This window comes from Parafrankia sp. FMc2, assembly GCF_041008525.1.
In the GTDB taxonomy this organism is placed as follows: domain Bacteria; phylum Actinomycetota; class Actinomycetes; order Frankiales; family Frankiaceae; genus Parafrankia.
This window is the reverse complement of the sequence record NZ_JBFLUG010000032.1, coordinates 1-57,671: the sequence shown is the minus strand read 5'-3', so window position 1 is coordinate 57,671 and position 57,671 is coordinate 1. Positions and strand designations below refer to the sequence as shown.

At 72.3% G+C, this 57,671-nt stretch carries 45 protein-coding genes (1 of these 45 running past the window's edge); 22 read left to right on the top strand and 23 right to left on the bottom strand.

Features of this window, described 5'->3' with window-relative positions:
* Positions 1–1,379, top strand: the 3' portion of a protein-coding gene (locus AB1460_RS13930) for an aromatic amino acid ammonia-lyase (protein ID WP_368961599.1). It extends 112 nt beyond the left edge of the window; only the last 1,379 of its 1,491 coding nucleotides appear in the window; the start codon falls outside the window, past its left edge; it ends in the stop codon at positions 1,377–1,379.
* A 30-nt stretch (positions 1,380–1,409) separates the two neighbouring features.
* Here AB1460_RS13930 and AB1460_RS13925 read toward each other — a convergent pair whose 3' ends face one another.
* From AB1460_RS13925 to AB1460_RS13880, 10 genes are all read right to left on the bottom strand, one after another.
* Entirely contained in the window at positions 1,410–2,795 is a 1,386-nt protein-coding gene (locus AB1460_RS13925; protein WP_368961598.1) for a sensor histidine kinase, read from the bottom strand.
* Positions 2,792–3,481: a response regulator transcription factor gene (locus tag AB1460_RS13920; RefSeq protein ID WP_368961596.1), complete on the bottom strand. Its 690-nt coding sequence runs from the start codon at positions 3,479–3,481 to the stop codon at positions 2,792–2,794. Before AB1460_RS13920 ends, AB1460_RS13925 begins: the two co-directional genes overlap by 4 nt.
* A 49-nt stretch (positions 3,482–3,530) precedes the next feature.
* The gene (locus AB1460_RS13915; protein WP_368961594.1) at positions 3,531–4,802 is read right to left on the bottom strand and encodes a cation:proton antiporter; all 1,272 of its coding nucleotides are present in this window, start codon (positions 4,800–4,802) and stop codon (positions 3,531–3,533) included.
* A gap of 6 nt (positions 4,803–4,808) precedes the next feature.
* A complete protein-coding gene (locus tag AB1460_RS13910) occupies positions 4,809–6,128 on the bottom strand; it encodes a cytochrome P450 (protein ID WP_368961593.1) in 1,320 nt (439 codons plus the stop codon).
* Positions 6,125–7,174 carry an alpha-hydroxy acid oxidase gene (locus AB1460_RS13905; RefSeq protein WP_368961592.1) on the bottom strand — a complete coding sequence of 350 codons (1,050 nt, stop codon included), beginning with the start codon at positions 7,172–7,174 and terminating at the stop codon, positions 6,125–6,127. The genes AB1460_RS13910 and AB1460_RS13905 overlap by 4 nt, the downstream gene beginning before the upstream one ends.
* Before the next feature lie 7 nt (positions 7,175–7,181).
* A complete protein-coding gene (locus AB1460_RS13900; RefSeq protein WP_368961591.1) occupies positions 7,182–8,750 on the bottom strand; it encodes an FAD-dependent oxidoreductase in 1,569 nt (522 codons plus the stop codon).
* 181 nt (positions 8,751–8,931) lie between these two features.
* Positions 8,932–10,299, bottom strand: a complete 1,368-nt coding sequence (locus tag AB1460_RS13895; RefSeq protein WP_368961589.1) for a citrate synthase — start codon at positions 10,297–10,299, stop codon at positions 8,932–8,934.
* A gap of 510 nt (positions 10,300–10,809) precedes the next feature.
* A complete protein-coding gene (locus tag AB1460_RS13890) occupies positions 10,810–12,027 on the bottom strand; it encodes an ABC transporter substrate-binding protein (protein ID WP_368961588.1) in 1,218 nt (405 codons plus the stop codon).
* Positions 12,028–12,666: 639 nt separating this feature from the next.
* The gene (locus AB1460_RS13885) at positions 12,667–13,380 is read right to left on the bottom strand and encodes a response regulator transcription factor (protein ID WP_368961586.1); all 714 of its coding nucleotides are present in this window, start codon (positions 13,378–13,380) and stop codon (positions 12,667–12,669) included.
* A 3-nt stretch (positions 13,381–13,383) separates the two neighbouring features.
* On the bottom strand, positions 13,384–15,255 hold the full coding sequence (locus AB1460_RS13880) for a sensor histidine kinase (RefSeq protein WP_368961584.1): 1,872 nt from the start codon (positions 15,253–15,255) through the stop codon (positions 13,384–13,386).
* A gap of 366 nt (positions 15,256–15,621) precedes the next feature.
* Here AB1460_RS13880 and AB1460_RS13875 point away from each other — a divergent pair, with 366 nt between their 5' ends.
* Complete coding sequence (locus AB1460_RS13875; protein WP_071089832.1) at positions 15,622–16,047, top strand: MarR family winged helix-turn-helix transcriptional regulator; 426 nt, start codon at positions 15,622–15,624, stop codon at positions 16,045–16,047.
* Between the two features lie 39 nt (positions 16,048–16,086).
* Here AB1460_RS13875 and AB1460_RS13870 read toward each other — a convergent pair whose 3' ends face one another.
* Positions 16,087–17,100 (bottom strand): Gfo/Idh/MocA family oxidoreductase, encoded by a 1,014-nt coding sequence (locus AB1460_RS13870; RefSeq protein ID WP_368961583.1) that lies wholly within the window; start codon positions 17,098–17,100, stop codon positions 16,087–16,089.
* A 180-nt stretch (positions 17,101–17,280) separates the two neighbouring features.
* On the opposite strand from AB1460_RS13870, the gene thpR reads away from it, so the two are divergent.
* The gene (thpR, locus tag AB1460_RS13865; RefSeq protein ID WP_368961582.1) at positions 17,281–17,865 is read left to right on the top strand and encodes an RNA 2',3'-cyclic phosphodiesterase; all 585 of its coding nucleotides are present in this window, start codon (positions 17,281–17,283) and stop codon (positions 17,863–17,865) included.
* Here thpR and AB1460_RS13860 read toward each other — a convergent pair.
* Both AB1460_RS13860 and AB1460_RS13855 read right to left on the bottom strand, forming a co-directional pair.
* Positions 17,814–18,185, bottom strand: coding sequence for a winged helix-turn-helix domain-containing protein (locus AB1460_RS13860; protein WP_368961581.1), 372 nt, complete (start codon positions 18,183–18,185; stop codon positions 17,814–17,816). The genes thpR and AB1460_RS13860 overlap by 52 nt on opposite strands.
* Before the next feature lie 90 nt (positions 18,186–18,275).
* Complete coding sequence (locus AB1460_RS13855) at positions 18,276–18,809, bottom strand: cupin domain-containing protein (RefSeq protein WP_368961580.1); 534 nt, start codon at positions 18,807–18,809, stop codon at positions 18,276–18,278.
* A 1,135-nt stretch (positions 18,810–19,944) separates the two neighbouring features.
* On the opposite strand from AB1460_RS13855, the gene AB1460_RS13850 reads away from it, so the two are divergent.
* The 4 genes from AB1460_RS13850 (at position 19,945) to AB1460_RS13835 (ending at position 22,659) form a co-directional block, all read left to right on the top strand.
* Complete coding sequence (locus tag AB1460_RS13850; protein ID WP_368961578.1) at positions 19,945–20,634, top strand: NADPH-dependent FMN reductase; 690 nt, start codon at positions 19,945–19,947, stop codon at positions 20,632–20,634.
* 71 nt (positions 20,635–20,705) lie between these two features.
* Positions 20,706–21,257 carry a flavin reductase family protein gene (locus AB1460_RS13845; RefSeq protein WP_420497265.1) on the top strand — a complete coding sequence of 184 codons (552 nt, stop codon included), beginning with the start codon at positions 20,706–20,708 and terminating at the stop codon, positions 21,255–21,257.
* A gap of 118 nt (positions 21,258–21,375) precedes the next feature.
* Positions 21,376–22,305, top strand: a complete 930-nt coding sequence (locus AB1460_RS13840) for a sulfotransferase family protein (protein WP_368961577.1) — start codon at positions 21,376–21,378, stop codon at positions 22,303–22,305.
* Between the two features lie 78 nt (positions 22,306–22,383).
* Complete coding sequence (locus tag AB1460_RS13835; protein ID WP_368961576.1) at positions 22,384–22,659, top strand: DUF2530 domain-containing protein; 276 nt, start codon at positions 22,384–22,386, stop codon at positions 22,657–22,659.
* Positions 22,660–22,732: 73 nt separating this feature from the next.
* Here the strand turns inward: AB1460_RS13835 and AB1460_RS13830 are convergent, their stop codons facing one another.
* The gene (locus tag AB1460_RS13830) at positions 22,733–26,362 is read right to left on the bottom strand and encodes a sacsin N-terminal ATP-binding-like domain-containing protein (RefSeq protein WP_368961575.1); all 3,630 of its coding nucleotides are present in this window, start codon (positions 26,360–26,362) and stop codon (positions 22,733–22,735) included.
* 108 nt (positions 26,363–26,470) lie between these two features.
* On the opposite strand from AB1460_RS13830, the gene AB1460_RS13825 reads away from it, so the two are divergent.
* The 3 genes from AB1460_RS13825 (at position 26,471) to purM (ending at position 30,525) form a co-directional block, all read left to right on the top strand.
* Positions 26,471–27,397, top strand: coding sequence for a sterol carrier family protein (locus AB1460_RS13825; protein WP_368961574.1), 927 nt, complete (start codon positions 26,471–26,473; stop codon positions 27,395–27,397).
* Between the two features lie 294 nt (positions 27,398–27,691).
* Positions 27,692–29,392, top strand: a complete 1,701-nt coding sequence (gene purF / locus AB1460_RS13820; protein WP_368961573.1) for an amidophosphoribosyltransferase — start codon at positions 27,692–27,694, stop codon at positions 29,390–29,392.
* Complete coding sequence (purM, locus tag AB1460_RS13815; RefSeq protein ID WP_368961572.1) at positions 29,389–30,525, top strand: phosphoribosylformylglycinamidine cyclo-ligase; 1,137 nt, start codon at positions 29,389–29,391, stop codon at positions 30,523–30,525. Before purF ends, purM begins: the two co-directional genes overlap by 4 nt.
* A gap of 377 nt (positions 30,526–30,902) precedes the next feature.
* Here the strand turns inward: purM and AB1460_RS13810 are convergent, their stop codons facing one another.
* On the bottom strand, positions 30,903–31,112 hold the full coding sequence (locus tag AB1460_RS13810; RefSeq protein ID WP_018636798.1) for a DUF3073 domain-containing protein: 210 nt from the start codon (positions 31,110–31,112) through the stop codon (positions 30,903–30,905).
* Positions 31,113–31,397: 285 nt separating this feature from the next.
* Entirely contained in the window at positions 31,398–32,513 is a 1,116-nt protein-coding gene (locus AB1460_RS13805; RefSeq protein WP_368961571.1) for a Leu/Phe/Val dehydrogenase, read from the bottom strand.
* A gap of 411 nt (positions 32,514–32,924) precedes the next feature.
* On the opposite strand from AB1460_RS13805, the gene AB1460_RS13800 reads away from it, so the two are divergent.
* The 3 genes from AB1460_RS13800 (at position 32,925) to AB1460_RS13790 (ending at position 36,208) form a co-directional block, all read left to right on the top strand.
* Entirely contained in the window at positions 32,925–33,755 is an 831-nt protein-coding gene (locus tag AB1460_RS13800) for a hypothetical protein (RefSeq protein ID WP_368961569.1), read from the top strand.
* A 153-nt stretch (positions 33,756–33,908) separates the two neighbouring features.
* Positions 33,909–34,115, top strand: a complete 207-nt coding sequence (bldC, locus tag AB1460_RS13795; protein WP_006540950.1) for a developmental transcriptional regulator BldC — start codon at positions 33,909–33,911, stop codon at positions 34,113–34,115.
* A 233-nt stretch (positions 34,116–34,348) separates the two neighbouring features.
* On the top strand, positions 34,349–36,208 hold the full coding sequence (locus tag AB1460_RS13790; RefSeq protein WP_368961568.1) for a carboxylesterase/lipase family protein: 1,860 nt from the start codon (positions 34,349–34,351) through the stop codon (positions 36,206–36,208).
* A gap of 7 nt (positions 36,209–36,215) precedes the next feature.
* Here AB1460_RS13790 and AB1460_RS13785 read toward each other — a convergent pair whose 3' ends face one another.
* Entirely contained in the window at positions 36,216–36,647 is a 432-nt protein-coding gene (locus tag AB1460_RS13785) for a VOC family protein (protein ID WP_368961567.1), read from the bottom strand.
* Positions 36,648–36,713: 66 nt separating this feature from the next.
* Positions 36,714–37,697 (bottom strand): AraC family transcriptional regulator, encoded by a 984-nt coding sequence (locus tag AB1460_RS13780; protein ID WP_368961613.1) that lies wholly within the window; start codon positions 37,695–37,697, stop codon positions 36,714–36,716.
* Between the two features lie 88 nt (positions 37,698–37,785).
* On the opposite strand from AB1460_RS13780, the gene AB1460_RS13775 reads away from it, so the two are divergent.
* The 4 genes from AB1460_RS13775 (at position 37,786) to AB1460_RS13760 (ending at position 41,825) form a co-directional block, all read left to right on the top strand.
* Positions 37,786–38,940: an acyl-CoA dehydrogenase family protein gene (locus tag AB1460_RS13775; RefSeq protein ID WP_368961566.1), complete on the top strand. Its 1,155-nt coding sequence runs from the start codon at positions 37,786–37,788 to the stop codon at positions 38,938–38,940.
* A gap of 209 nt (positions 38,941–39,149) precedes the next feature.
* Complete coding sequence (locus tag AB1460_RS13770; RefSeq protein WP_368961565.1) at positions 39,150–40,298, top strand: thiolase family protein; 1,149 nt, start codon at positions 39,150–39,152, stop codon at positions 40,296–40,298.
* A 162-nt stretch (positions 40,299–40,460) separates the two neighbouring features.
* On the top strand, positions 40,461–41,099 hold the full coding sequence (gene bluB / locus AB1460_RS13765) for a 5,6-dimethylbenzimidazole synthase (protein WP_368961612.1): 639 nt from the start codon (positions 40,461–40,463) through the stop codon (positions 41,097–41,099).
* 384 nt (positions 41,100–41,483) lie between these two features.
* Positions 41,484–41,825, top strand: a complete 342-nt coding sequence (locus AB1460_RS13760) for an indolepyruvate ferredoxin oxidoreductase subunit alpha (RefSeq protein ID WP_368961564.1) — start codon at positions 41,484–41,486, stop codon at positions 41,823–41,825.
* Positions 41,826–41,961: 136 nt separating this feature from the next.
* Here AB1460_RS13760 and AB1460_RS13755 read toward each other — a convergent pair whose 3' ends face one another.
* The 3 genes from AB1460_RS13755 to AB1460_RS13745 form a co-directional block, all read right to left on the bottom strand.
* Positions 41,962–45,465, bottom strand: a complete 3,504-nt coding sequence (locus tag AB1460_RS13755; RefSeq protein WP_368961563.1) for a BTAD domain-containing putative transcriptional regulator — start codon at positions 45,463–45,465, stop codon at positions 41,962–41,964.
* A gap of 45 nt (positions 45,466–45,510) precedes the next feature.
* Positions 45,511–47,019 (bottom strand): FAD-binding oxidoreductase, encoded by a 1,509-nt coding sequence (locus AB1460_RS13750; RefSeq protein ID WP_368961561.1) that lies wholly within the window; start codon positions 47,017–47,019, stop codon positions 45,511–45,513.
* A gap of 140 nt (positions 47,020–47,159) precedes the next feature.
* Positions 47,160–47,918, bottom strand: a complete 759-nt coding sequence (locus tag AB1460_RS13745; RefSeq protein WP_368961560.1) for an SDR family NAD(P)-dependent oxidoreductase — start codon at positions 47,916–47,918, stop codon at positions 47,160–47,162.
* 533 nt (positions 47,919–48,451) lie between these two features.
* Between AB1460_RS13745 and AB1460_RS13740 the strand changes: the two genes are divergently transcribed.
* Positions 48,452–49,654, top strand: a complete 1,203-nt coding sequence (locus AB1460_RS13740; RefSeq protein WP_368961559.1) for an amidohydrolase family protein — start codon at positions 48,452–48,454, stop codon at positions 49,652–49,654.
* A gap of 298 nt (positions 49,655–49,952) precedes the next feature.
* On the opposite strand, the gene AB1460_RS13735 is transcribed toward AB1460_RS13740, so the two are convergent.
* Positions 49,953–50,825: a class I SAM-dependent methyltransferase gene (locus AB1460_RS13735; RefSeq protein ID WP_368961558.1), complete on the bottom strand. Its 873-nt coding sequence runs from the start codon at positions 50,823–50,825 to the stop codon at positions 49,953–49,955.
* 34 nt (positions 50,826–50,859) lie between these two features.
* The gene (locus AB1460_RS13730) at positions 50,860–51,525 is read right to left on the bottom strand and encodes a LuxR C-terminal-related transcriptional regulator (protein ID WP_368961557.1); all 666 of its coding nucleotides are present in this window, start codon (positions 51,523–51,525) and stop codon (positions 50,860–50,862) included.
* Between the two features lie 202 nt (positions 51,526–51,727).
* On the opposite strand from AB1460_RS13730, the gene AB1460_RS13725 reads away from it, so the two are divergent.
* From AB1460_RS13725 to AB1460_RS13710, 4 genes are all read left to right on the top strand, one after another.
* The gene (locus AB1460_RS13725; protein ID WP_368961556.1) at positions 51,728–54,079 is read left to right on the top strand and encodes a SpoIIE family protein phosphatase; all 2,352 of its coding nucleotides are present in this window, start codon (positions 51,728–51,730) and stop codon (positions 54,077–54,079) included.
* Between the two features lie 117 nt (positions 54,080–54,196).
* Positions 54,197–54,868 (top strand): biliverdin-producing heme oxygenase, encoded by a 672-nt coding sequence (locus AB1460_RS13720; RefSeq protein WP_368961555.1) that lies wholly within the window; start codon positions 54,197–54,199, stop codon positions 54,866–54,868.
* A gap of 341 nt (positions 54,869–55,209) precedes the next feature.
* Positions 55,210–56,208: an aldo/keto reductase gene (locus tag AB1460_RS13715; protein ID WP_368961554.1), complete on the top strand. Its 999-nt coding sequence runs from the start codon at positions 55,210–55,212 to the stop codon at positions 56,206–56,208.
* Positions 56,209–56,250: 42 nt separating this feature from the next.
* Positions 56,251–57,081: an oxidoreductase gene (locus tag AB1460_RS13710; protein ID WP_368961552.1), complete on the top strand. Its 831-nt coding sequence runs from the start codon at positions 56,251–56,253 to the stop codon at positions 57,079–57,081.
* Positions 57,082–57,671 lie beyond the last annotated feature (590 nt).

Here is a 57,671-nt window from a genome sequence, read left to right as displayed (position 1 = left end):
TCGAGCGTGGCCGGCTCTTCCTGCGCGAGGTGCTGCGGGAGGAGGACCGCCCCGTCTACGGGGCGACGACCGGCTTCGGGGCGCTGGTCGGGTTCGCCGGGCGGGACGACGAGGCGGACCAGTGCGACAACACCCTTGCCCACCTCGGCGCCGGGCAGGGCCCGGACCTGCCCCCCGACATCGTGCGGGCGGCGCTGCTGGTCCGGGCGTGGTCGCTGGCCCAGGGCGCGTCCGGGGTGTCGGCGCACGTCGTCGACGGCCTCGCGGCGATGTTCGCGACGACCTTCGTGCCCGCCGTGCCGCGGTACGGCTCGGTCGGCGCGAGCGGGGACCTGATACCGCTCGCCTACGCCGCGCAGGCGCTGCGCGGCCGCGGCGCGGCCTACCTCGGCGGCGTGCGGATGCCGGCGGCGCGGGCTCTCGACGAGGCCGGGCTCGCCCCGCTCGGGCTCGACGGCCGGGACGCGCTCGCCCTCGTCAACGGGACGTCGCTCACCACGGCCGCACTCGCCCTGGCCCTGGCCAGCGTGCGTGCGTCGCTGCGGGCGAGTGGGACGCTCACCTGCCTGCTGGTCGACCTGCTCGGCGCCGACCCGCAGTTCCTCGACCCGCGCCTGATCGCCGCCTACGCCCATCCCGGGGCGGCTGCGATCGCCGCGGACATGCGCCGGACGCTCGCGGGCGCCAGCCCGTCCGGCCAGCGTGCGCTGCAGGAGCCCTACAGCATCCGCTGCTCGCCGCAGCTGCTGGGTGCCGCCGAGGACGCGCTGCGCTACGTGGACGGTGTCGTCGCCGCGGACCTGCGCAGCGTCAGCGACAACCCGCTGTTCTTCCCGGCGGACAACGCGGTCGTGCACGGCGGGAACTTCTTCGGGCAGCCGGCCGCGTTCGCCGCCGACGTCCTGGCCATGGTCACCGCCCAGCTGGGCAACCTGGTCGAGCGGCAGCTTGACCTGCTCGTCGACCCGGCCCGCAACGGGGGGCTCCCGCCCATGCTCGCGGCAGGCCCCGGTCGCCAGCACGGCCTGCAGGGGGTGCAGCTGGCGACCACCGCGTTCGTCGCCGAGATCCGCCGTGCCGCGGTGCCTGCCAGCATGCAGAGCCTGCCGACCAACCTGCACAACCAGGACGTCGTGCCGTTCGGCACCCAGGCTGCCCTGCGGGCCCACGAGGTCGCCGGGCTGCTCCGCCTGCTGTGCGGCTCGCTCGCCCTGGGGCTGCGGCAGGCGCTGCACGTGGGTTCCCGCCGCCCCACCGCGCCCGGGTGCGCGGACGTCCTCGACGCGCTCGCGGCGGCGGTGCCGCCCGTCGACCCGGACCGCCCGCTCGACGCCGACGTCCGCACCGCTGCCGAGGTGATCGCTCCGCTGACGCCCTGACGCCCTGACGCCCTGAGCCCCTGACGCCCGCTACGCCTCGCGCCGCGGACCCGCACCCGCAGCGGCACCCGCACCCGCAGCGGCACCCGCACCCGCAGCGGCACCCGCAGCCGCAGCCGTGTCGGTGGACTCCGGCAGCCGGAGCGTGAAGGTGGCACCCTGCCCGGGCCGTCCGACGGCCTCGATGGTGCCGCGATGACCCGTCACCACCTCGCGCATCAGCGCCAGGCCGAGGCCCAGCCCGGAACGGCGCTCCCGGCCGCCGGGGCCGCGGTAGAAGCGGTCGAAGAGGCGCTCGGCCGCGGCGGGGTCGAAACCGTCCCCGTTGTCGGTGACGGTCAGCTCGATCCACCTGCCGCGCTGCGCGCGGCCGAGGGCCAGCACGATGTGCCCGCCGGCCGGGGAATGGTTGCCGGCGTTCGTCAGCAGCTCGTCCACCGCGCGGCGCAGCGCCGACGCGACGCCGTCGACGAACAGTGGTCCGGCGGGGCGCTGGAACTCCAGCGTCACGGTCTGTTCGGCGAGGCGGTCGGCTTTGGCCGCCACCGCCGCCTCGACGACCCCGACCAGGTCGACCGGCTCCCGGACAGGTTCGGCCGCGCTGCCCACGAGGCGGGCTGACAGCAGCAGGTCGTCGACGATCTCGCCGAGCCTGCGCACGGTCGCCGCGAGCTGTTCCAGCCCCTTGCGGTGGTCGGCGGGAAGTCCGCTGGCCGCGCCCCGCCGGATGAGGACCTGTACCCGGGTGTAGGCCACGGTGATGGGGGTGCGCAGCTCGTGGCTGGCATCGGTGACGAACCGGCGCTGGGTGGCCAGGGCCTCGGCGAGTGGGGCGACTGCGCGGCGGCTCACGGCCGTACCGGCCACGATCGCGGCGAGGACGGAGCCGGACGAGGTGACCAGCAGGGCGATCAGCAGGTGCCGGCGGTCGGAGAGCTGGTAGCGGGTGTCGAAGACGGCCTGGACGGCGCCGTCGCCGCGGGCCTGGGTACGGATCACGTACCTGGTCCCGTTGCGGCTCACCGCGCGTTCCGTCGTCATACGGGAGGCGACGGCGGCGTCCAGATCGGCCCGTAGCGGGAAGCCGGGCGGGGCCGGCACCGGGCCGGCCGTGACCCGCCCGTCGTCGAGGGCGAACAGCCACGCGCAGACCGGCGGTGCCGTGGGCGTCCCGTAGCTGAGGGTGTAGCGCAGTTCCCGATCGATCTGCTCGTTCTGGGCGTGGACCAGCACCATGTACGCGACCCAGCTCACCAGCGCGACGAGCAGGGTGATCAGCACGCCGACCAGGACCCCGATACGGAACCTGGCCCGCCGCAGCACCGTCCGTTCGGCAGTGGCCCAGGAGCCGTGCGGCTCGGCCCACGAACCTCCGCCTGTGCCGCCCGTCCCGGTGGAGCCGCCGGGTCGGCTCACAGGGCCCCGAGGCGGTAGCCCAGGCCGTGGATGGTGCGGACCACGGACCGGCCGAGCTTGCGGCGCAGGTAGTAGACGTAGGTGTCCACGATCGACGCCGCGGGGGCGTCCCGGAAGACGCGGCGGCGCAGCTCGGAACGGGAGTGCACGGTGTTGGGCTGCTCGGCGAGCAGCCGCAGCAGCTCGAACTCGCGGGCCGAGAGCGGCACCCGGTCGCCGCCCGGGAGCGCGACGTCACGCAGACCGAGATCAAGATGGGCGGAGCCGATGGGCAGCACCTCGGTCATGTCGAGGGTGCGCCGGCACAGGGCCCTGATCCGGGCGCTCAGCTCGTCCAGGTCGAACGGCTTCACCAGGTAGTCGTCGGCCCCGGCGTCGAGGCCGTCGATCCGGTCGTGGACGGTGCCCAGCGCGGTCAGCAGGAGGGCGCGGGCACGGACCGCGCGGGCACGCAGCCGGACGAGCAGGTCGAGGCCGTCCAGGGCGGGCAGCCGGCGGTCGATGACGACGACGTCGTACTCCCTGGTCAGCCCGAGATGGAGGCCGCGCTGCCCGTCGTGGGCGACGTCGACGTCGTAGCCCTCGACCCGCAGGGTGCCGGTGAGGAGGTCGACGAGTTCGTGGTCGTCCTCGACCAGGAGCAGTCGATAGGGGCCGGACGACCGCGACCTGGCTGGTGCCCGCACCCGCCAACCATCCCACGCCGCTGGTTGCCAGAAAAGTGACTGATGACCCTTATGCCCGCCCTTCCGGGAGTATCTGGGCTGGTTGGGGCGCGGCTGCCCAGGCCTTCTCCCGGCGTTCGACCAGCGTCAGCAGCGGCGTTGTCATCAATGTCGTCACTAGGGCGACGAGCACCAGCGCGGTGAACAGGGAGGGCGTCACGATGCCCTCCTCCAGACCGACGTTCAGGGCGATGAGCTGCATCAGCCCGCGGGCGTTCATCAGCGCGCCGACCCGCAGCGCCACGCCGTTCGGCTCACCGCGCAGCCGGGCCGCGACCCAGCACGCGCCGAACTTCCCGATGATGGCCACCGCGATGCACCCGAGCGCGAAGAGCAGCACGGACCCGTCGCTGAGCAGGCCGAACTCGGTGCGCAGCCCGGAGTAGGTGAAGAACAACGGAAGGAAGATGTTCTGGGAGATCGGCGTCAGGGTGCCGGTGACAGCTTCCGCGCGCTCGTTGTGCGGCATGACCACACCGACGGCGAAGGCGCCGAAAACCGCGTACAGACCGATCTCGTCCGTGTACCACGCGATGGCGAAGAGCAGCACGACCGTGCCGAGCAGCTGCTCCTGGGGGCTGATCCGCGGATGCGTCAGCAGCAGGCGGGACAGCGGCCGGGCGCCGAACCAGATGAGCACCACGAAGAACGCCGCGCCGCCGAGCGTGACCAGCGCCGGGCCGAGCTCGCCGGACGCCGCCGCGATGACGAAGGCCAGCATGATCCACGCCACCACGTCGTCGATCGCGCCGCTGGCCAGGGCGAGGGTGCCGTGCCGGGTCCCGGCCTGCCCGCGCTCGGTGATGATCCGCGCCAGCATGGGGAAGGCCGTGATGGCCAGCGCGACCCCGACGAAGGCCGCCGTCACGCCGGTCGCCACGCCGTCCGCCCGGATCGGCACGTGTCCGCTCGTGGTGACGACCAGCAGGACACCGAGCGTCAGCGGCGCGGTGACCCCGGCGAGCGAGACAGCGCCGGCGGTGCCGAGGAGATTCGGCACCCGGTGGCGGGCGAACGCGTGGCCGGCCTGGAACATGAAGATCACCAGACCGACCTGGCCGAGGATGTAGAGCACCGGGTAGAGCTCCCGGGGGAACAGCGCATCCTGCGCGTCGGGAAACAGCAGCCCGAACAGCGACGGCCCGAGCAGCACGCCGGCGAGCATCTCGCTCACCACCGCCGGCTGCCCGACCCTGCCCAACGTCCACGCGACCAGCTTGCAGAACAGCAGGATCACAACCACGGCAATGAAGAACCGCGGCGCGAGCTCACTGGGAGTCACGACCGGTTACCTCCGAGCGGGAGAAGATCCGAAATGGTTCGCGCACAGGCGCAGGCGGCGGGCATCGAGCACCATCACCGCACCGAAGAAGAGCTGGAGAACGCTGCGGCCGGCGTCGGCCCAGCCGTCCCGCCGCCGCATCGCGCGCAGCCGGGCGGCCCCCGGCCCGGCCGCGGCCGGCGGCACCAGGTAGCACGGCCCCCGGCTCGGCAGTGAGCGGGTGTGGTGCACGGTGGACGTCAGCGCGAAACGGCGCAGGACCTCCCGGGTGACCGCGCGCATCATCACCGGCGCGGCCCCCCGGGCGGGGCACGCCCGGTTGGCGGTGACCCCGAACGGGATGAAGTGCGCCGCGCGCCGCTCGAGGGTGAGCCAGCGGTCCGGGTCGAACGTGCCGTCGGCCGCGGGCCCGGTCCGCTGGTAGGCCAGGTAGTTGAACAGCAGCACCGACCCGGCCGGCAGCGTGACCTGGTCGTCGACCACGATCGGCGCGGTGGTGATGCGGTGGGCGACACCGAACAGCGGATGGACCCGCAGCGTCTCGTCGATGACCCGGTCGAGCGCCTCGTCGTCGTCCAGGGCCTCGTGCAGGCGGCGCTGGACGTCCGGATGCTGCGCCAGGGCGAGGAGAAGATGGGCCATCGCCTCCGACATCTGCACGACCGCCGTGTTGAAGAAGGCGCCCTGCAGGTACCAGGCCGTCTCCTGGACGGTGAACGGCGCGGGCAGTGTCACCGGCACGGTGCCCGCCTCGAGCCGGCCCGTCAGGTACCGGGTGAGCCGGTCGCGCCGACGCATGTGCCGCAGCGAGCAGCACTTCAGTGCGGTGACGACGTCGTCGGCGTTCGCGACGATCAGATCACGGACCTGCGGTGGGCAGGGCTCGGCGAAGACCAGCTCGTAGTAGACCTCGGCCCAGACGGGCATCATCAGGTCACGTAGCCGGACCAGGCTGAGCTGGTCGGCCGGCAACGCGCCGAGCCTGCGGGCGGCGGCGTCCCGGGCCAGCTGGTAGGAGCGCTGCTGAGGCACGGCGAGGACCTGGCGGGTGACGCGCGCGACCGCCCGGTACCGCTCGCCTGGTTCGAGATGCTCCTGGTGCATCTGTGGCCCGGGCGCCAGCCAGTACCAGAACAGGTCGGACAGGCCCGCGCCCTGGCTGCGGCCGTTCGCGGCCGGGTCGGCGTAGACGCGGTGGAAGTGCTCGGGCCCGACGAGCGGCCCCGGCACCGGGACGCCCTCCCCACCGTTCATGCGGGTGAACATCCACTCCCGGGCCCGCACCAGCAGCGCCGGCAGTGCGGCGGTGCGTGCGGGCAGGGTCACGGGTGGCACCAGCGGGCAGGTACGACGAGATCGGAGGTCAGCGCGGACGGCCGGTCGGCACCGCACAGCGCCATTGCCCGGTCGACGTCCTCGCGGAGCAGCTCCAGCACGGCCCGCGCGCCCTCCGTGCCGCCGGCGGCGAGTCCCCACACGACCGGTCGCCCGACCGCGACGGCGCTTGCCCCGAGCGCGAGTGCGGTTACCACGTCGGTGCCACGCCGAACCCCACCGTCGAGCAGGACGGGCAGCCGTCCCGCCACCGCGTCGACCACGGCGGGCAGCGCCTCGAGGGTCGCCACGGCCCCGTCGAGCTGCCGTCCGCCGTGGTTCGAGACGATGATCCCGTCGACGCCGTGCTCGACGGCGAGCCTGGCGTCGGCCGGGTGGAGCACCCCCTTCAGGACGATCGGCAGCGGCGTCAGCGCACGCAGCCAGGCGACCGTGTCCCAGCCCAGGTCCGGGTCCCAGGCGATCTCCCGGGGGTGGCTGGACCCGGGCTCGCGCATGTTCTCGCAGGCCAGCCCGTCCGGGAGGTCGAGAAAACCGTGACGCAGGTCCCGTTCGCGCCGGCCGAACACCGGGGAGTCGACGGTGACGACGAGCGCGCCGCAGCCGGCCGCCTCCACCCGCCGGACAAGCCGTTCGGTGAAGCTCCGATCCGGCTGCGGGTAGAGCTGGAACCACAGCGGCGCGCCGGCCGCCGCAACCTCCTCGACCGGCTGGGTCGCCGCCATGCTCAGAATCATGATCGTTCCGGCGGCGGCGGCCGCCCTGGCGGTGCCGACCTCCCCGTCGGGATGAGCGAGCCGGTGGAACGCCGTCGGCGCCACCAGGACCGGGAAGGCCAGCTGCTGACCGAGGAGGGTCATGCCCAGGTCACGCTGCCCGGTGCCGCGCAGTACCCGGGGCCGCAGCCGGTGCCGGTCGAAGGCCGTGACATTGGACCGCAGGGTCCGCTCGTCGCCCGCGCCACCGGCGAAGAAGTCGTAGTGCGCCGGGTCGAGCTGGGCCGCGGCCTTGTGCTCGATCTCCGCCAGGGTGAGCACCGGGTGCTCAGCGGGCCAGGCAGCGGTCGATGAACGCGACCAGCGGTGCGCCGTGGACGTCTGGCCGGTCCCACTGGTTCTCCAGGTTCTCCGCCAGGTGGTGGACGGCGACGACCGCACCGTCACGGTGGTGGCGGACGACCGGGTGCAGGTACGCGGCGTCGTGTGCCTGCCCGACGGCGTCCTGGGCGATGCGGCCGACGTTGATGTCGAACGGGTCGACCTTGTCGTGGTCCGGGCCGTACTCCAGCGTGACGACGAAGGCGTCCGTCACCTGGTGGTCGTCGGTCGACAGCCCGACCCGGGCGAAGTAGTCGACCGGGACCTCCTCGTGGTAGCGGGCGTCCACCCCGCCGACCGTGACGACGTCGGCGAGCACGCCGAACTGCTGCCACAGCGCGGAGGTCCGGTTGACCCGCGCGATGATGGCGTCGGCGACGGCCGTCGCGTCCACATCGATCTTCTCCACCGGCCAGGGCACGTCGTGGTACCGCCGCTCGAGAATCCGGTGCAGCGCCCGGACGCTGTAGCGGAAGCCGTGGATGAAGCCGCCCGTCGACTTCTTGAAGTCCCGTACCTGGGACAGCGTGCCCGCGAAGTGGAGACCGGGGACGTTCACCGACTCCCACTCGTCGGTCTGCGCCGGGAACCTGTCCCGGATGACCAGCTCCGGTCGGCAGGTGTCGTCGAAGATGTCCGGGTCGAACCGGAAACCGGTGCACAGGATGATCCGGTCGTACCGGATGTCCTTGCGCACCTCGTTCACCCGGCTGAAGCTGAACGTGACCGTGAACCCGTCGCCGTCCGGCTCGCGGCGGATCTCACGCACGTTGCCGTCGAGGATCGCGTTGGCGGACTTCAGCTGGTAGGTGTCGAGGAAGTTGTTGTTCACCGCCCGCAGGTGGCCGACGTAGTGGCTCTGCCAGGCCAGGCGGATCGAGCTCGGACCCGCCACGTGGATGAGCGTGGTCGTCTCCATCAGGTTGTCGGCCGTCTCGAAGGCCGAGTTCCCCTTGCCGATGATGAGGACCCGCTGGTCGGTGAAGTCGCGCGGATCCACCGAGACCTCGTCGTAGCTCTCGGCCGCCTCGATCCCCGGGATCGGCGGCAGGTGCGGCCTGGAGACACCGGTCGCCACCACGAGCCGCCGGGCCCGGTAGGTCTCCCCGCTGGTGTCGGTGACCTCGAAGAACTCGCCGCGGTGCACGCGGGCGACCCGGGCGTTGTAGCGCACCCGCACGCCGGCGGCCGCGGCGAAGTCGGCCAGGTACCGGACCATGACGTCGGCGTCCGGAAAGTAGCGTTCGGTGTACGAGGTGAAAAGCGGGGTCCGGTCACCGAGAAGCGAGTTCCAGTCCAGGCGCAGGTTCAGCTCGGGGTCGGTGGACCCGGTGTGCGGCTTGTTGATCGAGATGAGCGTCCGGTGCCGTGGGAAGCGGGCGAAGAAGGAGCCGGGGGCGGGGGCGCCGTCGAGGACGAGGTAGTCCCGTATGCCGTCCTGCTCCAGAAAGGCGGCGAGTTGCAGCCCGGCCGGTCCCGCACCGATGATCAGCAAGTCCAGCGGTGTCCCAGTCACGACACGACGGTAGATCGGTCAACTCAGAGAAATTTCAGTCCGTGCCGGTGCCGTGCCCGGGGCCGGTTCGGGACACCCCGTCGGCGGTGGAAAAGCAGAACGACCGCCTGCCGGCCAGACAGGCCGGAGGCGGTCGTCCGAGGCGGGGGGCCGCCCGGGGATGGAGGGGACCCCCGGCAGGTCAGCGCAGCGGGCGGCTGGGGGCGGCCTGAGCGGCCTGGGCGGCGATCGGGTCGCTCTCGGAGTCCGTCGCTGCCGACCGGAGGTTCATCGGCACATACGGGCGCTCGTCATAGCCGACGTACAGCTGCCGCGGGCGGGCGATCTTCTGCTCGGGGTCGAGCAGGCCCTCCTCCCACTGGGCCAGCCAGCCCGGCATCCGCCCGATCGCGAACAGCACCGGGAACATCTCGACCGGGAAGCCCATGGCCTGGTAGATGATGCCGGTGTAGAAGTCGACGTTCGGGTACAGCTTGCGGGCGATGAAGTACTCGTCCTCCAGCGCGATCCGCTCCAGCTCCATCGCCAGGTCGAGCAGCGGGTTGGTGCCGGTGACCTTGAAGACCTCGTCGGCGACCTGGCGGATCACCCGGGCCCGCGGGTCATAGTTCTTGTAGATCCGGTGGCCGAAGCCCATGAGCTTCTTCTTGCCGTCCTTGACCTGCGCGATGAAGGCCGGGATGTTCTCCACCGAGCCGATCTCGGAGAGCATGCGCAGGACCTGCTCGTTGGCGCCGCCGTGCAGCGGCCCGTAGAGCGCGGAGATCGCCGCGGCCGCGGCCGAGAACGGGTCGGCCTGCGAGCTGCCCACCGCGCGCATCGCGTTCGCGGAGCAGTTCTGCTCGTGGTCGGCGTGCAGGATGAACAGCACGTCGAGGGCGTGCTCGAGGTTCGGGTCCGGCTCGTACTTGAGCTCGGTGGCCTTCCACATCATGTTGAGGAAGTTGCCGGCGTACGAGAGGTCGTTGTCCGGGTAGACGTACGGGAAGCCCACGGAGTGGCGGTACGAGAACGCCGCCAGCGTCGTGATCTTCGCGATCAGCCGGACGATCTGCAGCCGCCGCAGGCCCGGGTCGTCGATCGTCTTCGCGTCCGGGTAGAAGGTCGACAGCGCGCCGACGGTCGACACCAGCATGCCCATCGGGTGGGCGTCGTGGTGGAAGCCGTCGATGAACTTCTTGATCGACTCATGCACCAGGGTGTGGTGCGTGATCTCGTCTTCCCAGGTGGCGAGCTCGTCCGAGGTCGGAAGCTCGCCAGCCAGCAGCAGGTAGGCGACCTCCAGGAAGCTGCTCTTCTCCGCCAGCTCCTGGATCGGGTAGCCGCGGTAGCGCAGGATGCCCGCGTCGCCGTCGATGTAGGTGATGGCGCTACGACAGCTCGCCGTGTTCGTGAAGGCGGGGTCGTACGCCATGAGGCCGAAGTCGTCGTCGTCGACCTTGATGGCACGGAACGCACTCGAGCGGATCGTGCCGTCGGTGACCGGCACCTCGTACGTCCGACCGGTGCGGTTGTCTGTGACGGTCAGGGTACTGACCTGCTCGGACACGCCGGGCTCCTCTCGCCATGGCACTGCCGGGTGACGGCGTCGGCCACCTCCGGGCGCGCGCCCGGGTTCGGAGCGCTCTCGCCGGTTCACTGGTCTGGTTCGGTTGTCCCCAAGTCTCGCGGTTCGAGCCACGACATGCGCGTGATCGGTGGCGTCTGTCCCACGTGTGCTGTGCCACCCTGTATGTCGGCGGGCTCAGGGTGGCGCGCGGGCTGATGCACCTGGTAATGGTCTGCCCGATTTGGGTGTCCTGGGGCGGTTGGGCCACCGGCCCGTGCTCCTGCGTGGGGCTGTCGTCGTCCGGCCCGATCGGCGCGCAGGCGGTGGTTTGGCGAGATTGGTCACACAGGCGAGAAGCCGGTTCCCGCGCGCCGCGACCGCCTGATCGCGCCGCGCGGTACCCGCTCGGTGCTCCTGCCTCTGACCCGAGGCTCCTGGCCTCGACGCCGGTCAGCTGGCCTCGACGCCGGTCAGCTGGCCTCGACGCTGGTCAGCTGGCCTCGACGCCGGTCAGCTGCCAGAGCCGTCGGCGCAGAGCCGCTTGCGGACGACCTCGAACGCGGTGCCCGGGCCGTTGATCTTGACGAAGGCGTGGCAGTTGAGCGGCTCGGTCGCGTTGTTGGCCAGGTTCACGGGCTCGATCAGGCCGCCCGCATCGTAGTCGCTCACCCTGCGCAGGGCGTTGATGAAACCCTCACGGGTGGGGCATTCCCCGGCCAGGTCGAGGCCACGCAGGAACATGTCCGCGTAGATGTAGGAGTTGAGTGCGTACCGCTGGTCGGTCTGGACGGTTTCGGGTGCGAAGCGGGCCATTCCGTCCCGGTAGCGGTCGATCGCGGGCCCACCGGCCTCGAAGGGGAGGAAGTAGACGGGGAAGGAGACGCCCGACAGTTGCGGGCCGAGGGCGGAGAGGACGCTGCGGTCGTATCCGGTGAACGAGACCGCGGAGGTCAGGCCCAGGTTCGACTGGCGGGCGGCCTGCATGATGCGCGCCAGGTCCTCGGGGACCGTGAAGGCGACCAGTGCGTCGACATCGTTGGAGGCCAGGTGCTGGACGACCCTGGCCGGGTTGTCGGTCGCACTGGAGAACTGGATGGTCTCGGTGGTGGCGAGCCCGATGGACCGGAAGGCCTCGTTGTACCGATCGATGATCGTGATCGTGGAGGCCGACGCCCCCGTCATCACGACGCCGACCTTGGTTCCGCCGTTCGCCTGGATGTAGCGCCCGAGCGTCGTGGGGGCGGCTGAGGACAGGTTCGAGAACATGTTCGTGTGGGGCGCCCAGGTCGGCAGGCCGTACCCGATGACGGGTATGCGCAGCGCGGACATGGTGTCGATCGACTCGTCGAGGGCGAGGGTGACCGCCATGAGACCGAACACGGAGTTGTCGCGGAGGAACTCCTCGACAACGCGGTCGCTCTGGGCGGGTGAGTTCGCGTCGTCATGCCACTCGTAGGCGATCTGCCGGCCGTGTACCCCACCCTCCTCGTTGGCCTGGCCGATCCTCGCGTCGATTCCCGAGCGAGCCGAGGCGAAAGCGGTACTGCCCACACCGGAGTCGGTGACGACCAGCCCGAGGTTGACCGTGTCGGGAGTGACACCGGGGGATTCGCAGGCGACTGAGCTGCCGCTGCTTCCCGTGCCGCCGGAGCAGCTGGTCACCCCGGCGGCGGCGAGAACCGCAGCCACCGCCAGGCCCAGGCTTCTTTTCCTCCTGGATAAGAGCACGCATTCCTCCGTGAGCACTGAAAGAGGGCGATCGAGTGCTGGCGTTGGCAGACACCGGCTGACTCCTCCCGCCGACCCTTCCCGACTTATCCGTGCCGTGACCGGCAGGGTCCCTGACGCTAGATCATTTAGTTGATGTTGCGGGTCAGGATGTTAGCGACCTGGCCGGCGGACTGTTCCGAGGGGTGGTTGTCGGGGCGAACCTCTTCGATTCGGCGTTCGGCCGCTGATCGTGCCGGTGGGAAGGCGGTGCCGGCCGCGCCCGCCGGCCTCGCTAAAGACGTTTGTCTTTCGAATTCCTGCTTGACAGGCTCATTTCAAAGACACTTGTCTTGCTCGAGAGTGTGCAATCTGCGCGTATCGGCGGACGAAACCGGTGAAATCGGAAGCATCGCCTCAGTGGCGGTCTGGTGACGCGGAGACATCCGGTGGGGCGGAGGTGCTGCTGACGGGCCCGGGCCCGTGCATTCAGGTGCCGCCATCGAACCCTCGGCGAGGTGCCCCCGACCATCCGGACGAACCGGCGGTCGTTGCCTGTAAGCAACGGGTGATGGCCGAACGGCACGGATGCGCGCGGCCGACCGCCGGTCGGCCGCCGATCGGCCGGCGGTCGGCCGGCGCTGATTGCGGCGACCCCAGCTACGTACGCGGGGCGGATTCGCCCCCTCGTGTACCGGTCGTACCCGGCGCGGAAGCGGTCACCTCACCGGTGGAACGGAGCCAGGCGACAACGGCCAGCACCCGCCGGTTGTTGTCGCCCGACATCGGCATCGCGAGTTTCGAGAACACACTCGCCACATGGTTCTCGACCGTTTTCGGCGCCAGATGGAGTTTCGCCGCGATTCCCGCGTTGGACCGGCCCTCGGCCATTTCGCGCAGGACGGCCCGTTCCCGTTCGGTGAGCCGGTCGAGGGCCTCGGACCGACGGCGGTGCGCCAGCAGACCGGCGATGATGTCCTCATCCACGACGAGGCGGCCGGCGGCGATGCGGCGCAGCCCGTCGAGCAGGCCGTTGAGGTCCGTGACCCGGTCCTTGAGCAGGTAGCCCATGCCGCCTCGGCCGTCGCCGAGCAGCCGGACGGCGTAGTGGACGTCCGCGTAGGTGGAGAGGACCAGGACCCCCACCGCCGGGTACTGCGCACGGATCCGCTCGGCGGAGGCGAGGCCCTCGTCGGTGAACGTCGGCGGCATCCGCATGTCCAGGATGACGACATCCGGCGGATCGTCGGCGAGCCGCGCGAGGATGGGCGCCGGCTCGGCGGCCTGCGCCGTCACCTGCACCCCGGCCGCGGTCAGCAGCAGGGCGAGACCCTCACGGAAGAGCGCCGAGTCGTCGGCGATGGCTACCCGCACCGCTCACCGCTCACCGCTCACCTGCCGAGCCCCGCTGTCATCGCCTGCCCCTGTTCTGCCGGCGGCAACCTGGCTGTCGCTGGCAACCTGGCTGTCACCGACGTCCTGGCTGTCACCGGTGCCCTGCCGCCTGTGTTCCGCGGGCCCGCTGGGGATCATGGCAGTCAGCCGCGTCCCGGACTGCCACGGGCTGGACAGGGTGACCTCCCCCCCGAGCGCGCGGACGCGCTCGACCAGCCCGGCGATGCCGCCGTCCTTTCGGATGACCGCACCGCCTCTCCCGTTGTCGGCGATCTGGATCAGGAACTGCGTGCCCGCCCTGCGCACTGTTACCTGGACATGGGTGGCATCGGCATGTTTCACCGTATTCGCGAGGGCCTCGCTGACGGTGTAGTACGCAGTGGTCTCCAGCGCGGCCTCGTAGCGCTCGTCCGGGACCCGCAGGTCCACCGTCAGCGGGAGCGGCCCGGCGACGTCCTCGAGCGCCGCGCGCAGCCCGCGTTCGGTCAGCACCGGCGGGTGGATCCCGCGGGCAAGCCCGCGCAGCTCCTCCAGCGCGGCCCGCAGGTCGGCGGAGGCGGCGGCGAACGCGGCGGCCGTCGCCTCGTCGGCCGCCTGCGCCTGCGCGAGCCCGAGCCTGGCCGCGAGCGCCAGCAGGCGCTGCTGGGCGCCGTCGTGCAGGTTCCGCTCGATGCGGCGGCGCTCGGCCAGGCCCACCTCGACGAGCTGCGTGCGGGTGGCCCGCACCGCGTCCAGCTGGGCGGTGACCATGGCGTGCAGCAGGGCGTTCTCCAACGCGATCGCGCTGGCGCTCAGGGCGACGTCCACCAGGTCACGGTCCCGGTCGAGGGACGACCGGGCGGACAGGACGGCGAGCGGCGCGCCGGAGGTGCTGCGGACTGGCAGCGAGAGCAGCGTGTCGTCCGCCGGGGGCGGTGCGGCGGGCTGTCCGTCGCTGTTGATGTGAACGCCCCGGTCGGGCACCCACAGGTAGATCTGCGCGTTCTCGTCACCCAGCGCGGCCCGCAGCACCTGCCGGACCGCGGCCGGTGACGGCGGCATGGTCAGACCGCTCAGCAACTGGGCGATGCGCCCCCGGGCCAGGTGCCGGCGCACCGCCGCGGCCGCGAAGGCCGCCGGGATCGCGAACAGCATCACCGCCATCGGCGTGAAGAGCAGGCTGATGTCGTGGCCGTTGGGGTAGTAGACGAACAGGTTGACCACCGCGGCCATCGCGAACGCGGCCATCATGCCCACGGCGACCGGGCCGAGGGTGCGCTGCTCCAGCGCCGACGCCCGCCGGTACCGCCGCGTGACGACGACCCCGAAGGAGACGACGACCCCGAGGGTCAGGGCGTCAAGGATGTTCACGACGACCTCGAACACGCCCGGGTCCACCGCGGAGCCGTACCACCAGACGTCCGCCTGGTAGCCGAGCTCCTCCGGTCGGCACAGCGCCAGCAGGACGAGGTTGCCCACCGGGATGACCGCGACCGCGGTGACGACCAGGGCGCGTTCGGCGGTGTTGGCGAGACGCCCCTCCGGGTACCGCAGCACGCCCCACCCCAGACAGACCCAGAAGTGGGTGTACGCGAACGAGGAGACCACGGCGCTCGGGCCGTGCTCCCAGGTAGCGGTCCAGGTCACCGCCCACATCAGTCCGCCCAGCACGAACGCCCAGCTCACGCTGCCGAGGGCGTCCTCGTCGAGGAGCAGCAGGCCGGTGAGGACGAAGGTGACGGCGACCAGCACGTTCAGCGAGGCGGGAAACGGGGTGACCGACCAGGCCGGCCACTGCGCACCGATCGTCAGCAGCGACGTGATGATGCCGGCGGTGACCAGGGAGACGAGGCGATGCCGAGCGATCGCGTGCACCAGCGCTCGGGGTACGTGCGGCTCCCGCGACGGTCGCGGCACATCAGCGTCCCGCCACATCACCGTCCCACCAGGTGTGACGAGCTCACCGCACAAGAGTGACACACCGGTCGGCCGCGTCTGAGGGTTACCCCCCGGGTGGGCGGGGTGGTAAGTACCCCGAAACGGTGGAGGTCTCCCGGAGGCGGCGAACCGCCACCACGGGAAATCATGAAACCGGCCCTCCCGCCGGCTCCGCCGCGCACGGGCAGGTGCCCGCGAACGTCGGGAGCCGGACGCTACCGGGGGGCGGCCGGCCCCCGACACCCGTTGTGTGCCGTCAGATCAGCCTTGAGTACGGATGAGGCCAACCAGTAGCTTCTACGAATGGAGAGCGTGGGTGTCGCGGAGCTTGCGTCGACCCTGCGTCTGTCCGTGATGCGGTTGTCCCGGCGGATGCGCCAGGAGCGTTCCAGCACGTTGACGCCCACCCAGGTCGCGACCCTTGCCACGCTCGCCCGACACGGGCCGATGACCCTTGGTGAGATCGCCGCCCACGAGCGCGTGCAGCCGCCGTCGATGACGCGGGTGATCACCACGCTGGCCGAGGCCGGCCTGGTCCGCCGCGGCCAGCATCCCTCCGACGGGCGTCAGGTGATCGCCGAGGTGACGGAGGAGGGCCGCGACCTGCTCACCGCCGACCGCCGCCGCCGGGACGAGTGGCTGGCCGAGCGCCTCGCCGACCTGCCCCCGCAGGACGCCGACGCGCTGCGCGCGGCGGCACCCATCCTCGACCGGCTCGCCGGCCTCTGACGCGCGGCCCCGCCGGCCCGCGGCCCTGTCGGCCCAGCGCTAGAGCTCGACCCAGCCGCCGCTCTGCCGGGATGCCGTGGCCGCCACCTGGAGACGGGTGGCGGTGAGCAGGTCGTGGAAGGTGGCGCCACGGACCAGCGCGGGATCGTTCAGCTCCGCGGCGCGCACGACGTCATAGGTCGCCTCGACCAGGCCGGGCCGTTCGGCGGGGACCGTCGGCATCCACAGGTCGCGGACGCCTGTCCGGTCCTGGCGGCGCACCCGCCGGCCCTGGACGACCATGCGCCCCGCGTCGCCGCAGACGGTGACGACCGCGGTGGTGAGCTCGCCGCTCATCCGCTCGTTGATGAGGATCGTCGTGCCGTTGGCGGCGAGCAGGGCCAGCGTCACCGGCGCGTCCGGGGTGAGCGCGGCCGCCGGCATGCTGCCCGGATCCGCGCACACGGCAAGGATCTCGCCGCACCAGCGCAGCGCCAGGTCGATGGTCTCCGCCCGGCCCAGCGGGCCGGCCGGCGCACCGACGACCGTGATCTGGCTGAGCCGTCCCAGCGAGTGGACGGACGCCTGCACATGCCATGCCGCCGGCCAGGCCCGCCCGTCGAGCGCGACGACGTGGGCCAGGTCCGCGTCCTCGGCGACGTCGGCGACGGCGCGCAGCGACTCCGCCTCGGCGGTTGCCGGCCTGGCGAGCAGCACGTGCAGGCCCGCCTCGGCCGCCCGGCGGGCCACGAAGTCGGACGCCGGTGGGGCCATCTCGACGCAGATCGCCTCGATGTCGTCCGACAGCAGCGCGATCAGGTCGCTGTAGGCCCGCGGCGCGTGCGCCTCGGCCGCCCAGGCCAGCGACTCCAGTGGTTCCGGGGCGAGCAGGCCCACGACGTCGACACCGGCGTCGCGCAGGACGTCCGCCGTGGTGAGCTCCGAACCGTCGGTGGCCAGGGCCATCGCGACCGGAAGATCGGGCTCGTCGCGCCGCGCGGCGCGACGGTCGGAGCGCCACGCCCGGGAAAGGCCGGGATCGCGGGGCGCCACCAGTTCGGGGACCGTCGTCACAGCTCCGATAGTGCTCCTGAAGGCCACCCGCGGGTGGGCGGTCGGGCCGATACCGTCGTCAGACCACCCACTCGAACCAGCCCGCTGTGACCAGACCGCCTCACGCCGAACGGGGGTGCCGTTCCGAGTGGGCCGGGCCAGGTGTGCCCACGCCGCCACGGCGCGGTATGAGTGTTCGTGATGAGGTTCTTCGTCGCGCTGCTGCCGCCCGCGGACGTCGTCCGCGACCTGGCCGCCGCGATCGCCGCACTCCCGGGAGACAGCCGTCCGGAGGAGGCCGTCGCGGCGCTGCGCTGGACGAGCCCGGACCGCTGGCATGTGACCCTGGCGTTCCTGGGGACCGTCGATCCCGGGGTGCGGGCGGGGCTTGCCGAGCGGCTGGGCCGTGTCGCGCACCGGCACCCGCCGGTCGAGCTGCGGATCGACGGCGCCGGCCAGTTCGGCCAGCGGGTGCTGTGGGCGCGGGTCGCCGGTGATCTCAGGCCGCTGGCCACGGGCGTGCGGCGGGCCGCCGTCCGGGCGGGTGCGGCCGACGGAGACGACCGACCGCTGCGGGCGCACCTGACGCTGGCCCGGGTGCGGCCCGGCGCGGATGTCGGGCTGCGTGAGCTGGCCGGTGCGGTTGACCAGACCCTCGGCCGGGCGGCCGCGCCGCTGTCATGGACCGCCCGGGCGATGACGCTGATGAGCAGTTCCGGTGGTCCGGCGCCGGTCTACAGCATCGAGGGCGAATGGGACCTGCGGGGCTCGTCCGCCGGCCGGTAGCGGTAACCGACCCGACGGACCGTCTCGATGCTGTCCCGGTGCCGCCGGCCGAGCTTGCGCCGAAGCCGGGTGATCATGACGTCGACCGTGCGGGGCGCGGACGCGCTCATGGAGCCGGGGTCCTGCCCCCACACCTCCCTGAGCAGCTGCTCGCGACTGTGGACCCGCCCCGGGTGGCGCACGAGGTAGTCGAGGACCTCGAACTCCAGGTAGGTCAGGTCGATCGGCTGGCCGTCGACGAGGACCTGCCAGGCCAGCCGGTCGACGTCCACGGCGCTGTCTACAGGTGTTCTCTCGACGAAGCCGGCGTGGGCTGCCACGGTCGCCTCCAGGCGGATCAGGGCGGGCACTGCGGATGTCGGGGCACTCGGATGTCGAGGGCGCGGTGGATGTCGGGGCGCGGGGGCGGCCTACGAGCAGCCGGTGACGTCGTCGCTGGTCGTCCGGACGGATCCGGTCCAGCGCAGGTCCGGCAGGTTGACGACGATCGCGTCCTGGGTGCTCCGGGCGATCACCACGAGCGCCTCGTTGTCGGGGTCCGGGTTCTCCTCGCGGTGCGGCACCCACGGCGGGACGAAGATGTAGTCACCCGGAGTGGTCCGGATGCGGATCTCCCGCGGCGGGCCGCCGTCCGCGCCGTCGGGGATGTCCTCCGGGAAGACGAACTCGGGATTGCCGCTCACCACGTAGATCGCGGTCTCGGACCCGCCATGGTGGTGGTTGGCCGAGGCGGTCGCCGGCGCCACGTGTGTCTGCCCCATCCAGAGCTTCGACGACCCGACCGTCCGTGCGCTGACCGCCGCCAGCCGGCGCATGCCCGAGGTCTGGGCGGTCTCGGCGTCGAGGGCCCAGGGCGCCACGTGGTGCAGGCGCCGGTGGAAGGCATCGATGTCGGCCGGGGAGGGGGCGAGATCCTCCGCGGTGCTGACGTGCAGTTCGCTCACGGGTCGGCTCCGGGCTCGGGTCGGTCGGGAACGTTCCGCGGCGGTGGCGCCGCAGCCGGAGTGTGGCGTGGATCCGGGCCGGGACCGCCGCGCCCACTGTCGCCCTGTCCCACTCCTGCCCTGGGCTTCTGCCGCCGAAGGACGGGGACCCGCGGTGGCGGGAGCCGGTGCCTCGGGCGCCCGGGATGCGTGGTGGTGCGGTGGTGCGGGGCCGGGCCGGTGACCGGGCGGGCCAGCACGCCGCCGGCGTGGTCAGAAGGCCGGACAGGCCGCGGAGGCAACCCTCAGCAGGTCGATATGGCCCCGCGTGACGAGGTATGCCGGCTTCAACACGGGACCAACGGAAACACGCCTGACGATCCCGCGCCAACCACACTGTTGTGTGATCTGACTCACTTTATCACTGCTTGACTGAACAAAGGCCTGCTCCGCACAGTTTTGGACGTGGCCGCTCACCTACTTCCCAGCAGTCGGGAGCTGCCGTCTCCTCGCTCGTTGTTCGCCTCCCGCCCGCTGCTCACACGTCGGCGGTGCGTCGACTACGGCCGTGCCACCCGCAGCCGCTGTAGTCGCTGTAACCGCTGACGGAGCCTTCTGAAGCGGGCCGGGTCGAGAGTCCGGGCCGCGGGTCTCGTCACGCGTTCCTGTCCGTTCCGCGTTTCCCCGCCTGTTCCGTCCGCCCTGTGTCTCCGCCGCCCACTGCCCGCATCTCCCGCGCACCCGCCGTCCGCGCCTCCGCGGACTCGCGCCTCCGTCTGCTCCGTCTGCTCCGTCCGCCCCGCCGTTCCTGACAGTGGCCTGCCGGCCTGCCGCCGGGCCATGTCCCCGCATGCCCGCACGCCGTCGGGACGTCGGGACGTCGGATGCGGCGGGGCCGGTGGGTGCGCGGCGGCCCGGCGCCGCCCGGCGCGGTCGGTCGGTGGCACGCCGCGGCCCGGAACGGGACACCCGCCATGGCTCGTGGCCGCATCCGCGGCCAGACCAGGTCGGACGCCGTGACGCGGCGTCCGACCAGACTGGAAGGCCATTCATGACCCAGCCATCACCACTCGCGCTGGTATCATCACCGTCTGCTTCTGTATCTCGCGTCCCTTCGCCTGTCGCCCCGCCACTGCCCGGCGAGCTGCCGCGCCTGGTGGTGATCAGCGGCAACCCGAGGACGGGGTCGCGGACCCTGGGTGTCGCGCGTGACCTCGCCGAGCGCATCGCGGACGATCTTCCCGTAGCCGGCATCGAGATCATCGACCTGGCGCCGCTGGCCCGGCGGCTGTTCGACAACGACAGCCAGGTCGCCGCCGCGGCCCGCACCGCGGCCGCCGCGGACCTGCTGATCGTCGCCTCCCCGGTCTACAAGGGCAGCTACACCGGCCTGCTCAAGGTCTTCCTCGACCTGTTGCCGGGCGGGGCGCTGCGCGGCGTCACCGCTGTGCCGCTGGTGGTGTCGGCGGCGCCGGACCACTCCTTCGCCGGCGATCTCTACCTGCGCCCGGTACTCGTCGAGCTCGGCGCCACGGTGCCCGCGCGATCCTTCGCCGTGGTCGAGGACCAGCTCCTCGACCTGGACATCGTCGTCGACTCCTGGGTGGTCTCCCACGGCGACGTCCTGCGGGCCGGCGTCCTCGGGAACGTGGGTGCCCGCCAGCGCGCAGGCGCCGCTCTCCGTGGCCTCGGCGCGGTGGGCTCGACGGACCACTTCCCACGCGTCGCGGCTGATCACATCACTCACGCGGGGGCGGACGCCGTCGTGCCAGCCGGGCAGCGGTCCGCCGCGCCCGGCGGGCCGCGGGCCGTCCTGCGTACGGACCTGGCGGAGGCAGCACTGTGACTCTCGACACCCTCGGGGTGGAGGCCTTCGACGCGCGCGGCGCGGCGGTGGCCGACCACCGCGGTGCGGCAGTGGTCGTCGACCGGCGAGCAACGGCGGCGGCGGACATCCGGAGCGCGGCGGTGGTCGAGCCGGCCGCCCTGCGGAGAGCGTTCCGCCGGCACGCCGCGGGGGTCACCGTCGTGACGATGGCCGGGCCGCGGGGGCCCGTCGGCTTCACCGCGACGTCCGTCGCCTCGCTGTCGGCAGATCCGCCGCTGCTGTCGCTGTCCCTGTCGGCGACCTCGTCATGCGCGCCGGCCCTGCTGGCGGCGCCGGGCCTGGTGGTCCACCTGTTGTCCGATGGCCAGGAGTGGCTGGCTGCCCGCTTCGCCACCTCGGGTATCGACCGGTTTGCCGAGCCGACCCGCTGGCGAACGCTGCCCACCGGCGAGCCGCTGCTTGTCGACGCGTCGGTGTGGCTCCGGACGCGGATCCTCTCGCGGCTGAACGCCGGCGACCACCACCTGGTGATCGCCGAGGTCGTCGAAACACGGGTCGAGTCGGACGCGGAGTCCTCCGCGGCGCCTCTCGTCTACCACAACGGCAGCTACGGGACGGTGACGCCCCGCGTTTCCGGCTGACGGCCGTCGCCGCCGGACCACGGCTTCGAACCGCCCAGGCTCCGGTGGAACACCGCTGTGGCCCGCAGTATTTTCGACTTTATCCGTCGAGAAATGCGGGTATATTCTTGGCTTCTGCATGACCGTGGGTCGGGAGGAGGGGCCGGCAGTGGCGCTGCCCGACTTCGTCGTGGTCGGAGCTCCCGATGCCGGCACGCGGATACTCCACTCGGCTCTCGCCCGTCATCCCGGGCTGGCGATGTCGGAGCCGGCCGAACCCGGCTTCTTCCTCGCCCCCGGCGAACGGCCGCCGCGTCCGGGCCGCGCCGAACCCGATGTGCCGGTCTGGTGCCGGGCGGACTACGAGGCGCTCTTCCCCACCAGCGGCCTGCGGCCCCGGGGCGAGAGTACCCCGTACTACCTGGCGGACTTCCCAGCCCAGCGGCGCATGCACGAGCTGCTGCCCTACCTGCGCATGGTCGTCGTCCTCCGTGACCCGGTCGAGCGCGCCTACGCGAACTGGCTGGCGCAGCGCAGCGCCGGCCTCGAGCAGCTGCCGACCCTGGCGGCGGCGCTGGAGGCCGAGGAGGCGCGCCGCGCCGCGGGGTGGAAGCGCCGGTGGCGGTACGCCGAGCACGGCCGGTACGGCAGCCAGCTGCGGCGTCTCCACACCCTGTTCCCGCCCGGCCAGGTGCTGCTTGTGCGCTACCGGGACCTTGTCGCCAGGCCGGCGGTCGCGCTGCGCGACATCTGCGCCTTCGTCCGCGCGGCCGACCCGGCGTCGACCGGCGCGAGCCTGGCCGCTCCGGGCTGCACGTTCGTCCCGGCGGTGCTCGGGCCCGACGGCGTCCGGGCGCGCGAGGCGCGCGCGGAGGACGCCGACCCCCTGGCTCCGGCGCTGGCGGTGCTGCACCGGCGCCTGGACCCGGGGCCGCCGCTCCCAGCCGGCCTGCGCGAGCAGGTCCTCGACCGCTTTGTCGACGACATCATGCTGCTCGCCGAGGTCACGAGGCAGTCATACGACGACTGGCTCGTCCGCGGGGACCTTCCGCTCGGCACCAGCAGCTGACCGGCCGCCGAACCCGCCCGCCGAACCCACTCGTTGATCCCGCCCGTCGGGACCGTGGGCGCGGTAGCGTCGCCGGTGATGAGCACACCCCTGCCGGACGCGGCCAGCCCGCGCCCCGAGGAGCTGCGCCCACTGCCGTATGACGGCGTCCGCTCGGTCGCCGTCGGCACCGTGGTGTGGCTGGTCGCCCTGCTGGTGATGCTGCCCTTCACCGACGACCTGCGCGCGGACGGCCGGCTCTGGTGGATCGCGACGGCAGCGGTCGGCTTCGGGCTCGGGTTGCTGGGTCTGTGGGTGGTGGTGCGCCGCCGACGGCGCCTGCGCGCAGCGGGCGAGCCGCCCGGCGCCGCCTGATCCCGTGACCCCGTCGGCCGTCGGCCGTCGCCTGCTGCCTGCTGCCTGCCGTTTGGCCGAGACCGGTGCCTCGTCAACGGTCGTCGAGGTCGTCCTCGGCCTGGCGCAGCTGGGCGCCGTCGGGGTCGCGCAGGGCCGCGGCGAGGCCGTGCCGCCGCTCCCACTGGCCCGCCTGCCAGGCCAGCGCCCGGGCGAGCGCGTCCGTGCCGGCCTGGGCATCGACATGGATCTCGCCACCGATGCCGCCGACCACCCGCCAGGACACCCGGGTTCGCTGCCCGTCAGGGCCGCTGATCCACAGCTGCGGGTGCACGCGGTAGGTCGCGGTCAGCGGCCTGGCGGCGCCGGGGACGGCTGCCAGATCCGTGTCGGTGCCGGTGTCGGGCGCGCCGGCGGATCCGTCCGCGGCGGTCTGATCGGGCACGGCCTGCTGATCGAGCACGACCCGGCTCGCGGCGACCATCACCGTCCGGGTCACCGGGTCGCCGTCGAGCACGCGGAACTCGTCCAGGTCGGACGCCAGCCGCAGCCCGAGCACATGCGCGGCCTCGGCGGCCCGGTCCAGCGGGATCCGCAGGATCGGGTCGTCCGCGTCGAACGCGGCCAGCAGGTCGGGGGCATCGATCACCGCGACCTCGCCGGAACGGAACACCCCGATGGGGGTGCGCACGGTCAGTGGCGGGTCCAGTAGCGGGCCCGCACCCCCCGGTTCGGACCCCAGCAGCCCGGCGGCGCTGACCGCCGCCATGTAAAGGGTCCGCGCCGCGGGCCAGCCGATCTCGCGGTCGGCATCGCCCAGACGGTCGAGGAGGTCGACCACGGCCTCGGGGTCGGTGAGGACGTCATCCAGGGTGAGACGGCAGCCGAGCTGGCGCAGGAACTCCTCGTCCACCCCGGGCAACGGCGCCGCTGGCGCGAACAGCCCGGTGAGGAGAGGGTCGGCGCCGGGCAGGACCAGTTCCCGTGGCGGTAGCCAGGTGTCCGAACCGTCGTCTGTCGGGAGCAGGGCGTGCCGTGCCAGCCACCAGCGGGTGTAGGACGGCTCGGGGCCGAGCACGACCCCCCGCAGCGGTGGGCGCGCCAGTTCGGCGAGTGCGTCGGGCCAGGCGCCGGAGTCGACGAGCTCGAGGTCACGGACGGCCGCGAACCGCCCGAGAACCACCGGTGCGCCCGGAACGGCTGGTGCTCCCTGGGGCGTCGGAGCCCCTGGGCCGCCCGTGGCCCGTTCGGAGGACTCGTAGACCTCCTCCACCCAGGTGTCGCTGTCATCCAGCTCGAGCAGGACAGGCTCGTCGGGGTCGAGGGTGACATCTCTCGCGCGGAGCACGCCGAACGTACGCAGGACGCCGACGGCTTCCAGGACCTCGCCCGGCCAGGCCTCGCCGTAGCGGGGGGCGAGGGTCCCGAACGGGGCGTCGTCGGCCAGCAGCAGGTCGAGCTGCCCGTCCGCGACGACCAGTTCGGCGGCCGGAGCGAAACCACCGCCCAGTTCGGGGAGCAGCAGCCCGGACAGCCACGACGGGACACTCACCCGCCCGGGCCCGAAGCCTTCCGGCTCCACGCCGGGGGCGCCCGGCTCCGCGTCGTCGCGAACGCCGTCAACGCTGTCGCCATCGGCGTCATGGAAGCCCGCCGCGAGCGCGCCGCGGACCAGCGCCAGCACGCCGGTGGCCAGTGCGTGGAGCTCGTCGGGATCGTCGTCGGGGTCCGATCGGGTGACGGCCTCCCGCACCGCGGGGTCTCGCAGGACCCCGGCCGGGGTGCCGTCCGCCGAACCCAGCGTGCGCAGCGCGTCGCGCGCGGCATCCGTGCAGGCATCGGGATGGACGACGCGCAGTGGCAGGCCCGAGCGGGCGAGGGCGACGACGTCCAGCTCGGGGGTGGGGAGCAGCGCGCCGCGTGGCCCGGTCACCATCCGGCTGGGGGGTGTCGTCGTCGCGTCCGGCGAGTCCTCCCCGCTCCCTGACCCTGGGGTGACCCGGCCGGGGCCGGTGCCGGCCGGGTCGGGCTCCCCGAAGGCCGAGGCACCCGTGAGATCGTCGAGGTCGGGCACGTCCACCACCGGGATGGGCAGTGCGCCGAGTGCGTCCCGATCCGGTGCGGTGAGCAGCAGCGGGTACAGGCCCGCCCACCATGACGGCGTCCGGTGCACGCCGCGGAGCACCTCCACGACCCCGCTGGTGTCCAACCGCCGGACGCCGAGCAGGTCGAGCGCCGGTCGCCGCCGGCGGACCGCGAACTCGGCCGGCAGCAGACCGTCGACGACGACCTCCTCGTCCTCGCCGGCTCCGTCGTCGTGGGCGGCTCTGGCGTCATCGCCGGCTCGGTCATCCCGGGCGGTGGCGGTGCCCGGGCCGTCGCTGCCGGTGCGCAGCACGGCGGTGACGGTGTCGGTGGCGGGTCCCAGATCCAGGACGACGCAGTCCCGGCCCACCCGGCCACCGGGCAGGAACGGGGCCTCCGGCAGGAGCGCGAGCAGGCGGTCACGGAGCCGGCCGTCCACCTCGCCGCGCGGCAGGCCGGTGGGGACGAGATCCAGAACCGCGAGCGGATCCGGGCCGGGGTCCGAACCGGCGGTGCCGAGATGGACCGCGAGCGCGGCCACGGCCGCGGCGAGACGGTCCGTGAGCCAGTCCCGCAGCGGGCCGGGGACGGTGTGCCGGCGAGAGGGGTCCAGCGGCAGATCGACGCTGATCAGCGCGGGGATGCCGACCGCCTCGTCGGTGGGCTGGGGGGCGCGGACGACCTGTGGGGCACCGGCGGGCCAGCCGCCGTCCGGAACCATCGCCCGGGCCGTGTACCCCGTGCGCCCCCGCTCCTCGACAGGGCGGTCCGCGAGCAGCTCGGCGGGGATGCCGCCGCGGAGCACGCACCCGCGCCACCGCAGGCCGTCCACGGTGGCTACCTCGAGATCGGATCCGTCCGGGCCCGGACGGGTGGGTTCCCAGGTGCAGCGGTGGACGCGGGTGGCGCCGTCCACCTCGATGACGATCTCCTCGAGGCCACGCAGGACCAGCGGGAGAGTGGGATCGAAGGCGGCGATCAGGGCGCGGGCTGTCGCCTGCGCGGCCTCGTCCCGCAGCGGCAGCCGGACCACGGTGTCGTACCCGGCAGGCCCGTCCGGGACGTCGATGAGACTGGTGGCTTCGGCGACTTCGGCGAGATCGAAGGGAAGGCGCAGCACGGGCACCGCCCCCGCCCTCCGGTCGAGCTCCCCGTGCAGCGCGGTCGCGTCCGTTTCGCGGACCAGCTCGGCGGTGCGGCTTCGTGACCAGCCGACACCACGCCAGGCGTCCGGGCCACCGTCGATCCGGGGAGATCTGGACAGGATCGATGGCGTGTCCGTCACCGCGAGCACGGCGGCGAAGCCGGCACCGAACCGCCCGACGGCCTCGACGTCGCGCTTGGCCGAGGCGCGCAGAGTCGACAACGCCTCCACCCCGGCCGCGGTCAGCGGCGCGCCGGTGTTCGCGACCTCCAGCAGCCCGGGGCTCAGGCTGACGCGGACCCTGGCGGGCATCCCGGCGGCGGTGGCCGCGTCAACCGCGTTCTGGATGAGCTCGACCAGCAGGCGGTCCCGGTACGCGCCGAGGGCAGCGTCCTCCTCGGCGTTCGCATCCTCCCGGAAGCGGCTGGGGGACGCGGTCCACGCCTCGAGGACGCGTGCGCGCAGCGTCGCGGTGCCGAACGGGGTCACAACCACGGGCCCATCCTGGTCTGTGGCCGGCGGGCCGCGCCGGGAGGGTGCCTACCATCGGCGCCGGGCAGGCGAGCGCCGGCAGACGGCATGAACGCGGGGAGGGGTGGTCCGATGGCCGGCGGTGGTCGGGGAACGGGACGAGGGGGCGGAAACCGGCGTGGCCCGGCCGGGCGGAGCCGCTCCACGGGGCGGGGCGGGGCAGGCGGGCGACGCCTGACGGGCGGCCGGGCGCGGTCGGCGAGCGCCGATCCGGACCTCGCCCGCACACTCGTCGACCAGTGGACGGCCGTCGCCGACCATGTGGACCTGCTGTCCGACGAGCAGGTCGCCGGGCCGGCGGCAACCCCCGGGCTGACCATGGCCGACCTGATCACCCAGGCCACCAGCCGCGTGCTCGCGCTCGACCGGGCGGTACGCGGACTACCGGCGTCCCCTCCCCGGGAGGACGGCGCTCCCGAGACCGGGCGGCGGCCTGCGGATCCGCCCGGCGGGCAGCCCGCCGGGATCCGGGCCGAGTTCCGGAACGCGGTCGCAGCCGCGGCCGCCGGCCTGACTGGCACTGCCGGCCTGGCCAGCTCCGCTGGTCCGACCGACCCGGACCCGGACCCGGAGCCGGACCCCGAGCCGGACCCCGAGCCGGAGCCGGAGCCAGGGTCGGGGTCGGGGGACGTCAGGGCCGGCGCGGTCGCGGAGGCGGTGGTGCTCGGCCTGGGGCTGGGAGCGACGCCGGTCCGCGCCGCGTTGCGCACGACAGTCCGCCTGATCACGGCGCTGCTCGCGCAGCGCGCCCCGGGGCACGCGGTCGAGCTGCGGGTGCCGCCCTTCGCGGCGGTGCAGATCGTCGAGGGCCCGCGGCACACGCGGGGCACCCCGCCGAACGTGGTCGAGGTCGAGCCGTCGGCCTTCGTCCTGGTCGCGACGGGCCGTCTCGGCTGGGAGGAGGCGGTGGCCGACGGCCGCATCCGGGCCAGCGGGGAACGCGCCGACCTCCGCTCGCTCCTGCCGCTGAGCCCACCGCTGCCGCAGCTGCCTGAGTAACCAGTGGGGCCGCCACCGGAGCCGCGCGTTGGCTTTTGTCGTGCTTTCGCTGTGATTTCCTCGTGGGTCGGGGCCGGAGATCGTGCTCGACCGGCTGATCGGCGTCACCGCTGCTAGCGTTGGTTATGTGGGGAGTCGAGGGCGGGCGTGAACGTCGGGTGGTCCGCGACGCTTCTCGTGGCTGTCAGTTGATGTGAGCGTTGTCATGTGCGCCCGGGGTAGTACGACATCCGCCGTGAACCCGACCCGTTCCTCCCGACATCTCGGTCACCCTGACCTCATCTAGGAGACCTGGTGCCACACGTCGCAGACAGCGACGACTCCGCAGCCTGCCCGGAGTCGACCTCGGCCCACCCGCCCGAGTTGCGCGGCGGCTCCCGCCGCGGCGGTTCGGGGCGTGTCGGCCCGCTGCCGCCCGAGCTTCTCGACGACGATCCGGGCCCGCGCGACGCCTGCGGCGTGTTCGGGGTGTGGGCTCCGGGCGAGGACGTGGCAAACCTCACCTACTACGGCCTTTACGCACTTCAGCACCGTGGCCAGGAAGCCGCCGGCATCGCCGTCGGCGACGGGCGCACGGTTGTCGTCTTCAAGGAGCTGGGCCTGGTGGCCCAGGTCTTCGACGAGATCACGTTGTCGAGTCTTTCGGGGCATGTCGCCGTCGGCCACACCCGGTATTCGACGACCGGCTCGTCCACCTGGGAGAACGCACAACCGTCGTACCGGACGGCCGGATTCGGCGGGCCGATCGCCCTCGGCCACAACGGGAACCTGACGAACATCGTCGAGCTTGCCAGCTCGCTCCACGAGCGCGCGGGCGGTCTCGGGGCGACCACCGACTCGGACCTGATCACGGCGATGCTGGCGGAGCATCCGGGGCCCACTCTTGTCGACGCCGCGCTCGCGGTCCTGCCCCGGCTGCAGGGGGCGTTCTCGCTGGCTTTCGCCGACGCGTCGACGCTGTACGCGGCGCGTGACCCGCACGGCATCCACCCGCTGGTCCTGGGGCAGCTCGAGGACCGGCCGGAGGGTGCCTGGATCGTCGCCAGCGAGACGGCCGCGCTGGACATCGTGGGCGCCCGGTTCGTCCGCGAGATCGAGCCCGGCGAACTGGTGATCATCGACGCCGCGGGCCCGCGCTCACTGCGGTTCGCCGAGGCGGATCGGCATGTCTGTCTGTTCGAGTACGTCTACCTCGCCCGGCCCGACACGACGATCGGCGGCCGGTCGGTGCACGCGACCAGGGTCGAGGTGGGGCGGCGGCTGGCGCGGGAGGCACCCGCCGAGGCAGACCTGGTGATCCCGGTGCCGCAGTCCGGGGTGCCGGCGGCGGTCGGGTTCGCGGAGGCGTCCGGCATCCCCTTCGGGGAGGGGCTGGTCAAGAACTCCTATGTGGGGCGGACGTTCATCCAGCCGTCGCAGACGATCCGTCAGCGGGGGATCCGGCTCAAGCTCAACCCGCTGCGGGATGTCATCGAAGGCCGGCGTCTTGTCGTCGTGGACGACTCGATCGTGCGCGGCAACACCCAACGGGCGCTGATCCGGATGCTGCGCGAGGCGGGGGCGACCGAGGTGCACGTCCGCATCTCCTCGCCGCCGGTGCGGTGGCCCTGTTTCTACGGCATCGACTTCGCCACCCGGTCCGAGCTGATCGCCAGCGGCAGCGGTGTGGAGGAGATCCGCGAGTCGCTCGGCGCGGACTCGCTGGCCTACGTCTCGCTCGAGGAGCTGGTCGAGGCCTCCGAGCAGCCCGCCGACGCGCTGTGCCGGGCCTGCTTCGACGGCATCTACCCTGTTCCGCTGGCCGATGCGGACAAGCTGGGCAAGCACCGGCTTGAGTCGTTCGGCCCGGCGACCACGGAAGAGGTCATCGCCCAGGCGGTGCGGGCGCGGGTGACACTTGGCATGAACGGGGCCGACCCGTCACCGGACAGCCACGACGCCGACATCGAGCCGGTGCCGCTCGTACCGACCCGGACAACCGGAGGTTCCCTGTGACCGGCGCCGTCACCGATGGGGCCGGCGGTTCGGCGCGCTCGGTCTCCTACCGGGACGCCGGGGTCGACGTCGAGGCCGGTGACCGGGCCGTGCAGCTGATGCGCCAGCACGTCGCGCGGGCGACCCGCCCTGAGGTGGTCGGCTCGCTCGGCGGTTTCGCGGGCCTGTTCGCGCTGGACGTCGCCCGGTACCGCCGCCCGCTGCTGGCATCGTCCACGGACGGCGTCGGCACGAAGATCGCCGTTGCCAGGGCGATGGACACCCACGACACGGTGGGCATCGACCTGGTCGCCATGGTGGTCGACGACCTTGTGGTGTGCGGTGCGGAGCCGCTGTTCCTGCTCGACTACATCGCCTGCGGCTCCCTCGAACCCGGCCGGATCGCCTCGATCGTCTCCGGGATCGCCTCCGGCTGCGAGCAGGCGGGCTGTGCGCTGGTGGGCGGTGAGACCGCCGAGCACCCCGGCCTCATGGGAAGCGACGACTACGACCTGGCCGCGACGGGGGTCGGGGTCGTCGAGGCCGACGCCGTGCTCGGGCCGGAGCTGGTCCGGCCGGGGGACGTGGTGGTCGCGATGGCGTCATCCGGTCTCCACTCCAACGGCTTCTCGCTGGTACGGCACATCCTGTTCGGTCCGGTTGAGCCTGACCAGCCCGGAGGCGTCTCCGCCGCGGGCCGGGAGCTTCTGGCCGGGTACGAGGAAGCCCTGGGCGGCACTGTCGGGCAGGCACTGCTCGCGCCGACCCGGATCTACGCCCGGGACTGTCTTGCCGTGAACGCGGCCGCGGAGGTGCATGCCTTCGCCCACATCACCGGTGGCGGGCTCGCGGCGAACCTGGCCCGGGTGATCCCACCCGGCGCGGTCGCCACGGTGGAACGCTCCACCTGGCGCCCGCCCGCGGTGTTCGGCTTCCTCGCCGAGCGCGGCGACGTCAGTGAAGCCGACATGGAGGCCACGTTCAACCAGGGCGTTGGAATGGTCGCAGTGGTCGCCGCCGACGACGCGGCGGCGGTGGTGCGCCTGTTGACGGATCGGGGGGTGGCCGCCTGGATCGCGGGCGGCATCGAGGCCCAGCCCGATGGTGGAAAGCCGCAGAGCGGTTCGGCGCGTCTCGTCGGCGCCTACCACTGACAGAGAACAACATGGCGCGCGGCCCGGGAGGCCGGCCTGTCGGGATCGGCGGGACACGACCTCTCGCGTCACGTGCCGCCCCGCCGTTGTGCGGGCGCCGCGCGCGCGCGGATCCGAACCGCCCCCCGCAACCCATGGTGAATGGTCGCAGGTCATTGCCGTGGGAGCCTCCTCGGCCGGAAAGATCCTGACCTTCGGAACTCTAGACCGCGACACCGACAGTTCCACCCAGATCAGTTTCGAGGCCCGGTGTGCCCGTACAAGACGGGCGTACCGGACTCGACCTCCGACACCCATGGCCACCTGAAGCCAGGCGGCCATGGCCTGCCCACCCGGTGTCACCCGGAAGGGCGGCATCGGCCGGGGCGGCCCCGGACTCAGCGGGATGAGCGGTGCTCGTCCTCATCGTCCAGGTATGAGTCGTAACCGTATTCGTCATCCGAGTACGGTTCGTCGCTCTCGGTCTCCCGCGATGGTGTACCCGCGCCCAGATCCGCCTTCAACCGGTCGAGATCCATACTGGGCGAGTTGTACTTGAGCTCGCGGGCGACTTTCGTCTGCTTGGCCTTCGCTCGGCCGCGCCCCATGGCTCGACCCCCTCGAACATGACGACGGGGACCCGCCCCGGTGCTCTCACTGTCTCGTGCTTCCCGAGACTACAGGGATCGCAGCCCACTCGGCACGCCAACCCGACAGTTACCTGTCGTCGGACAACAGAAAGAAGATCCCCGGAGGCTCCACGGCGCCCCCGGGACCCCCTGACAGCGGGCACGCCGGCCCTCGGTGGGGCCATGGATGTGCTCATCGTCACGCTCTCCTGATCGCGGCGGGGCGCCCGGCGCGGCGCCGGTGGCCGTGGGCGCCCCGCCCGGTCACGGGAGCTGCCGGTCGGGGACGAGGATGCCCCGCAGACGGCCGATATCGGCCATCCGACGCCGGGCGAACCGGCCCGCGGCGACCTCCGGCGTGACGCCCTCAGCCTCCGCCAGCCGGAGAACATCCCCGGTCGTGTCGAAGATCCGGCCGGCGCGTGCCCTGGCCCGTTCCGGGGAGTACCCCTCGATCTCGTCGGCGACCTGGATGAGGCCACCCGCGTTGACCACGAAGTCCGGCGCGTACAGCACGCCCGCGTCGGCGAGCACCTTGGCGACCCCGGGGTCGGCGAGCTGGTTGTTGGCGCCGCCGCAGACGATCCCCGCCCGCATCTGCGGCACGACGTCGGGGGTCAGCACGCCGCCCAGCGCGCAGGGGGCGTAGATGTCGACGTCCGCCCGGATCAGCTCCCCGGGGTCGGTGACCGCCCGAACCTCGGGATGCCGCGCCAGGACGCGCCGTACGGCGGCCGGATCGGTGTCGCCGACCAGAACTGCCGCCCCGGCGTCCACCAGGTGCTCCACGAGGCGTTGACCGACCTTGCCGACCCCGCTGACGGCGACCCGGCGGCCGGTCAGCTCCGGCGTCCCCCATCGGTGCCGGGCGCAGGCGCGCATGCCCTGGAAGACGCCGTAGGCGGTGAGCACGCCCGAGTCTCCCGAGCCGCCGTGGGCGGGCGACCGGCCTGTCGCCCAGCGGGTCTCACGGGCCACCACGTCCATGTCCTCGACGTAGGTACCCACGTCGCAGGCGGTGATGTACCGGCCGCCGAGGGAGGCGACGAACCGCCCGTAGGCCCGCAGCAACGCCTCGCTCTTGTCACGGGACGGGTCGCCGAGGATGACCGCCTTGCCGCCGCCGAGATCCAGGCCGGCGCAGGCGGCCTTGTAGGCCATCGCACGGGAGAGCGCGAGGGCGTCGGCGAGTGCGGACGCCTCGTCCGGATAGGCGTGGAACCGGGTGCCGCCGAGCGCCGGCCCGAGCGCGGTCGAGTAGACCGCGATGATGGCGCGCAGGCCACTGGCCTGATCGGAGCAGAACATCACCTGCTCGTGCTCCGCGCCGGCGCCGAACACCGATGAGGCCACCGTGGGCGTGTCGACCTCCGATGACATGGCTGCCTCTCCTCTCCGCGGGCGGTGCGGGTGCGGGCCGCGGAGGGGGCGCGGGCAGGGCGCGGGCCGCGGGCTCCGTCAGCCGTTCCCGGCCGAACATACGGGCCTCCCGCATCGCCTCCCGCCGCACGGGCGCGCAGCGCGCGCACGCGGCCACCCCCCGTCCGCGCCAGGGCAGTGGCCTTTCGGTGGGCGGGCGGCACCCGGCCGGAAACGGTCCACCGGGGCCGGGCCGGCGAGATGCCGGACCTCTCACCGCCGTCCGGCCCGTCCCGCCCCTGGTCCGTGCCAGGATCGGAGGCATGCCAGCATCCAGGGGCATGTCAGCACCCGTACCGGTGCCCTGCCGGCGGGCGACCGGTCCGGTGGCCGCCGTGCCGGCAGCCACTCCCGCCCATGCCGGGTTCTAGGGTGCCCGTCGTCTCGCCCGCGGCGTACCTGCGGATCTACGAGCCACTGGCGGCCTTCCCGCCCTCCGACCGGGTGCGGTGGCAGCGCTACGCCGCGTCCGGCCCGCCCTCGAGCCGTGCGGGTGCCCGGCGCGAACGGGTGGTGGCGCTGGTGGCCACCGTCCGGCCGTCGCTGGACGTCGCCGACGAGTCCGCGTTCATCCAGTGGGTGGACGGACTGATGTTCGTCTGCCCGTGGTCGACGCAGCTGCGTGTGTGGCAGGCGGCCAGGGAGTTCCGTGGGCAGATGCCGGAGCGGGTCGCCGAGGCGTTCCTGCCGCGCCGGCTGGCGGACCCGGCCGAGGTCGAGCTCGATCGGTGGAAGGCGCGCCGGCCCGAGATCAAACTGCATGTCCAGACCTGTACCTGGATGGTGCCGCCGACCTGGTTCGTGCTGTTCGACCCGGCCGAGCGTGCACTGATCACCGGCGACAACGCCGACCGTTCCATGATCTACCGGACGACGATGAGCCTCGCCCGCCGCCGGGTCGGTCGCGCGGTGGAAGCGATGGAGACCCTCCGGTCGGGGACCGCGAACGTCCCCGCGATCGAGGGCGTCGCCGAGCTGGCCCGTTGGCTGGGGTCCTTCCATCCACAGAGCAGGGTTGAACTGGACTACGACGGACTAGTTGACCTGCTCGACGACGACATGCTTCGGCGGGACACCTCGGTCGAGGACATCGTCGAAGCGGTCAGTGCGTTACGCCGAGGGCGAACAGACCTTGCGGTCGAGGCGTACGAACGCGTGCTGATCAGGTGGAGACCCCTGCAGTCACGGGAATCCGCCAGCTGATCGGCGCCTCCTGTTAGCGCAGCGTTGCACTCCGCTTCGGACGAGCTGTGACTAGTCAGCAGATGGTCCTGACGTGCCATGTCCGAAATGCCCCCGAAGGATGCACGATCTGTATGGGACGGAGCGACGCTCTGTGACGGGAGGCCAACGCAAATGACGACGAGAACGCCGGATGCCGAGCCGCTGCTGACGCCCGCCGAAGTTGCCACGATGTTTCGGGTGGACCCGAAGACCGTGACCAGGTGGGCGAAGGCCGGAAAGCTGACCTCGATCCGGACTCTGGGCGGGCACCGCCGGTACCGCGAGGCCGAGGTGCGGGCCCTGCTGAAGGGGGTTCCGAGCATCGGTAGCGACATCTGAGACCGGCGCCGACTCGGCGCTGATGGAGGCGTCCTGGTAGGTCCAGGCGTTCGGCGGCGGCCCGGCCGGGCTTCGAGCCCCACGGCCGGAACTGCCACCTGAGCGGACGTCCCATAGCGAGATTTTCCACCGCTCCGGGAGGGCGGTGGTGGTTCGCGTGTCGAAACCGACGGGCAGCAGCCACGCTGCCCGTCGGTTTCGTACGTTTTCGGCACACGTGTAAGGATTGACGTGTGATCTTGCGTCGCGCGGCGGCGCCGGTGAGGCTGTCCGCCATGGCAGGGGGACCGGGCGCGGCGAGGCGGGGTTCGACGGGCCGGGGCTCGAAGGACCGGGGCTCGAAGGACCGGGGCTCGACGAGGCTGGCGGGGATGCTTGCGCCGCTGTTCCTGGCGGTGGCGGTTCTCTGCGCCGCCTGCAACGGCGGCCGAGGCGGATCAGCCGAGCCTCCGGGCGGTCTGAGAGCGGCGCCTGCGCCGGTGGCCGCGACCACCGGCGGTGCGGTCCGCGGGGTTGTCGCCGGCGATGTCGTTTCTTTCTACGGCATCCCCTACGCGGCTCCCCCGGTCGGGAACCTGCGCTGGCGGGCCCCGACGCCGCCGGCGCCGTGGCAGGGAGTCCGTGACGGGTCGGTGCGGGGCCATCCGTGCCCGCAGACCGACGCCCTGGCGGCCGCCGCCAGCGAGGACTGCCTGTTCGTCAACGTGACCGCCCCGACGGCCGCGGTCGCCGCGGCGGGCGCTACGAGCACGGGCGGCAGTACCGGAGCCGGTGGCGAAGCCACCGCCACAGCCACCACTCGGACCGGGGAGGGCCGGCGGCCGGTGCTGGTGTGGATCCACGGTGGCGGCTTTGCGGCCGGCTCGGCCAACGAGGTCGACATGTCGGCACTCGCGGCCGGCGGGCCCGCGGTGCTCGTCGGGGTGAACTACCGGCTCGGGGCACTCGGCCAGCTCGCGCTGCCGGCGCTGACCACCGAATCGGGGGGTGACGCCGGCTCCTACGCGGTCGCGGACATCATCGCTGCGCTGCGCTGGGTCCGGGACAACGCCGCCGCCTTCGGTGGCGACCCGGGGAACATCACGATCTTCGGTGAGTCCGCCGGTTCGGTGAACGTCTGTGCGGTGCTGGCCGCGCCGTCCGCACGCGGACTGGTCCAACGGGCGGTCATGCAGAGCGGTCCGTGCCTGTGGGCGTATCCCGCGATGGCGGCGGCCGAGCGCACCGGTGAGGCCTTCGCCGCCCAACTGGGCTGTACCGACCCCGCCACCGTGCTCGGCTGCCTGCGGGCCACCCCGGTGGAGCGGGTGCTCGCCATGGGCGGCCAGGTGGACGTCCTCACCTCGCCCAGGTGGGCTCCGGTGACCGGGAGCCTGACGCTGCCCCGGCCCCCCGGAGAGGCGATCGCCGCGGGCGCGGCGGACCGCATACCGGTCATCGTGGGGACCGTTCGGGGCGAGGGACGTGCCTTCACCGCCAACTTCGACCCGGGTCAGGAACTGACCGCGGAACGCTTCACCCAGATCGTCCGGGAACAGATGCCGGACCAGGCGGACGCCGTCCTCGCGGCCTATCCGCCCGGCGCCGTGCCACCCCGCGAGCGCCTCGCCCAGGTGATCACGGACCGGCTCTTCGCCTGCCCGACCGCCCGCTCGGCGGACCTGTTCACCCGGGCCGGCTCCCGGGTGTACGGGTACGAGTTCGACATCCCCGGCCAGACGCCGGTCATCGCCGGAGTGAACCCCGGGGCCACGCACGCCGCGGAGCTGCCCTACCTGTTCCCGACCGGCTCATCCGGCTCATCCGGATCGCCGACGTCGTCCGGTCCCGCGGGGTTCGCCGCGGGACCGTCGGCAGGGCCGTCGCTGAACCCGGACCAGCGCGACCTGTCGGCCGCGATGATCGACTACTGGACCCGGTTCGCGGCAGCCGGCGATCCGAACGCGGCCTCCTCCACCGGCCCGCTGCCGACCTGGCCCTCCTGGCCGGTGACGAGAACCCAGACCTCACCCGACCGGCTGGTGCTCCAACCGGGCGCGATCGAGGCAGGTACCGGCCACGCCGCGGCGCACCACTGCGAGATCTGGGGGTGACCGGCCTTCAGTCCTTGCGGGGCGCGCCCGGGTAGGTGCCGAAGGACCACAGGTTGCCCTCGGGGTCGCGGGCGGCGAAGTCGCGTGACCCGTAGTCGGTGTCGTGGAGCTCGACGGTGATCCGGGCGCCCGCGGCGCGGGCCCGGGCACACAGCCCGTCCGGATCGGCGGTGACGACGTAGGCGCCGAAAGCTCCCGGGGTCAGCGCGAACGGGTCATCAGTACCGCCGCGGACTGTGCCCAGCATGATCCCACCGCCCTCCGGCCAGGCGAGCTCGGCATGGTCAACCCGGGCGGGGGATTCCGGCGACGCGGCGGTCCCGCCGTAGCAGACGACCTCCTCGAAGCCGAAGGCCGCGGCGAGGAAGTCGATCAGCGCCCGGGCGTCGCGGGCCCGCAGGCAGGGCCAGACCTGGGGCGGGGGTACGGAGTCGCTCATGATTGCTTCGGGTCCCCTCGTGTCGGTCAGGACGATCGCAGTCCGATCGGCTGTGATCGGCTGTGATCAGCGGGGCGTGGTCGACCCCGGCCCGTCCAATACTTCGTCGTAGCCATAGCTGCCGGCTTGGACGTTTCGGAACTCCTCGGCGAGCCAGCCGCTGGGGGTGCAGCCGGCGAGCGCGCGGAACTCGCGGGCGAGATGCGCCTGGTCGAAGTACCCGCACGCCGCCGCCAGATCGGCCAGGGTCAGCGACGGCCGCGGGCCACACCCGGAACCGCTCCGCGCGCCCCGTCCGGCCGCCTGCCCGGCTGCCCAGCCGGCCAGCACCCGCCTGGCCCGGTCGAATCGGATCACCCGTCCGGCGGCCTTCGGGGACAGCCCGATCTCGGCCTGGAAACGGGAGCCCAGATGGCGGGTGCTCCAGCCGACCTCGGCGGCCAGCGCGGACACGGCGACGCCGCCGCCGTGGTGGCGCAGCAGGCTCCAGGCACGCCGGATCTCGGGCCGCACCTCCCGGTCGATCCGCCGGTCGGACCAGGCCAGGCCGGTGAGTTCCGCGTCGAGAACAGCGAACCGCTCGGGCCAGCCCGGTGCCTCCCGCAGGCGTCCCGACAGCCGCCGACCGGCGCTGCCCAGAACCTCCTCGGCCGGGAGGTCGTGCGAGGCCAGCGCGCCGGCGGGCAGCCCGAGCAGCGCGCGGGCGCCGAGTGGCCGCAGGGCCAGCTGGACGCCGGACTGGGCCCCCCGGTGGCTGATCAGCGCGGGCGTCGTGTGCAGGCCTGCCACCAGGGAGCCGAAGCTCCGGGCGGGCGCCGCCGGCTCCGGCGGTGGGGACGGTTCCGGCGGGGTGCGCGGCGTGGCCGGCGTGGTTGGTGTGAGCAGGACCAGCGGTTCGTCCAGAGTGAAGATCAGAGTCAGGGCGGGCGAGGGCAGGCCGCGGTGGGTCGACGGGGGCAGACCCCGCTGGCGGTACCCGCTGTACCAGGCCACGTAGGGGCGCAGCGCCGCCGCCGGCGCGATCCGGACGTGCTCGTCCACCTGCTCCACCGCCTCAGTGTCGACGTCCGGCGTGGGGTTTGTCCGGTGCGCCACGCGACGGGGACGGCCCGGGCGGGGGGTGCGCAAGACTGGTCGGATGGAGCTGTCCGCCGAGGAGCAGGCGATCGTTGCCACCGTCCGCGACTTCGTCGACCGGGAGGTGCGGCCGGTCGTCCGGGACCTGGAGCATGCGAACACCTATCCCGAGCGGCTCATCGAGCAGATGAAGGAGCTCGGCGTGTTCGGGCTGGCGGTGCCCGAGCCGTACGGCTTCGGGAAGGTCTCCACCCCCTGCTACGCCATGGTCACCGAGGAGCTGGCACGTGGCTGGATGAGCCTGGCCGGGGCGATGGGCGGCCACAGCGTCGTCGCGAAGCTGATCTCGACCTTCGGTACCGAGGAACAGCGGCGGCGGTACCTGCCGCGGATGGCCACCGGGGAGCTGCGGGCCACCATGGCCCTGACCGAACCGGGCGGTGGGTCCGATCTGCAGGCCATGCGGACGGTGGCTCGTCCCGACGCCGACGGTTATCTGATCAACGGCACCAAGACCTGGATCACGAACGCGCGCCGGTCCGGTCTGGTGGCGCTGCTGTGCCGCACCGACCCGGACGCGACACCCCCGCACCGGGGGATGAGCATCCTGCTGGTCGAGAAGGTCGAGGGCTTCACCGTCTCCCGGGACCTCCCCAAACTGGGCTACAAGGGTGTGGAGAGCTGCGAACTGGTCTTCGACGACGCCCGGGTGCCCGCCGACGCCCTGCTCGGCGGGGCGGAGGGCCGCGGGTTCCCGCAGATGATGACCGGGCTGGAGATCGGGCGAATCCAGGTCGCCGCCCGGGCGACCGGCGTCGCGCGGGCAGCGTTCGACGACGCGCTGCGCTACGCCCAGGAGCGGGAGAGCTTCGGCCAGCCGATCTGGCGGCACCAGTCCATCGGCAACTATCTGGCGGACATGGGCACCCGGATCACCGCCGCCCGGCAGCTGCTGCTGTACGCCGCCCGCCGCCACGACAGCGGCGAGCGCTGCGACATGGAGGCGGGCATGGCGAAGCTGTTCGCGTCCGAGACCGCGATGGAGGTCGCGCTGAACGCCGTGCGGATCCACGGTGGCTATGGCTACTCGACCGAGTTCGACGTCGAGCGCTACTTCCGGGACGCGCCTCTGATGATCGTCGGTGAGGGTACCAACGAGATCCAGCGCAACGTCATCGTCAGCCAGCTCGTCCGCCGCGGTGGCCTGGACGGCTGAGCCCCGGATCGGCCTCGCCCGCCGCCGCGGGGAGCGATGTGCGGATCGTCACGGTCAGCCCCGGGACAGGCCGGCCAGCGAGGACGCCAGGTGCGCTCCTGTGGCAACGTGGTTTCTCCAAGGCGGAAACAGGCTTCACAGCCCGAGTGGGCGGATCAGGCCGCGAGCCCGGGCGAAGCTGGTGCTGCAACGCGAGATGAGGGACTGCCGTGCGGGAAGCAGTGATCGTGGAGGCGGTGCGCACGCCGATCGGCAAGCGCAACGGGTCCCTGGCGGGTGTGCACCCGGTGGACCTCGCCGCGATGGCGCTCAACGAGCTGATCAGTCGGACCGGGATCGACCCCGTGCTCGTCGACGACGTCCAGTGGGGGTGTGTCGGCCAGGTCGGTGACCAGTCCAGCAACGTCGGCCGGTACGCGGTGCTCGCCGCCGGATGGCCCGAGTCCGTGCCGGCGGTCACGGTGAACCGGGCCTGCGGCTCCAGCCAGCAGGCGCTCGACCAGGCAGTGTTCGCGGTCATGGCCGGTGCGCAGGATCTGGTCGTGGCCGGTGGGGTCGAGTCGATGAGCCGGGTGCCGCTCGGCGCGACCCGTCAGTCAGGTGAGCCGTACGGACCGGCGGCCAAGGCCCGCTACGACGGCTTCGAGTTCAACCAGATCGTCGGCGCGGAGCTGATCGCCGAGCGCTGGGGCTTCACCCGCCGGCAGCTGGACGAGTACGCCTCGCTCAGCCACGAGCGGGCCGCGGCGGCGATCGACAGCGGGGCCTTCGAACAGCAGACGTTCGCGGTGCCGACCGAGTCCGGGCCGTTCACCGTCGACGAGGGCCTGCGCCGGGGCACCACACCGGAGAAGCTCGCCGGGCTCAAGCCGGTCGCGAAGGAGAACGGCCTGATCCACGCCGGCAACTCCTCCCAGATCTCCGACGGTGCCTCCGCGGTGCTGGTCACCACCCCCGAACGGGCCCGTGAGCTGGGCCTGCGCCCGATCGTGCGCTACCACAGCGCCGCCGTCGTCGGCTCGGACCCGGTGCTGATGCTCACCGGGCCCATTCCGGCGACGCAGAAGGTGCTCGCCCGTGCCGGCCTGTCCATCGGCGACATCGGTGCCTTCGAGGTCAACGAGGCGTTCTCCTCGGTCACCCTGGCCTGGCTTGCCGAGCTGGGCGCGGACATCAAGGTGGTCAACCCCCTCGGCGGTGCGATCGCGGTCGGGCACCCGCTCGGCGCCTCCGGCACGATTCTGATGACCCGGCTCGCCCACCACATGCGCGACAATGGCATTCGCTACGGCCTGCAGACCATGTGCGAGGGCGGTGGCACCGCGAACGCGGCGATCGTCGAGCTCGTCGCTGAGTGACCCCCGCCCCGCGGATCCCTGACCCGATTCGCCGGAGCGGAGCTGAACCCTGTGACCTCACTGCCCGACCCGTCCGTTCCAGCCGCTGATTCGTCCGTTCCTGATCTGCCCGTTCCTGATCTGCCCGTCCCGCTGTTTCCGAGCGCCCGGTCTTTTCCGGACGTGCCGCATGTCCCGTCCGCTGCCGCCGGCCTTTACGAGGTCGTCGGGCGGCGGCGGGACGTCCGCGGGCAGTTCACCGGCGAGCCGATCGCGGCGGGCACCCTGCGCCGGGTGCTGGCCGCGGCGCACGCCGCGCCCAGCGTCGGGCTGACGCAGCCGTGGGACTTCGTCCTGGTCAAAGGCCGGGAGACGAAGACGGCCATGCACGCGCACGTCAGCCGCGAGCGGGAGATCTTCGCCGACACGCTCACCGGTGAGCGGGCGGCGCGGTTCGCCGGCATAAAAATTGACGGAATACTCGAGTCCACTCTCTCCCTCGTGGTCACCTACGACCCGGCGCGCGGGGCCCCGGCCGTCCTCGGTCGGAACACGATCGCGGACGCCGGCCTCTACTCGGTGTGCCTGGCCATCGAGAACCTGTGGTTGGCCGCCACCGCCGAGGATCTCGGCGTCGGTTGGGTGTCCTTCTACCGCGAGGAGTTCGTCCGGGGTCTGCTCGGGATACCCGACAGTGTGCGTCCGGTCGCCTGGCTGTGCCTCGGCCCGGTGAGCCACCTGGAGATCACACCGGATCTGGAACGCCACGGCTGGGCGGCCCGGCGGCCGCTGGACGCCGCCGTCCACCACGAGCGCTGGTAGCGCCACCGGAGCGCGGGACGGCCCGGCGGAACCGGAAAGGGCCGGCCGGGAAGCTGCGGCCGGGCGGATGGTCCCGGGTGGAGCCCGGCCGCCCCGCCGCCGCCGGTACCGGCAGGAAAAAATTTTCCGGTAAGAGTTCCAAAGAATTATCCTGAAGACCGGTCCGCGGAATTCATCTGGACATGAGGCCCGCTTTTCTTCGTTACCTCGCGTTTACCGCCGGAAGCGTCGGCGTGACAAACGCCCGCCAATAATCTATGCGGGTTCGCCGGAGCTCGATCCCATTTTGGTCGGCGCGCGGCTGAAGTGCGCCGGCCGCCGGTCACGGATCCGCCGTGGCCGGCGAGCCGGAGCAGTTTTCGGCTGATTGGAGACGATTCTGCCATGCCATTCGTGATCACCTCCGCGTGCATCGACGTGAAGGACGGCGGCTGCCTCAGCGGCGGCTGCCCCGCCGACTGCATTTACACCGGCGGGCGCAAGATGTACATCAACCCCGACGAGTGCACCGAGTGCGGGGCATGCGCGGTGGCGTGTCCGGTCGGAGCGGCGATGCTCGACGAGATGGTGCCCGCGGCGGAGAAGGAGTTCATCAAGAACGAGGAGCTCTTCTTCACGGAGGTCCTCCCCGGGCGGGACGAGCCGCTGGGCGAGGAGCCGGGCGGCGCGTCGAAAACCGGAAAGATCAACGCTGACACGGAGTTCATCGCCAACTTCAAGAAGTAGGCCCCGGCCGCGCGACGGGACGTCGGTCCGGCGGGCCTCCGGTCTGTCTGGCCTGTCTGGCCATCTGGCCATCTGGCCATCTGGCCGCCGGGCTGTCTGGCCGTCGGGCCTGTCCGGACCGCCCGGCCCGTGCGGCTCAGCGGAGCAGCTCGTCCGCCGCGCGGGCGACGCCGGCCATGCCCCGGTGGGCGGCCCGTCTGGCGATGTCGCGCAGTTCGGCCGGGTCGACGGGATCGCCGCTCTGCCTGGCGAGCTGGGCGGCGACCAGCCGGGTGCGCAGGAGCGCACCGATGCCGTGCGAGCGGGCAGCGACCTCCGCCGCTGTCCGCAGGTGCGCCTGGGCGGCTGGGAGGTCGCCATCCAGCGCTGCGAGCCGGGCCAGGCCCAGCGCGACCGGACCGGCTGTTCCGCACTGGCCCAGGTTGGCGATGCTGCCCGCGATCGGTGCCAGCCGCGCGGTCAGCGACTCGACGTGCTCCCGCAGGCCCCGGTCGGCGACCGCGTGGGCCAGCATCGTCAGGGCCGCATGGGTGGTCCAGACCACCGGTTCGACCTGCCTGACCGCCGCGGCGATCAGCTCGTCGGCATCCGCGTCGTTCCTCGCGGCGGCGAGCACCGCCACCACCCACGGCGCGCTGACCGCATGGGGCGCCTTGTCGTCCGGCTCGTGCAGTCGGCCCTGCTCCCAGCGCAGCGTCAGCCGGGCGAAATCGTAGACGCCGCTCTGGTACAGCTCGGTCTCGCGGTGCAGCGCGAAGGCCTGGTCGTAGATCCGCTCGGCGCCTTCCAGATCGTCGTCCTGCCACAGCGCCAGCGAGCCCTGCGCCCAGCGGAACTGCACCCGGCTGGCCGGCAGCCGGAGCAGGTCGCTGCCGAGCGCGCCGAGACGCGCGTGCTCGGCGGCCGCCGGGTCACCCAGAGCGGACTTCGCCAGGTGGAGCAGACCGTGTGTGATCACGCCGTCGATCTGCGCGGCGGCATGCGGGACGTCCGCCAGCCGGGCGAGGAGCTCGATCGATTCGGTGGCCCGCTGGGCGATCCCGGAGAAGGTGAGAGCCCGGCCGAGCAGGGCGTCCGCCAGGCATTCGTCGTCGCCGAGCCGTTCGGCCAGCTCGATCGCGCGGCGGCTGAGCCGGTCGGGGACGGTGCCGTCCGGGTCGTAGGTGCTGCCGACCGCGAGCGCGGCCAGGATCCGCACGTGCGCCGCCGGGTCGGCGGCGACCAGGGTCTCCAGACCGGCCAGACGGGCCAGCAGCGGAGCCGAGTCGTGGCCGTGGGCCGGCCAGGGCCAGCAGCCGGTGGTCCGCAGCAGCGCGGCGGCGAGACGGCCGGCGGAGTCGAGCCGCCCGCGGCGCACCGCATCCAGCAGGCCCGCGTCGACCACGTCGAGCAGGGTCTGGCCCCGGCCGTCGCGCGCCAGCGCGCTCACCCGGGCCACCAGCAGCTCGTCGCGGTCGACGTCCAGGTCGCGGTGGCTCTGGTCGAGAACCGCCAGCGCCTGCCCCCACCAGTGCGCCGCCGCCTCCGACTGCCAGCGCCGCTCGGCGTCGAGTGCGGCCGCCCGGCAGGCCTCGAGGACGTCGGTGGCCTCGGCCAACGGCCAGGCGGCTACCAGATGCGCGGCCCGCCTGGCCTGGGTCTCGCCGCCGTCCCCCGAGGCCAGCGCCTCGGCGATGCGCAGGTGCAGGCGCTGGCGGCGCAGGCTGGAGATCCCGGCGACCACCTCGTCGCGCAGCAGCGCGTGCGCGAACATGTACCGGCCGGTGCCGGCGGCCTGGACGATCACATGTTCGTCGGAGGCCTCGTCCAGCATGTCGGCGAGCGCGTCATGGTCGAGCCGGGTCACCGCCCGGAGCAGGCCGATGTCCAGCGTGTCACCGATCAGCGCGGCGGCGCGCAGGACCTGCAGCACCGCCGGGTCGAGGCCGGCGAGCCGCTGGCCGAGCACCGAGCGCACCGCGACCGGAACCTCCCCGCCGGCGCGTTCCTGCTCGGGAAGCCGGGCGTACTCGCAGACGAAGAACGGGTTCCCGCCGGTCCGCTCCGCAAGCTCCGCGGCCGCGGCCGCGCTGATGTCCTGCCCGCTGACCCGGCGGACCAGCTCCTCCACCTCCCCCTCGCTCAGCGGGGGGACGGCGAGGCGCCGCGACCCGTGCCCGCGGGCGGTGGCGGCGAGCAGCCGGTCCAGCGCGGGCCGACCACTGACGTCCCGCGCGGTGGCGACCACGGCCAGCCCGGGGTGCGGACCGGCGGCCGCGAGATGGGTGAGCAGCCGCAGCGACGCCTGGTCAGCCCAGTGGACGTCCTCGGCGACCAGCAGCAGCGGGCGGTGCCGGGCCGCGGCGGACAGCGCGGTCAGCACCCGGTCGTAGACACCGAACCTGGCAGCGTCGGCGTCCAGGCCGGTCGGCGGGGTCAGAACGGCGTCCGGGTCCAGGCCGAGATCGCGCAGCAGCTGGCGGACCGGCCACCACGGCGGGACCGCCTCGTCGTCGGGGCATCCGGTCCGCGCGACCGCTCCGCCCGACCGCGCCCAGAGGACGGCGGCCTCCTGCGCCAGCCGGCTCTTGCCTATCCCCGCCGGGCCGGTCAGGACCACCCAGCGGCCGTCGCCGGTGAGCGCCTCGGCCAGAACGGACTCCAGGACGGCGATCTCGTGGACGCGGCCGACCAGGTCACCGCGCTGGCCGCCGGACCCGGCCGGTGCCGGTGCCGGGAACCCGCCGTTGCCTGTCGTCACCGGGCCGTCGGCCGGGGCGCCGGGTGTCACGGTGGCAGCCTCATCCGTGGTGCCCGCGGCACCCGCGGCGCGGGCGGTTCCGACTTCGCCGAAGGCGCCGGCGGGGTCCGGGGTGCTGGCCCGACCGGGCCAGGAATCAAGGCCGGCATCCTGGCGAAGGACGGCGCCCTGCAGGTCGCGCAGGGCCGGGTTGACCTCCAGGCCCAGCTCCTCGTCCAGGCGGCGGGCGTGTTCGCGGAACACCTCAAGCGCCTCGGCGGGGCGTCCCGCCCGGTACAGCGAGATCATGTGCAGCCGGCAGGCACCCTCCGCGAGGGGGGTGTCGGCCAGCAGCTGGCGGGAGCGCAGCACCGCGGTGGTGACCCGGCTCAGGCCGAGCAGACCGATGACCGCGTTCTGCTCGCACTGCGCCCACCGCTCGGCCGCCGCCGCCGCGGCGCCCCGCACCCACGGCTCGTCACTGAACTCGGCGAGCAGCGGGCCCCGGCGCAGCGCCGCCGCGCGGTCGGCGGCGGCCAGCGTGCCCGGCCAGTCGCCGGCGTCCGCGGCGGCCTGGGTCTCGTCGCAGGCTCGTTCGAACAGCCGCAGGTCGAGGTCCTCGAGGCTGATGTCCGCCAGGTAGCCGGGGGTACGCCGCACGATCGGCGAGGTGGCCCGATCGCCGTCCCGGAGCAGGCGCCGCAGGTTGGAGATGTGCGCCTGCAGGCTGGACAGCATGCTCGGGGGATGTTCGTCTCCCCAGACCGCGTCGGCCAGGCGGTCCACGGAGACGACCCGGCCGGCGTTCAGCAGCAGGGCGGCGAGGACCGCCCGCTGCTTGGGACCCCCGAACTGGACCGGCCCACCCTCCCGGGTGACCTCGATCGGCCCGAACAGGTGGTAGAACGGCACGCACCTCATGATGCCGTCACCTGGTCTGGGGGGCTGCCCGAGCCGCCGTCGACGTCAGGACTGGACCAGACCGGCTGCGGCGCGCACCGGGTCGGCGGCCACCATGCGGGCGTTCGGGTCGTAACTCGCGGTGAGAGTCGCCAGTCGGGCGAGGGTCGCGGCGTCGTACTTGAGCGCCACGATCGCCGGGTCGGTGCTCGCGCCGAGGTTCGGCGTCGAGATTCCGCCGGACCACGGGTCGAGCGCCGCCATCACCGCCGCCGCGTGCCCCGTCGTCGCCGCGACGACCGGCGGGGCGGCGATGCCGATGGTCAGTGCCGCGTAGGCGGCGTCCCGGTGGCAGATGGCGCTCGGCTCACGCGGGGCGCGGGCCAGCGCACCACCGAGCAGCCGCAGCTCGACGATCACCTGCGGGCAGTCGGCCTGCGGACCGGCCAGCGCGAGCAGCGTGTCGACCGCGTCCTGCGGCAGCTCCCGCAGCAGCACCGAACGTTCGTGGACGGGCATCGGGTCCACCGGGTCCGCGTGGATCATGCCCAGGGCGTTGAACGGAAGCACCCCCAGCCCGCCGAGGATCGGTGACGCCAGCGTGTTGATCGGCCCGGCCACCCGCTCGCCGTCGGCCGGGTCACCAACCCAGGCGAACCGGACCGCGACGGTGCACCGCCCGGCCAGTGGCGGCGGCACCGCCGGCATCGCCGGCAGCCGCAGCACCGCCAGCGAGGTCGTCGCCTGCTCGGGCAGCGACGCCGACCACACCCGCCACGCCGAGATCACCCGCTCCGCGTCGGCACCGTCGAAGTAGAGGCAGCCACCGTAGATCTCGGCGACGTCCAGCAGCTCGAACTCGACCGCGGTGACGATGCCCAGCGCGCCCTTCCCACCGCGCAGCGCCCAGAACAGCGAGGTGTTCTCCGTCGCGGTGGCCCGGCGCAGCTCGCCGTCACCGGTGACGACCTCGAAGGCGGTCACCAGATCGCTGCCGAAGCCGTACGTGCGTGCCACCGGCGACAGCCCGCCGCCGGTCAGGTAGCCGACGACGCCGACATGCGGCGCCGAACCGGCCAGTGCCCCGAACCCGTGCGCCGCGGCGGCGTCCAGGACCTGCTGCCAGCGCACCCCGGCGCCGACCCGGGCTCGCCGCGTCACCGGATTGATCACGAGTTCCTGCAGGCGCCCGGTGTGCACGAGCAGGCTGCGTCGATCGTGCGCGAGCGCGCCGTGGCCGGTCGCACGCACCTCGAGGGCAAGATCGTGGGAGTCGGCGAAGCGCACGGCGCTCACCACATCGGCCGTGGCCGCCGCGACGACGACCGCCACCGGCGCGGAGGGGACCGCCACGTTCCACGGGGTCGCGGCCTGGCCGTAGCCGGGGGTACCGGGCAGCAGCACCTCGCCGCGGACGCGGCCAGCGAGGTCCGCCAGCGCCGCCTCCAGCGCGGCCGCCGAGGGAGCCGACGGAGCCGAGGCCGCGACCGAGGCTGAGGGCGATGCCGCCTGGGCGAGGGGGCGCGGAGCGAGGGGCAGGTCGTGGGACGAGGAATCGGGCACGAGGGTGGACATGACGCCTCCGTCTGGCGATCGGTGTCGAACAGGACGGAGATCAGCGTGTGGCGGGCAGCTTGGGCTTTCCTTGCGACGGCACGCTCCGCGCCTGCGCCGCGCGCCCGGCCCGCTTGGGGCGCGCTGGCGACCCGCGTGGGTCAGCGGGCGGTCATCCGCAGCGCGCCGTCCATGCGGATGGTCTCGCCGTTCAGATAGTCGTGATCGGCGATCATGAGAACCAGCCGGGCGTATTCGGTGGGCTCGGCCAGCCGGCGCGGGAAGGTCACGGTCTCGGCGAGCCCAGCCCGCACCTCGTCCGAGAAACCGGCCATCATCGGTGTGTCGACAATGCCCGGCGCAATGGTCATGACCCGGATTCCGAACTGGGCGAGATCCCGGGCCGCGGTTATGGTCATTCCCGCCACCCCGGCCTTCGAGGCGGCATACGCGATCTGGCCGATCTGCGCCTCGAAGGCGGCGATGGACGCCGTGTTCACCACCAGCCCCCGCTGGCCGTGCTCGTCGGCGTCGAGCTGGCTCATGGCCTCGGCGGCCAGCCGCAGCACGTTGAACGTGCCCAGCAGGTTGACCATCAGCACGGTCCGGAACAGGTCCAGGTCATGCGGACCGCGGCGGGACAGGATGCGCGCCGACGGGGCGATGCCCGCGCAGTTCACCGCGAGCCGTAGCGGGCGGCCCTCGCCCGTGATGCGCTCGATCGCTGCGCTGACCTGCGCCTCGTCCGTGACGTCGGTCGGGATCAGGTGGACGCCGTCGGCGGGGTTGGCGCCCGCGACCGCCTTGTCGAGGTCCAGTCCGTACACGGTGACACCACGCCCGGCGAGTGCCGCGGCCGTGGCGGCACCCAGCCCGGAGGCAGCTCCGGTGACGATTGCCGCGGTGTGATCGAGCTGCATGACAGGGCTCCTCGAAAACGATCGATGACGCATCGGCGGGCGGCCGGATACTACGACACCGCCGCCCGGAACGGCCATGATCGCACCGGTGGGCGCGGGCATCGCGCGGAAGAAACGGGCGTCGCGTGGAAGAGGCGGGAGCCAGCCGGAAACGTGAATGCGATGGCGTGTGACGCCCTCCCGAGAGCCCTCACAACCAGCGGAAGCAGAAATCCTCGAGTGGAATCCCGGAGCTTTTCCGTGGATTACCACACGACCTGCCGTGGCGGCCCCGCTCCGGCTGCCACCCGGCCGGCCTCCATCCCGTCGGCTGCCGGCCCCCGCTGCTCCGGGCTGGCGCGTCGTTGTGGGGGGCGGCGTTGATCGACAGCTTAATTTTGACGTCGACGTCAATAAGTGCTAGCGTACGGATCATTCGGAGATGATGTGCGGGGTGGGTGCGTGTCCGCCCCGCGGAGGCCTCACCGCGGGAGTCAGGTGACTACCTCGCGGTGTCGAGCTGGTGGGGTTCCGGCCAGCGTACGGAGGTAGTCATGCCCAGGACAGATGTCGACTTCCCTGTCTTCGACGCGGATAACCACATGTACGAGACAGTGGATGCCTTCACGAAGTTCCTGCCGAAGGAACACGAAGGCCTGATCAAGTACGTGCAGGTGAACGGTCGCGACAAGATCGCGGTGCGCGGGGTGATCTCCGAGTACATCCCGAACCCGACCTTCAACGTCGTCGCGCGGCCGGGTGCCTGGGAGGACTACTTCAAGAACGGCAACCCGGAGGGCAAGTCCACCCGGGAGCTGATGGGCAAGCCGATCCGCTCGCCCGAGGCGTTCTTCGCCCCGGAGCCCCGGCTCAAGCTGATGAACGAGCTGGGCATCGACCGGGCCCTGATGTGGCCGACGCTGGCGAGCCTGCTCGAGGACCGGCTGCGTGAGGACCCGAAGGCCACCCACGTGGTCGTCCACGCGCTGAACCAGTGGATGCACGAGCAGTGGAGCTTCAACTACGAGGACCGGATCTTCGCGACCCCGGTGATCACGCTGCCGATCGTCAGCGAGGCCATCAAGGAGCTGGAGTGGGTGGTCGAGCGCGGAGCGAAGATCATCCTGATCCGGCCGGCGCCGGTACCCGGCTACGAGGGCTTCCGCTCGTTCGCGCTGCCGGAGTTCGACCCCTTCTGGGAGAAGGTCGTCGAGGCTGACATCACCGTCGGCCTGCACTCCTCCGACGACGGTCTGACCCGCTACTACAACATGTGGGAGGGCCGGCCGGACGGTGAGCACCTGCCGTTCGCCTCGCCGACCGCCTTCAAAGACATCATGAACAAGCAGCACCGCGGCATCTTCGACACCGTCACCTCGCTGATCGGGCACGGCCTCCTCAGCCGCTTCCCGACCCTGCGGATCCTGCCGGTGGAGAACGGTTCGGGCTGGGTTCGCCCCTTCGTGGAGGCGGCCGGCGAGTCCTACGCGAAGAGCCCGAAGCTCTACGACGAGGACCCGATCACGGTGCTGAAGCGCAACATCTGGATCCACCCGTTCTTCGAGGAGAACCCGCGCGGTCTCATCGACCTGCTGGGCCCGGACCGTATCGTCTTCGGCTCCGACTTCCCGCACGCCGAGGGCATGTCCGACCCCATCTCCTATGTGGATGAGCTCGTGGGCCTGCCCAAGGAGGACATCATCAAGGTGATGGGCGGAAACCTCGCCGAGGCGATGAAGCTCCCCGTCACGGTCTGAGTCGTCTGACCAGACAACGCCGCCCCGGTTGAGGTGACGGCGGTGTCCGAAAGCAGTCTCTCCTGTTCACCGGGAGAGGCGGCGGACGCCGCGGCTACCGTTCCGGGGCGGCGTTCTGGTTGTGGCACTCTCCGTGGTCGACTGTCGATTTCGGGGACCACGGGAGCAGCGGGTGCTCTTTCGCGGAATGCTCATGTCGCTGGCCGCGGGTGGGCTGTTCCTCGCCACGTCGGCCACGTGTTCAGCGGGCCGATCCGCCCGTGGTTCGACCAGCCCGGTAACAGCCAGCAGTACCTGGTCACCTGGGCGCTGACGGGCGGGGCGGGCCGCTCGGGCCGGCCGTGAGCGCGTAGAGCAACGGAATGCGAGGGGCGTCCGGTGGTAGCCGCCACCAGCCGTCATCCCCGCGGACCATGCGCTTCCAGCGCGGCCAGGGCAGCGCCGCCGACTCCCGCAGGCCGGTCACGACAAGGCCCGCGCCGACCAGCGCGTTGATCACCTCGCCGAGCCCGTGCATCCATTCGTAGGCGACCGTCGCACTCGCCAGCGCGGGCCCGTCGGTATAGGTGAAGGTGGCGTCGCGTTCGATCGGGCCCCGGCCGGCCAGGTAGTCGTGGCGCAGCACCAGCTCCTCACCCGCTCCCGGCGCCGGCTTGGGACCGAGCGCGTTGAACAGGGGATGGAACTCCACCAGGTACAGCCGGCCGCCAGGGCGCAGCAGCCGTGCGACCTCGGTGGCCCACCGAGGCAGGTCCGGGAGGTAACACAGCGCGCCCTTGCCGGTGTAGACGACGTCGAAACTGCTCTCACCGAGCGTGTCAGCCGCGGCGTACACATCCGACTGGACATAGCGGATGTCGGCGCCGGCCCGCACCGCGATGGCCTGTGCCTGCGCGATCGATTCCCCGGAGAAGTCCAGACCCGTGGTGCGGGCCCCCCGGTGCGCGAAAGCGAGGGTCTCGGTACCGAGATGGCACTGCAGATGCACGACGTCCCGGCCGGCCAGCTCGCCGAGGTCCTCCCATTCGAACGGGGCGAACCAGCCGAGTGGATCGCGGGTGCCGTCCAGACCGTAGAAGGCGCTCGCGACGTGCACCGGAGCGCGGGCGTCCCAGTTGGCCTCGTTCGCCCGCATCATCCGACGCGTTTCGGTGTCGAACTCCCGTCCCATGGTCGACAAGGTAGTGCGCGGGTCTCCGCGCCGCTCACCGTCCGGCGCGCCAGGACTGGCTGCGGTGGTGGTCGGGGGCGAAGCCGTGTTCCACCCCCCACAGCACCGCCTGGGTGCGGCTCGCGACGCCGATCTTGCGGTAGAGCGCCCTGATGTAGGACTTCACCGTGTTCGGGCTCAGGCAGCTGATCTGTGCCACCTCGGCGTTGCTGTGGCCCTGGGTGATCAGCGCGAGGACCTCGGCCTCCCGCTCGGTGAGGCCCTCGTTGCGCCCGGGCCAGTCCAGGCCGGCCATCACCCGCGAGCGCGGCGGTGGGCTGACGACGACCTCCCCGGCGTGCACGGCCTCCAGCGCGGCGACGAGCTCGCGGGCGGGCAGCGTCTTCGACAGGTAGCCGCTCGCGCCGCGGGCCAGGGCGCCCTCCACCAGCGTGTGGTCGAAGTTCCAGGTGTAGATGACGAGCCGGCCCGCGTGCCGGTTGGCGACGATGTCCGCGATCTCGTCCCCGCCGGCCTCCGGCTGGGCGAACGAGTCGTACAGCACGACGTCGACGTCGGTGACGACGGGCCGGTTCGCGTCGATCTCGACGACGCGCACGCGGTCCTCGTACGGCGCGAGGATGCGGGCGATGCCGGCCAGCACCACCTCGTAGTCGTCCACGAGTGCCACGGTGAGTGGCCTGGGTGCCCCGTCTGCCATGGTTAGCGGCCTACCATCCGCGATGGGTGCCGGAAACCACCCCCAGGGGTGTGGCGTGCCCCCTTTCCCGAGGGATTAAGTGTTCCTGCACCCGGGCAGGAGGTGTGACGGGCTGCCGGGCCTCGGTCAGCTCCCGTAGCGCCGTCATGCCTGTCGTTCGACGGAGAGGGACCGGCCGGAGCGGGACAGGAAGGCATCAGATATGTCGGGTGGTCCCACTGACCTGCTTTTCGCGGGAGCTCCCGTCACCCTCGAGAACTGCGATCGGGAGCCCATTCACATTCCTGGCAGCATCCAGCCGCACGGTGTTCTGCTGGCGCTGGTGGAGCCCGGCCTGACCGTGGTGCACGTCTCGGCGAACTGCGGCGCCGTCCTCGGCGTGGAGCCAGAACGGGCGGTCGGCGCCCCGCTGGAGACGCTCGTGGGCTCCGGGCCCGCCGAACTGCTGCGCAGAACCGTGGCGAGTTCGTTCGACCTGCGGGAGGCCGGCCCGACCGACCTGGTGCTCACCGTCCGCGGGGTGGACGTCGTCTGCGACGCCGTGCTGCACCGGGTCGACGGGATGGTCGTCGTCGAGCTCGTACCGACGGTGAGCCGGCGCCCGCTGACGTTCGCCGACACCTACCAGCGCACCCGCACCGCGGTGCTGCGCCTGGACCGGACGACCTCGCTGGCCGAACTGTACGAGGTGGCGGCGGAGGAGGTGCGCCGGCTCACCGGCTTCGACCGGGTGATGGTGTACCGGTTCGACCCGGAGTGGAACGGTGAGGTCGTCGCCGAGGCCCGCCGCGAGGACCTGAACAGCTTCCTGGGGCTGCACTACCCGGCGACCGACATCCCGGCCCAGGCCCGGGCGCTCTACGAGCGTTCCTGGCTGCGGCTCATCCCGGACATCTCCTACCGGCCGGTGCCGCTCGTGCCCGCGGTGAGCCCACACACGGGACGTCCGCTGGACATGGGCGACGCGTGGCTGCGCAGCGTCTCGCCGATCCACCTCGAGTACCTGGGCAACATGGGCGTGACCGCGTCGATGTCGGTCTCCCTGCTGCGCGCCGGGCGCCTGTGGGGGATGCTCGCGTGCCACCACTACGCGGGCCCGCACGAGCCGCCCTACGAGGTGTGCGCCGCCGCCGAGTTCCTCGGGCACGTCCTGTCGCTTCGGCTGGTCGCCCGCGAGGACGGCCAGCAGCTCGAGCAGCTGGTCAGCGCGCGGTTGGCGCTCGATCGCCTGGCTCTCGTCCTGGAGCAGGAGGAGAGCGAGGCCCGACTGGCCGCCACGCTGATCGGTGGTGAGCCCGACCTGCGCGCGCTCGTCCCCGCCGGCGGGGTGGCGGCGCAGATCGGCGGGGTCTGGCGCACCGCGGGGCAGGTGCCGCCACGGGACGTGCTGCGCGAGATGCTCGCCGAACTGGACGACGGCGACGGGCTGGTCGTCGAGGATGCGGTGGCGCTGCGCCACGACCGGTTCGAGCCGTACCGGGACATCGCGTGCGGCGTCCTCGGTGTCCGGCTCTCGCCCGACGAGATGGTGGTCTGGGTGCGGCCGGAGACGGTCCAGACGGTCGACTGGGGCGGCGACCCGCACAACAAGCACCTGCATGCGCTGGAAGGGGACAGCGTCCGGCTCAGCCCGCGGCGTTCGTTCGAACGGTGGCGGCAGACGGTGCGGCTGCGGTCGCGTCCGTGGACCGAGACGCAGGTCAGAATCGCCTCCGATCTCCGGCGCGAGCTGACCCGGATCATGTACGACCGGGCCCGCCGGTCGGCCCGGCTCACGGAGACCGTCCAGCAGAGCCTGCTGCCGCAGGCCCTCCCCGACATCCCCGGGTTCGACCTGGCCGCGCTCTACCGCCCCGCCCCCGGCGGCAGGGTCGGCGGCGACTGGTACGACGCCTTTGCGCTGCCCGACGGCACCATCGCCCTGGTGATCGGCGATGTCGCCGGCCACGGGATCACGGCCGCGGGAACCATGGGGCAGCTGCGCAACGCGCTGCGCGCCTACCTGGTCGACTCCGCGTTCGACGGCGTCGCTCCGACTGACGGCGTCGCTCCGGCTGACGGCGGCTCCGGGACACACGTGGCCTGGGAGGCACTCCGCCGCCTCGACCGGCTGACGGGCGCACTGCTGCCGGAGGCCCTCGCCACCGCGGTGGTCGTCCTCCTCGACACCACCACGGCCACCGCCCAGGTCGCCTCGTCCGGCCACCCGCTGCCGCTCCACGTCCCAGCGGCCGGCGAACCTCGGCTGCTCGAGGTGCCGGTCGCGCCGCCACTGGGAGCGTGGGCGTTCGCCACCCATCACGGGACGGCCGACGCCCCGCCCACCGCCGACGTCGCCCTGTGCCCTGGCGACACCCTGGTTCTCTGTTCGGACGGCCTCGTCGAACGCCGCAGCGAGGCACCGGACACCGGGCTGGCGCGTCTTCTCCGCCTCGCGGTGGACAACGCGGCCACGTCCAGCCCCGCGGAGCTGGCCGCGACCCTGTTCGAGGCCTGCCGCGATCCGGATGGCACCGACGACACCACCGTGGTCGTCCTGCGTCGCAGGCCCTGAACCACGGGCCTGTCGCCCCTGGGTGGTGGCGCCGGGCCGGCCGGCCCGGCGCCACCACCGATCCGGCGGCGACCGGAAATCGGCCCGCGCCGACCATGGCCTCGCTACCCTGGGAGGGTGGACACAGGCGCGGCGACGGGCGTAAGCGCGGCGGACCTCGGCGCGGCGACGGAGGTCCACGAGGAGCCCGGGGCGGGCGGTCCGACCGCCTCCCGCGGTGACAACGACATCATGTCCTGCCTGCGCCGCTCCACGGCAGCCGTGCACGAGCGGGTGGAGGCTGGCCTGGGGCTGGCGGACCCGGACATCCCGGCCGGCCGTTACCGCGATCTGATGATCTCCTTCTATCGCCTCCACACGGCGTTGGAACCTCGACTAGAGGCTCTGTTCGGGGGGTTCGAAGATCCACTGCTGGACTGGCCGGGGCGTCGCAAGCTCGGCCGACTGACCCGCGACCTGAGCACGCTCGGCATTTCCCCCGAGGGGCTGACCCCGCTCCCGGCCGCGCTCATACCGGCGGGGAACGATTTCACCTTCGGCTTCGGCACGCTGTACGTCACCGAGGGCGCGACCCTCGGCGGCCAGCTGATCGCGCGCAGTCTGAGTACCCGCGCGGACCTGGCCGACGCGACCTCCTACTTCACCCCGTACGGGGACCAGGCCGGCCGCCGCTGGCGGGACCTGCGCGTTGTCCTGCGCCGATGGGTGGGCACGGACCGCCAACGGGCTGACGCGGTTGTCGAGGCGGCGCTCGGCACCTTCCTCGCCTTCGAAGCCGCTCTGCACTGACCGGGCGCGCCGGGAACTGACCGGAACGTCCCGGCACCTGACCGGACGTCCCGGAAGCCGAGGATGCCGCCGGCCCTGGGGGGTACTGACAGGCGCTCCCACGACGGCGGGCGGCAGCTCTAGCGTGGCGTCACGCCTTCCGCACCGACCTTGAACCTCGGTGCAGGCACAGTGATCGGGTAGGCCGAGCCGCATGTCGGCCTACGGCGTCACAGGGCACTACGCGCTGCTGCCCGCGGGAACCGGAGGCCTCACCGGCTCCGCGACGGCAACGCCCTGGTCGGCCGGAAGCATTCCGGCTGCCGTCTGTCGTCCTCGTCAACGTTGTCGAAGGATTCACCATGGACTATGCCAACCTTGGAACCTCTGGGCTGAAGGTCAGCCGCATCGCGCTCGGCTGCATGAGTTTCGGCCGGCCGGGTACGGGCCGCGACTGGACGCTGGACACCGATTCCGCCGCATCGATCTTCAAGCAGGCGATCGAGCTCGGCATCAACTTCTGGGATACCGCCAACACCTACGGCAAGGGAAGCTCCGAGGAGATCACCGGCGACGCCGTGAAGCGGTACACAAGCCGCGATCAGGTCGTGATCGCGACGAAGCTGTTCGCGCCGATGGGCACCGGCCCGGGTGGCCGGGGCCTCTCGCGCCGTGCCGTCTTCGAGCAGCTCGACGCATCGCTCCGACGGCTCGGCACCGACTGGATCGACCTTTACCAGATCCACCGGTTCGATCGGCTCACCCCCGTCGAGGAGACGATGGAGGCCTTGCACGACGCCGTCAAATCGGGGAAAGTCCGCTATCTGGGCGCTTCTTCGATGTGGGCCTGGCAGTTCTCCAAGATGCAGTACACCGCGCAGCTGCACGGCTGGACGAAGTTCATCTCCATGCAGGACCAGTACAACCTCGTCGCCCGGGAGGAGGAACGCGAGATGTTCCCCCTGCTGGCGGATCAGGGTGTCGGCAGCCTGCCGTGGTCGCCGCTCGCCGCCGGCCTGGTGACCAGGCCGTGGGGGAACGTGAGCACGACCCGCGGAACACTGAACCCGAAGGCCGACTCCTCCGGCACCCCGCTGTTCCTCGACAGTGACCGCGGCACGATTGACGCGGTCGAGCGCATCGCCGAGTCGAGGGGAGTCTCGATGGCCCAGGTGGCGATGGCGTGGGTGCTGCGCAACCCGGTCGTGACCGCCCCGATCGTCGGCGCGACCAAGCCGCACCATCTCTCCGACGCCGTCGCGGCACTCGAGCTCGATCTCAGTGACGACGAGGTCACCGCTCTGGAGGAGCATTACACCCCGCGCAAGCCGACCTACTACGGCTCCGAGTCGGGGTACTGAGCCTGTGGCAGGAACCCGCCCCCGAGAGAAGGAGCTCATGCCATGTCGACCTGGTTGATCACAGGGTGTTCCTCGGGCCTGGGGCGCGCGCTCGCGCAGGCCCTTCTCGACCACGGCCACAACGTCGCCGCCACAGCCCGGGATGTCGCCCGCGTGGCCGATCTCGCCGAGGCCCGTCCTGAGCGAGCGCTCGCCCTGGCGCTCGACGTCACCGACAGCGCAGCGGTCGCGCGCGCCGTGCAGCAGACCGAGCAGCGGTTCGGCGGCCTCGACGTGCTCGTCAACAACGCCGGCTACGGATACCGGGCCGCTGTGGAGGAAGGCGACGACGACGACGTCCGCCAGCTGTTCGCCACCAACTTCTTCGGCGCGGTGTCGATGACCAGGGCGGTGCTTCCTGGCATGCGCGCGCGCCGGCGCGGTGCGATCGTCAACATCTCGTCGATCGGCGCGCGTATCTGCCCGGCGGGATCGGGCTACTACTCGGCGACCAAGGGAGCGCTTGAGGGCCTGACCGGCTCGCTGCGCAGGGAGCTCGAGCCGCTCGGCCTCCACGCGATGATCGTCGAGCCTGGCGCTTTCCGCACCGACTTCTCGGGGCGCTCGCTCCGCCAGGCCGAGACGCCGATCGGTGACTACGCCGCCACGGCCGGGCGCCGCCGCAAGGAGAACGACACGACGCACGGAACCGAGCCGGGTGACCCGGCGAAGGCAGCCGAGGCGATCATCATGGCCGTCGAGTCGGCGTCGCCGCCCGCCCTGCTCGTACTCGGCCAGGACGCCGTGACTCTCTTCCGCGACACGCTGGAGGCGCAGCTCGCGGAGTTGGCGGAGTGGGAGAAGACCAGCGTCGCGACTGCTGTCGACGCCTAGCCGAGTCGACTGCGCCTCCAAGGAGGAGCACCGTCAAGGAGGAGCACCGCCAAGGACGAGCACATCCGAGGACGACGGAACGCGAGCCAGGTCACGAGGCCCGGTCGCCGTCGTCCACCCGGCCGCAGGCCTGCGGCCCGGCCTCCGACCCGACCGGGTGTCCCGACCGGGTGTCCCGACCGGGTCGGAGGTGCCCGGCCGAGCCGATCAGGCTTGGCTGGTTGTGTGTTGCGTGCTGGCAGTTCGCTGGCCATGATGCGTTGACCCCTCCGTGGTCTCTCGCTAAGGTACTTACATACGCTAAATAGTTCGTATATAAGAACAGGCGATGTCGTGGCGACAGACTGACGGTGATCCGGACACGCCCGCGTAGGCCGTCGAACGACGGATTCGCCTCCTGGGCTTCCGTGCCAGGGTTTCCGTGCCCGGGCACGCGGTCGGGCCCGAACGGCCGATCACGGTTTCCGGCTCTTCGTAGTTGACCGGGGATCGTGATTGCCGAACTACTGGCCGTGACGTGTGGCCGTGACGGTGCGTAGCGGCGATCTGGTCCAGGAAGGGGGCGCACCCGCCACCTGGGATGATCGTTC

Coding starts and splice junctions, on each gene's coding strand:
- AB1460_RS13745 (WP_368961560.1), bottom strand. CDS start 47,918: ATGCAGCTCGATCACACCGCGGCAATCGTCACCGGAGCTGCCTCCGGG.
- AB1460_RS13875 (WP_071089832.1), top strand. CDS start 15,622: ATGGAGAGCGTGGGTGTCGCGGAGCTTGCGTCGACCCTGCGTCTGTCC.
- AB1460_RS13835 (WP_368961576.1), top strand. CDS start 22,384: ATGAGCACACCCCTGCCGGACGCGGCCAGCCCGCGCCCCGAGGAGCTG.
- AB1460_RS13760 (WP_368961564.1), top strand. CDS start 41,484: ATGCCATTCGTGATCACCTCCGCGTGCATCGACGTGAAGGACGGCGGC.
- AB1460_RS13750 (WP_368961561.1), bottom strand. CDS start 47,019: ATGTCCACCCTCGTGCCCGATTCCTCGTCCCACGACCTGCCCCTCGCT.
- AB1460_RS13775 (WP_368961566.1), top strand. CDS start 37,786: ATGGAGCTGTCCGCCGAGGAGCAGGCGATCGTTGCCACCGTCCGCGAC.
- AB1460_RS13725 (WP_368961556.1), top strand. CDS start 51,728: ATGTCGGGTGGTCCCACTGACCTGCTTTTCGCGGGAGCTCCCGTCACC.
- AB1460_RS13825 (WP_368961574.1), top strand. CDS start 26,471: ATGGCCGGCGGTGGTCGGGGAACGGGACGAGGGGGCGGAAACCGGCGT.
- AB1460_RS13715 (WP_368961554.1), top strand. CDS start 55,210: ATGGACTATGCCAACCTTGGAACCTCTGGGCTGAAGGTCAGCCGCATC.
- AB1460_RS13730 (WP_368961557.1), bottom strand. CDS start 51,525: ATGGCAGACGGGGCACCCAGGCCACTCACCGTGGCACTCGTGGACGAC.
- AB1460_RS13840 (WP_368961577.1), top strand. CDS start 21,376: ATGACCGTGGGTCGGGAGGAGGGGCCGGCAGTGGCGCTGCCCGACTTC.
- AB1460_RS13785 (WP_368961567.1), bottom strand. CDS start 36,647: ATGAGCGACTCCGTACCCCCGCCCCAGGTCTGGCCCTGCCTGCGGGCC.
- AB1460_RS13755 (WP_368961563.1), bottom strand. CDS start 45,465: ATGAGGTGCGTGCCGTTCTACCACCTGTTCGGGCCGATCGAGGTCACC.
- thpR (WP_368961582.1), top strand. CDS start 17,281: ATGAGGTTCTTCGTCGCGCTGCTGCCGCCCGCGGACGTCGTCCGCGAC.
- AB1460_RS13805 (WP_368961571.1), bottom strand. CDS start 32,513: ATGTCATCGGAGGTCGACACGCCCACGGTGGCCTCATCGGTGTTCGGC.
- AB1460_RS13740 (WP_368961559.1), top strand. CDS start 48,452: ATGCCCAGGACAGATGTCGACTTCCCTGTCTTCGACGCGGATAACCAC.
- AB1460_RS13810 (WP_018636798.1), bottom strand. CDS start 31,112: ATGGGGCGCGGCCGAGCGAAGGCCAAGCAGACGAAAGTCGCCCGCGAG.
- bldC (WP_006540950.1), top strand. CDS start 33,909: ATGACGACGAGAACGCCGGATGCCGAGCCGCTGCTGACGCCCGCCGAA.
- AB1460_RS13710 (WP_368961552.1), top strand. CDS start 56,251: ATGTCGACCTGGTTGATCACAGGGTGTTCCTCGGGCCTGGGGCGCGCG.
- AB1460_RS13735 (WP_368961558.1), bottom strand. CDS start 50,825: ATGGGACGGGAGTTCGACACCGAAACGCGTCGGATGATGCGGGCGAAC.